Origin of the sequence: Flavobacterium sp. LC2016-13, from assembly GCF_009707955.1 — a bacterium.
Taxonomy (GTDB): Bacteria; Bacteroidota; Bacteroidia; order Flavobacteriales; family Flavobacteriaceae; genus Flavobacterium.
In genome coordinates this window covers 461373-519043 of sequence record NZ_WMDQ01000004.1, presented here as the reverse complement: position 1 = coordinate 519043, position 57671 = coordinate 461373, and the positions used below count along the sequence as shown (strand labels likewise).

At 32.5% G+C, this 57671-nt stretch carries 52 protein-coding genes (2 of these 52 cut by a window edge); 18 read left to right on the top strand and 34 right to left on the bottom strand.

Features of this window, described 5'->3' with window-relative positions; genetic code table 11:
- Positions 1-1209: the 3' portion of a DNA recombination protein RmuC gene (rmuC, locus tag GKZ86_RS11605; RefSeq protein ID WP_154783276.1), read on the top strand. The gene continues 471 nt to the left of window position 1, outside the view; the window shows 1209 of its 1680 coding nt (coding positions 472-1680); its start codon lies beyond the left edge, outside the window; it ends in the stop codon at positions 1207-1209.
- Positions 1210-1250: 41 nt separating this feature from the next.
- Entirely contained in the window at positions 1251-1415 is a 165-nt protein-coding gene (locus tag GKZ86_RS11600) for a hypothetical protein (protein WP_154783275.1), read from the top strand.
- 122 nt (positions 1416-1537) lie between these two features.
- On the opposite strand, the gene GKZ86_RS11595 is transcribed toward GKZ86_RS11600, so the two are convergent.
- Complete coding sequence (locus GKZ86_RS11595) at positions 1538-1771, bottom strand: hypothetical protein (protein WP_154783274.1); 234 nt, start codon at positions 1769-1771, stop codon at positions 1538-1540.
- 273 nt (positions 1772-2044) lie between these two features.
- On the opposite strand from GKZ86_RS11595, the gene GKZ86_RS11590 reads away from it, so the two are divergent.
- Positions 2045-2257 (top strand): hypothetical protein, encoded by a 213-nt coding sequence (locus tag GKZ86_RS11590; protein ID WP_154783273.1) that lies wholly within the window; start codon positions 2045-2047, stop codon positions 2255-2257.
- Positions 2258-2285: 28 nt separating this feature from the next.
- The gene (locus GKZ86_RS11585; RefSeq protein ID WP_154783272.1) at positions 2286-3683 is read left to right on the top strand and encodes a hypothetical protein; all 1398 of its coding nucleotides are present in this window, start codon (positions 2286-2288) and stop codon (positions 3681-3683) included.
- A 116-nt stretch (positions 3684-3799) separates the two neighbouring features.
- On the opposite strand, the gene GKZ86_RS11580 is transcribed toward GKZ86_RS11585, so the two are convergent.
- The gene (locus tag GKZ86_RS11580; RefSeq protein ID WP_154783271.1) at positions 3800-4348 is read right to left on the bottom strand and encodes a hypothetical protein; all 549 of its coding nucleotides are present in this window, start codon (positions 4346-4348) and stop codon (positions 3800-3802) included.
- Positions 4349-4492: 144 nt separating this feature from the next.
- On the opposite strand from GKZ86_RS11580, the gene GKZ86_RS11575 reads away from it, so the two are divergent.
- Positions 4493-7399 carry an FAD-binding and (Fe-S)-binding domain-containing protein gene (locus GKZ86_RS11575; RefSeq protein WP_154783270.1) on the top strand — a complete coding sequence of 969 codons (2907 nt, stop codon included), beginning with the start codon at positions 4493-4495 and terminating at the stop codon, positions 7397-7399.
- A gap of 353 nt (positions 7400-7752) precedes the next feature.
- Complete coding sequence (locus tag GKZ86_RS11570) at positions 7753-9684, top strand: amino acid permease (RefSeq protein WP_154783269.1); 1932 nt, start codon at positions 7753-7755, stop codon at positions 9682-9684.
- Between the two features lie 210 nt (positions 9685-9894).
- Here the strand turns inward: GKZ86_RS11570 and GKZ86_RS11565 are convergent, their stop codons facing one another.
- Entirely contained in the window at positions 9895-11145 is a 1251-nt protein-coding gene (locus GKZ86_RS11565; protein ID WP_154783268.1) for an aminotransferase class I/II-fold pyridoxal phosphate-dependent enzyme, read from the bottom strand.
- Positions 11146-11571: 426 nt separating this feature from the next.
- On the opposite strand from GKZ86_RS11565, the gene GKZ86_RS11560 reads away from it, so the two are divergent.
- From GKZ86_RS11560 to GKZ86_RS11550, 3 genes are all read left to right on the top strand, one after another.
- Positions 11572-12030, top strand: a complete 459-nt coding sequence (locus tag GKZ86_RS11560; protein ID WP_154783267.1) for an Lrp/AsnC family transcriptional regulator — start codon at positions 11572-11574, stop codon at positions 12028-12030.
- 362 nt (positions 12031-12392) lie between these two features.
- Positions 12393-13796, top strand: a complete 1404-nt coding sequence (gene lpdA, locus GKZ86_RS11555; RefSeq protein WP_154783266.1) for a dihydrolipoyl dehydrogenase — start codon at positions 12393-12395, stop codon at positions 13794-13796.
- 173 nt (positions 13797-13969) lie between these two features.
- On the top strand, positions 13970-14515 hold the full coding sequence (locus GKZ86_RS11550) for a lipocalin family protein (protein ID WP_154783265.1): 546 nt from the start codon (positions 13970-13972) through the stop codon (positions 14513-14515).
- A gap of 57 nt (positions 14516-14572) precedes the next feature.
- Here GKZ86_RS11550 and GKZ86_RS11545 read toward each other — a convergent pair whose 3' ends face one another.
- Both GKZ86_RS11545 and GKZ86_RS11540 read right to left on the bottom strand, forming a co-directional pair.
- Positions 14573-14947 (bottom strand): DoxX family membrane protein, encoded by a 375-nt coding sequence (locus tag GKZ86_RS11545; RefSeq protein WP_154783264.1) that lies wholly within the window; start codon positions 14945-14947, stop codon positions 14573-14575.
- Positions 14948-15152: 205 nt separating this feature from the next.
- Positions 15153-16052, bottom strand: a complete 900-nt coding sequence (locus GKZ86_RS11540) for a DUF4349 domain-containing protein (RefSeq protein ID WP_154783263.1) — start codon at positions 16050-16052, stop codon at positions 15153-15155.
- A 151-nt stretch (positions 16053-16203) separates the two neighbouring features.
- Between GKZ86_RS11540 and GKZ86_RS11535 the strand changes: the two genes are divergently transcribed.
- The 3 genes from GKZ86_RS11535 (at position 16204) to GKZ86_RS11525 (ending at position 21163) form a co-directional block, all read left to right on the top strand.
- A complete protein-coding gene (locus tag GKZ86_RS11535) occupies positions 16204-17490 on the top strand; it encodes an anthranilate synthase component I family protein (RefSeq protein ID WP_154783262.1) in 1287 nt (428 codons plus the stop codon).
- A gap of 263 nt (positions 17491-17753) precedes the next feature.
- Positions 17754-19064, top strand: a complete 1311-nt coding sequence (gene tilS / locus GKZ86_RS11530) for a tRNA lysidine(34) synthetase TilS (RefSeq protein ID WP_154783261.1) — start codon at positions 17754-17756, stop codon at positions 19062-19064.
- On the top strand, positions 19064-21163 hold the full coding sequence (locus GKZ86_RS11525) for a thioredoxin family protein (protein ID WP_154783260.1): 2100 nt from the start codon (positions 19064-19066) through the stop codon (positions 21161-21163). Before tilS ends, GKZ86_RS11525 begins: the two co-directional genes overlap by 1 nt.
- 195 nt (positions 21164-21358) lie before the next feature.
- Here the strand turns inward: GKZ86_RS11525 and GKZ86_RS11520 are convergent, their stop codons facing one another.
- Complete coding sequence (locus tag GKZ86_RS11520) at positions 21359-22684, bottom strand: ammonium transporter (protein ID WP_154783259.1); 1326 nt, start codon at positions 22682-22684, stop codon at positions 21359-21361.
- Positions 22685-22999: 315 nt separating this feature from the next.
- Here GKZ86_RS11520 and GKZ86_RS11515 point away from each other — a divergent pair, with 315 nt between their 5' ends.
- On the top strand, positions 23000-23974 hold the full coding sequence (locus GKZ86_RS11515; RefSeq protein ID WP_154783258.1) for a Gfo/Idh/MocA family protein: 975 nt from the start codon (positions 23000-23002) through the stop codon (positions 23972-23974).
- Between the two features lie 75 nt (positions 23975-24049).
- Entirely contained in the window at positions 24050-25585 is a 1536-nt protein-coding gene (locus tag GKZ86_RS11510; RefSeq protein ID WP_154783257.1) for a YifB family Mg chelatase-like AAA ATPase, read from the top strand.
- A gap of 151 nt (positions 25586-25736) precedes the next feature.
- On the opposite strand, the gene GKZ86_RS11505 is transcribed toward GKZ86_RS11510, so the two are convergent.
- The 11 genes from GKZ86_RS11505 to GKZ86_RS11455 form a co-directional block, all read right to left on the bottom strand.
- On the bottom strand, positions 25737-26105 hold the full coding sequence (locus GKZ86_RS11505; RefSeq protein ID WP_154783256.1) for a nuclear transport factor 2 family protein: 369 nt from the start codon (positions 26103-26105) through the stop codon (positions 25737-25739).
- Between the two features lie 55 nt (positions 26106-26160).
- Positions 26161-27753, bottom strand: a complete 1593-nt coding sequence (gene abc-f / locus GKZ86_RS11500) for a ribosomal protection-like ABC-F family protein (RefSeq protein ID WP_154783255.1) — start codon at positions 27751-27753, stop codon at positions 26161-26163.
- A gap of 152 nt (positions 27754-27905) precedes the next feature.
- Positions 27906-28586, bottom strand: a complete 681-nt coding sequence (locus GKZ86_RS11495) for a GNAT family N-acetyltransferase (protein WP_154783254.1) — start codon at positions 28584-28586, stop codon at positions 27906-27908.
- Between the two features lie 13 nt (positions 28587-28599).
- Positions 28600-29004 carry a DUF1801 domain-containing protein gene (locus GKZ86_RS11490; protein ID WP_154783253.1) on the bottom strand — a complete coding sequence of 135 codons (405 nt, stop codon included), beginning with the start codon at positions 29002-29004 and terminating at the stop codon, positions 28600-28602.
- A gap of 24 nt (positions 29005-29028) precedes the next feature.
- The gene (locus GKZ86_RS11485) at positions 29029-30216 is read right to left on the bottom strand and encodes a hypothetical protein (RefSeq protein ID WP_154783252.1); all 1188 of its coding nucleotides are present in this window, start codon (positions 30214-30216) and stop codon (positions 29029-29031) included.
- Positions 30217-30512: 296 nt separating this feature from the next.
- Positions 30513-30878 (bottom strand): hypothetical protein, encoded by a 366-nt coding sequence (locus tag GKZ86_RS11480; protein WP_154783251.1) that lies wholly within the window; start codon positions 30876-30878, stop codon positions 30513-30515.
- Positions 30879-30984: 106 nt separating this feature from the next.
- Positions 30985-31722 (bottom strand): hypothetical protein, encoded by a 738-nt coding sequence (locus GKZ86_RS11475; RefSeq protein ID WP_154783250.1) that lies wholly within the window; start codon positions 31720-31722, stop codon positions 30985-30987.
- 70 nt (positions 31723-31792) lie between these two features.
- Positions 31793-32281 carry a YegJ family protein gene (locus GKZ86_RS11470; protein ID WP_154783249.1) on the bottom strand — a complete coding sequence of 163 codons (489 nt, stop codon included), beginning with the start codon at positions 32279-32281 and terminating at the stop codon, positions 31793-31795.
- Between the two features lie 18 nt (positions 32282-32299).
- Entirely contained in the window at positions 32300-32764 is a 465-nt protein-coding gene (locus GKZ86_RS11465; RefSeq protein ID WP_154783248.1) for a DUF1572 family protein, read from the bottom strand.
- 85 nt (positions 32765-32849) lie between these two features.
- Positions 32850-33395: a hypothetical protein gene (locus GKZ86_RS11460; RefSeq protein ID WP_154783247.1), complete on the bottom strand. Its 546-nt coding sequence runs from the start codon at positions 33393-33395 to the stop codon at positions 32850-32852.
- A 36-nt stretch (positions 33396-33431) separates the two neighbouring features.
- The gene (locus tag GKZ86_RS11455; protein ID WP_154783246.1) at positions 33432-34379 is read right to left on the bottom strand and encodes a tetratricopeptide repeat protein; all 948 of its coding nucleotides are present in this window, start codon (positions 34377-34379) and stop codon (positions 33432-33434) included.
- A 105-nt stretch (positions 34380-34484) separates the two neighbouring features.
- Between GKZ86_RS11455 and GKZ86_RS11450 the strand changes: the two genes are divergently transcribed.
- Positions 34485-34658 carry a hypothetical protein gene (locus GKZ86_RS11450; RefSeq protein ID WP_154783245.1) on the top strand — a complete coding sequence of 58 codons (174 nt, stop codon included), beginning with the start codon at positions 34485-34487 and terminating at the stop codon, positions 34656-34658.
- Positions 34659-34826: 168 nt separating this feature from the next.
- Here GKZ86_RS11450 and GKZ86_RS11445 read toward each other — a convergent pair whose 3' ends face one another.
- The 5 genes from GKZ86_RS11445 to GKZ86_RS11425 form a co-directional block, all read right to left on the bottom strand.
- Positions 34827-35447, bottom strand: a complete 621-nt coding sequence (locus tag GKZ86_RS11445; RefSeq protein WP_154783244.1) for a hypothetical protein — start codon at positions 35445-35447, stop codon at positions 34827-34829.
- Positions 35448-35744: 297 nt separating this feature from the next.
- Positions 35745-36905 (bottom strand): DUF1624 domain-containing protein, encoded by a 1161-nt coding sequence (locus GKZ86_RS11440; RefSeq protein ID WP_154783243.1) that lies wholly within the window; start codon positions 36903-36905, stop codon positions 35745-35747.
- Positions 36906-37013: 108 nt separating this feature from the next.
- Positions 37014-37634 (bottom strand): hypothetical protein, encoded by a 621-nt coding sequence (locus GKZ86_RS11435; protein WP_154783242.1) that lies wholly within the window; start codon positions 37632-37634, stop codon positions 37014-37016.
- Between the two features lie 47 nt (positions 37635-37681).
- Positions 37682-38131, bottom strand: coding sequence for a hypothetical protein (locus GKZ86_RS11430; protein WP_154783241.1), 450 nt, complete (start codon positions 38129-38131; stop codon positions 37682-37684).
- 180 nt (positions 38132-38311) lie between these two features.
- Entirely contained in the window at positions 38312-38683 is a 372-nt protein-coding gene (locus GKZ86_RS11425) for a DUF5071 domain-containing protein (RefSeq protein WP_154783240.1), read from the bottom strand.
- A gap of 194 nt (positions 38684-38877) precedes the next feature.
- Between GKZ86_RS11425 and GKZ86_RS11420 the strand changes: the two genes are divergently transcribed.
- The gene (locus GKZ86_RS11420; protein WP_154783239.1) at positions 38878-39030 is read left to right on the top strand and encodes a hypothetical protein; all 153 of its coding nucleotides are present in this window, start codon (positions 38878-38880) and stop codon (positions 39028-39030) included.
- Positions 39031-39064: 34 nt separating this feature from the next.
- Here GKZ86_RS11420 and GKZ86_RS11415 read toward each other — a convergent pair whose 3' ends face one another.
- From GKZ86_RS11415 to gltB, 8 genes are all read right to left on the bottom strand, one after another.
- Complete coding sequence (locus GKZ86_RS11415; RefSeq protein ID WP_154783238.1) at positions 39065-39424, bottom strand: hypothetical protein; 360 nt, start codon at positions 39422-39424, stop codon at positions 39065-39067.
- Positions 39425-39465: 41 nt separating this feature from the next.
- On the bottom strand, positions 39466-39897 hold the full coding sequence (locus GKZ86_RS11410) for a hypothetical protein (protein ID WP_154783237.1): 432 nt from the start codon (positions 39895-39897) through the stop codon (positions 39466-39468).
- 498 nt (positions 39898-40395) lie between these two features.
- Positions 40396-40788 (bottom strand): helix-turn-helix domain-containing protein, encoded by a 393-nt coding sequence (locus GKZ86_RS11405; RefSeq protein ID WP_154783236.1) that lies wholly within the window; start codon positions 40786-40788, stop codon positions 40396-40398.
- 424 nt (positions 40789-41212) lie between these two features.
- Positions 41213-41968 carry a T9SS type A sorting domain-containing protein gene (locus GKZ86_RS11400; protein ID WP_154783235.1) on the bottom strand — a complete coding sequence of 252 codons (756 nt, stop codon included), beginning with the start codon at positions 41966-41968 and terminating at the stop codon, positions 41213-41215.
- A gap of 471 nt (positions 41969-42439) precedes the next feature.
- Positions 42440-43366, bottom strand: a complete 927-nt coding sequence (locus tag GKZ86_RS11395; protein WP_154783234.1) for a phosphatase PAP2 family protein — start codon at positions 43364-43366, stop codon at positions 42440-42442.
- A 324-nt stretch (positions 43367-43690) separates the two neighbouring features.
- Entirely contained in the window at positions 43691-44914 is a 1224-nt protein-coding gene (gene lysA, locus GKZ86_RS11390; RefSeq protein WP_154783233.1) for a diaminopimelate decarboxylase, read from the bottom strand.
- Between the two features lie 501 nt (positions 44915-45415).
- Positions 45416-46870, bottom strand: coding sequence for a glutamate synthase subunit beta (locus GKZ86_RS11385; RefSeq protein ID WP_154783232.1), 1455 nt, complete (start codon positions 46868-46870; stop codon positions 45416-45418).
- A 94-nt stretch (positions 46871-46964) separates the two neighbouring features.
- Positions 46965-51479 carry a glutamate synthase large subunit gene (gene gltB, locus GKZ86_RS11380; protein WP_154783231.1) on the bottom strand — a complete coding sequence of 1505 codons (4515 nt, stop codon included), beginning with the start codon at positions 51477-51479 and terminating at the stop codon, positions 46965-46967.
- Between the two features lie 416 nt (positions 51480-51895).
- Between gltB and sucC the strand changes: the two genes are divergently transcribed.
- A complete protein-coding gene (gene sucC, locus GKZ86_RS11375; RefSeq protein ID WP_154783230.1) occupies positions 51896-53089 on the top strand; it encodes an ADP-forming succinate--CoA ligase subunit beta in 1194 nt (397 codons plus the stop codon).
- 203 nt (positions 53090-53292) lie between these two features.
- Here sucC and GKZ86_RS11370 read toward each other — a convergent pair whose 3' ends face one another.
- From GKZ86_RS11370 to GKZ86_RS11360, 3 genes are read right to left on the bottom strand one after another with little or no spacing between them, the layout of a single operon-like run.
- The gene (locus GKZ86_RS11370; protein WP_154783229.1) at positions 53293-53751 is read right to left on the bottom strand and encodes a DUF1456 family protein; all 459 of its coding nucleotides are present in this window, start codon (positions 53749-53751) and stop codon (positions 53293-53295) included.
- Between the two features lie 42 nt (positions 53752-53793).
- Positions 53794-54804: a dipeptide epimerase gene (locus GKZ86_RS11365; protein WP_154783228.1), complete on the bottom strand. Its 1011-nt coding sequence runs from the start codon at positions 54802-54804 to the stop codon at positions 53794-53796.
- A 16-nt stretch (positions 54805-54820) separates the two neighbouring features.
- Positions 54821-55621, bottom strand: a complete 801-nt coding sequence (locus GKZ86_RS11360; RefSeq protein ID WP_154783227.1) for an alpha/beta hydrolase — start codon at positions 55619-55621, stop codon at positions 54821-54823.
- Between the two features lie 57 nt (positions 55622-55678).
- On the opposite strand from GKZ86_RS11360, the gene GKZ86_RS11355 reads away from it, so the two are divergent.
- Complete coding sequence (locus GKZ86_RS11355; RefSeq protein WP_154783226.1) at positions 55679-56080, top strand: excinuclease ABC subunit B; 402 nt, start codon at positions 55679-55681, stop codon at positions 56078-56080.
- On the opposite strand, the gene uvrB is transcribed toward GKZ86_RS11355, so the two are convergent.
- Positions 56077-57671, bottom strand: the 3' portion of a protein-coding gene (uvrB, locus tag GKZ86_RS11350) for an excinuclease ABC subunit UvrB (RefSeq protein WP_154783225.1). The gene runs 397 nt beyond the window's last position; 1595 of the gene's 1992 nt are visible here — the last part of the coding sequence; the start codon falls outside the window, past its right edge; it ends in the stop codon at positions 56077-56079. The two genes, GKZ86_RS11355 and uvrB, sit on opposite strands and share 4 nt — an antisense overlap.

Sequence of the window (57671 nt, the reverse complement as noted above, 5' to 3'; positions counted from 1 at the left end):
ACTTATAAGGAAGAATTAAAAAAAGTTACAAATAAATATAATTTACAAAATGAAGAATTTGCAATTTCTAAAGCAAATAATGAAGCTTTAAATAATAGACTTGAAACACAAAAGAAAGAAATAGAAGAATTAGGTAAAAAGTTTAATTTAGAATTTGAAAATATTGCCAATAAAATATTAGATACTAAATCTGAAAAATTTACAGAACTGAATAAAACTAATATAAAATCTTTATTAGAACCCTTAGGGCAAAATATTAATGAGTTTAAAAAACAGGTTAATGAAGTTTATAAAACGGAATCAAATGAAAGATTTTCGTTAGGTGAAAAAGTTAAAGAACTAGCTCTTCTTAATCAGGTAATTAGCGAAGAAGCGAAAAACTTAACTAAGGCTTTAAAGGGCGAAGCAAAGACTCAAGGTAAGTGGGGTGAAATGATCTTAGAAAGTATTTTGGAAAGATCAGGTTTAAGAAAGAATGAACAGTATTTTATGGAACATGAACTATTGGATGAAAATGGAAAAGCCATTTTGTCTGACTCAGAGGGCAAAAAAATGCGTCCAGATGCCGTAATAAAATATCCCGATAACAGAAATGTTATATTAGATTCAAAGGTATCTTTAAATGCTTTTACAAGATTAATCGCTTCAGTTGATGTAGATGAACAGAAAAGAGAATTATTAGCACACATTTCTGCAATAAAAAACCATATTATAGCATTAAGTTCAAAGGGATATGATGATTATGATAAAGCGTTGGATTTTGTTATGATGTTTATTCCAAGTGAACCGGCTTATATTGCGGCTTTACAAAATGATCCGGATTTATGGAATTTTGCATATGATAAAAGAATTTTATTAATTAGTCCAACTAATTTAATTACGTCATTAAAGTTAATCGTTGATCTTTGGAAAAGAGAATATCAAAATCAGAATGCAGTTGAAATAGCAGAAAGAGGAGCTAAACTATATGATAAGTTTGTAGGCTTTGTATCAAATTTGGAATCTGTTGGGAAAGCAATCGATAAAGCTCAAGAAAATTATAACGATGCATTTAAACAATTAAGTACAGGTAATGACAATTTGGTTATTCAAGCTACGAAACTTAAAAATTTAGGATTAAAAAATAAAAAGGATCTTCCTAAAGAAATAGTATCATTATCAACACTAGATATAATATCTGAACCAAGGATTGAAATTTTAGAAGAATGAAATATTTCAGGGAATAATATTAATAACTAATAAATATAACTATGAAAAATTTAATTTTGATTATCGCATTATTATTTGCATTTAGTTCAAATGCTCAAGCCAAAAAACAATATAGAAGCGCAAAAAGTGGACAATATGTAACGAAAGCTAAAGCAGAAAAAAGCCCTTCAACGACTTACAGTACATCTAGGAAATCAAGAAAGTAAACGTAGTTCTTAGAAATCTTTCGACTTAATTTCGTTTCAGGTTTTTAAAATAAAAAACATAAAAAGCCTCGATTTTTTTTAAGATCGAGGCTTTCTGTTTCTATCACATAATAACTTAAATTTCATTCCACATCCAAATAAGGATTTAAAATCTCCGCTAATTCATTCAGCCAATAAAAACTATTTTCTAGTTTGATTATTTCTAGTTGATTGGTTTCGTGTTCCCTGATAAGTCCTAAAGCGAGTATATAATTTACTTGTCTTATTGCTTTTGCCATTTGTTCTGGCGTTACTGTGTTGTTGAAAAAAGTCATAAGCCTGGTTTCAGCTTCTTTTGAAAGGGTATTGGTACTCATAATCTTGTGTTTAGGAAAAGAACCCGCACAGCTAAGGTGTCCTACGCCACAAAGTGCGTTGCAGTTGTTTCCAATACCGCCACCATACCGCACGGGCAAAAGCTTTTTTGATATCATTTTTCTTTGTGTTTAGGATTGTAAAGATATCAAAAAAATATTTTAAGTAAGAAAATTATTATATTTTAAGGCAAAAAAAATATTATTAGTTTCAAGAAAACAGTATCTGAATGGTAAATATAAAGCGTTATTTTTACAAAAGAGAATATTGAATAAATGAAATATATACGACACGAAAACATTTTTGTTCTAATTGGTGGAATTTTATTATTTGCATTATTAATTTGGTGGATAAGATCAGGAGATATTAGAGAATCTAAGAAGTTGGAGGAACAAAATTTAGAAATGGATTCAATTACTAAAATGCGTAGTTGGCGAGTTTATATTATTGCAGGATTTGGAATAATAGCTTTTGTTTTGAAGTTATAAAGAGATTAGTTAATATGATATTTTAAAAATGAATAAAATAATCCTTCTACTATTATTGATAATTTCCTTTTCAGCGAAATCTCAGGATCTGACTGAAAAAATAGTAATTTCTAGAATTACCTATGTTAATCAATATGACGGCACTGAAAAGGAATATAAAATAGAAAAGAAGGTTATTAAAAACCAAAAAACAATCCAGAATTTATTGGTAGAACTACAGAAAGTTGATGATACAACACAATTATTATCAAAATTTAAAATTGATACTAATTACATCAGGAATAATCCTGAAAAATTATTGAGTTTTTACAATAATGAATATAAAATTGCGTGGAATAAGGAGCAAAAAGAATACATTTTTAAAGTTTTAAAAAACATAGATTTATATAAAAAGGAAATTAATGAGTATTTGTCTAATGGCTGTTGTTATACCATGCACAATTCATATCGAAGTCAATTTGTAGTTGAGGTTTTTAAAAATTCGTGGTCTAAAAACACTTTTAAATCGAGAAAGTTTGTTTGGAGTTATGCAATACCTTTTGAAGATGATAATAAAGACTTGATTTATAATTTTGAAATTCAAAAAATATTAGACAAAGTTTTAGATATAGAATCTAAAATAAAACCTCCACTTGAGGGAAATAAATTGTTGAAATATTTAGTCAATAAAATAATCAGAAATAATAATCAGGCACTTTATGCACTATCAGCTTATACATATTTGAAAGAAATAAATGAATTAAAAACAGATTTTGATGTTTTATCTTTTGAAGAAGTTTTGGGTTTTGGAAGATATATTGGGTACAAGAAAAAAACTTTCAGGATAACATTGAAAAACGATAAAATGCTCCCGAATGTTTATCTTCAATTTTTAGCATTAAAGGAGGGAAATTCAATTTATTCCAGAGATTCAATAAAATCGGATTATCAGGAAATTGTAAAAAGAGTTCAGTCAATAAAATTCATTAGAGAAAGCTTAAAAAACGATCCAAATTTAAAACTTGATATTTATTATACTAATAACAATACAGTAAATGAATATAATATCGATGGTGTAAATAAAAATTCGACAGGATGGAAAAAACACGATGAGTATGTAAAAAGCTTAAATTGGTACGCAGTAAATAACATCACACCAACTTTTGATATTAATAAGGCCATAGAAACATCAAAAAGAAATGATTGTGGTTGTAATTACAGATTTGATCAAAAGTTTATAGAAAAAGCAATATTTTTTGAATTAACTAACTCAAATAAAGATAGTTCTGTGTGGTTTTTATTGCCTGATAACAGGGTTTTATTATATTTAATGCAAGGAAAAAAAGTTCTTGATTTTGATTATTCAGAATTTGGCAAATATGCCGGAGTTCAATTTCCGTGTGTTATGTTTAATGAGATTGGAGAAATAACGAATAGAAATTTGTAAAAAAATAAATCTTCTTTTGAAATCTGAAGCATAACAGGAAATAGCTCCTAATAAAAACTAAGTTTTTTAATTTCATTTTTAAAAGGGCTCGGGTACTTTTTATATGCTAACTCATTTTAAGTTTTCTTCAAAATATATTTTTTTGTTTTTGCATCATTAAAGCACGTATCAATGAATGGACTTTCCCAGATATAGGCATTATTTTTTAGCGTTAAAACTCCAAAATCTTTAGTTTTTTCTAAAGCCCAACTATCAGTATTATTATAGCTTTTCTTAAAAGTTAATTTTAAAGTATTGTTGTTTTCAATAGCAGAAAGATTATAAGAATGATACAATTGATATCCTTCGGCTGAATATAGTACAGAATCTTTATTAATTACTATAGATAGGTAATGTGCATCTCTCCAGTCTTCGCTATCTTCATTTAGTGCGAATGAATAAGTTCCGTACCATTTGTTTGAAATAGTTTTTTTTGTAATACTACGATTAAGATTAATGTTAGTCGTTTTTTCTTTTTCAGATTCTTTGCAGCTTATAAATAGTAAAAGAAAAATTAGAATAATATTCTTCAAAATCTTAGAAACGGGTTTAAAAGAAAGTTGATGTTTTTGCGAATAACCATTTGGGTAAGGATTTGCTAAAAAGTAAATTCTGTCCGGTTTCATAGATTTATGAGTTTATAACTCAAATATATATTTTTAAATTCCAAATCTCAAATTTCGAAAAAGAAAAGCTTAGAACCTTTGAACCTTTGCACCTCTGAACCTAAAAAAAAACTATTTTTGTAATTCATTTTCAGGTCATAAATAATGTCAATACTTAAGGATTTAGAACAATTATCAGATTCGTTAGAAGGAACACTTTTATACGATGATCTTCATAAAACGCTTTATTCGACTGACGCTTCGGTGTACAGGATTAAACCAAAAGCGGTTGCCGTGCCTAAAACGATAGCAGATATTAGTAAACTGATCAGGTTTGCGGCGCAGCATGATATTTCGATTACGCCAAGAACGGCCGGAACTTCTCTTGCCGGACAAACGGTTGGCGACGGAATTGTAGTTGATGTTTCGAAAAACTTTACCAAAATCCTGAATTTTGACCCGATAAAAAAAACGGTTACGGTGCAGCCAGGCGTAATTCGTGATGAACTGAATTTATTCCTGAAACCGCACAATGTATTTTTCGGACCTAATACTTCGACTTCAAACCGTTGTATGATTGGCGGAATGGTGGGAAATAATTCTTCGGGAACGACTTCGATTCGTTACGGTGTTACGCGCGATAAAATTGTAGAGATAAAAGGGATTTTGAGCGACGGTTCTGAAGTAGTTTTTAAAGAACTGACTTCGGCAGAATTTATCGAAAAAACCAAAGGTGATTCTTTAGAAAATAAAATATACAAAAGCCTTTACGACGAACTTTCGGTTAAGGCAACGCAGGAAGAAATTATAAAAGAGTTTCCGAAACCGGAAATTCACAGAAGAAATACAGGATATGCCGTTGATATTCTGTTGAAATCGGATTTGTTTGGCGGAACAGAACCAACAATTAACTTAGGGAAACTGCTTTGCGGAAGCGAAGGAACGTTGGTTTTTACAACCGAAATCACATTAAAAGTAGACGATTTGCCGCCAACTCATAATATTATGGTTGTGGCGCATTATCATAGTATTCAGGAATCGCTTGAATCTGTTGTAGTGGCAATGAAACATCATTTGTATACTTGCGAAATGATCGACGATACGATTTTAGATTGTACGAAAACGAATCGTGAGCACATTAAAAACAGATTCTTTTTGGTTGGAGAACCAAAAGCGATTATGATGTTTGAAGTAGCTTCGCATGATGCAGAAGATGCCGAAAATCAGGCGAATGCATTAGTTGCCGATTTAGAGAAAAACAACTTTGGTTACGCACTTGTAAAAATTTACGGTGCGGATATCGAGAAAGTAAATGAACTTAGAAAAGCCGGTCTCGGACTTTTAGGAAGTATTGTTGGCGACGATAAAGCAGCCGATTCTATTGAAGATACTGCGGTTGAATTGAGCGATTTACCGGCTTATATTGCTGAGTTTTCGGCCATGATGTTGCGTCACGGACAAGGCGCAATTTACTACGCGCATGCGGGTGCGGGCGAACTGCATTTGCGTCCGGTTTTGAATTTGAAGAAAACTTCTGACTTAAAATTATTCAGAACCATTGCGACCGATGTGGCGATTTTGGTGAAGAAATACAGAGGTTCGTTAAGCGGTGAACACGGCGACGGAATTGTGCGTGGAGAATTTATTCCGTTTATGATTGGCGAAACGAATTATGAATTGCTGAAAAGAATCAAATTAGCGTTTGACCCGAATTCGGTTTTGAATATCGGGAAGATTGTAAACGCTTTAAAAATGGACGAAAACCATCGTGTAATTTCAGGAAGGGTAGAACCGGATATTAAAACGTTTCAGGATTTCTCAGACAGTTTAGGAATTCTACGCGCTGCCGAAAAATGTAACGGATCTGGCGATTGCCGTAAATTACCATCGGCAGGAGGAGCGATGTGTCCGAGTTATCGTGCAACCAAAAACGAAAAAGAAACAACGCGTGCGAGAGCCAACGCATTGCGTGAATATTTGACATATTCTGAGAAAGAAAATAAGTTTGACCAGAAAGAATTATACGAAGTTTTTGAGTTGTGTGTAAGCTGTAAAGCCTGTGCAAGCGAATGTCCGAGTAATGTAGACGTTGCAACTCTTAAAGCAGAGTTTTTATACCAATACCAAAAAGCAAACGGATTTTCGACCCGAAATAAGATTTTTGCGCATAACGCGAAACTCAATAAAATGGGAAGTTTGTTTCCGTCGATTACCAATTTTATTTCGAACCAATCGCTTGTTAAAAAAAGCATGGGAATTGCGTCGGAAAGACAAGTTCCGCTTTTGGCGAAAAGGACTTTTAAAAAATGGTATCAAAATCATAAATCACAACAAAATAGTTTTCCGAATGGAAAAGTCTATTTGTTTAATGATGAATTCACGAATTATTATGACGTAAATATCGGAATTGACGCTTTTGAATTATTAAACAAATTAGGCTACGAAGTAGTTGTTGTAGATCACGAAGAAAGCGGAAGAACCTATTTGTCGAAAGGTTTTCTTGAAGAAGCGAAGAAAATAACGGATATTAATATTGGCATTTTTAAGGATTTAATTTCAAGCAACACGCCTTTAATTGGAATTGAACCTTCGGCAATTCTAACCTTTAGAGATGAATATTTGAGATTGGCTTCGGATAAAGAAAATGCTGAAAAAATATCTCAGAACACTTTTACGATTGAAGAATTCTTTAAAAAAGAAATCATCGACGGTAAAATAACACCAGATTCATTTTTGGAAGAAAAGAAAGAAATCAAAATTCACGGACATTGTCACCAGAAATCATTGAGTTCTGTTGAAGCAACTTTTGCCATGCTGAATTTACCAAAGAATAATACGGTTACAATTTATAATTCGGGTTGTTGTGGAATGGCAGGATCTTTTGGTTACGAAAAAGAACATTATCAGGTTAGTATGCAAATGGGAGAAGATACATTATTCCCAAAAGTACGTGCAACTGCAGAAAACGTAAAAATCGCCGCAGCAGGAACTAGTTGTCGCCATCAAATTTTTGACGGTACAAGCAGAGAAGCACAACATCCGGTAAGTATTTTGAAAAGCTGCTTAAAATGAGAATAGTACACGGATTATACGGATTCACTTCATGAAAACGCGGATGAAAACGGATTTTTTTTGTTTAAAACTTAGTAACAGATTATAAATTATTTGTTTCACGCAGATTTAAAAAAGATTTAAGCAGATGCGCGCAGATTTTTTATAATTAATCTCAAAAATAAATCTACTCAATCTGCCAAATCTGCATGAAACAAAAAAATCGTATAAATCCGTGTTCAAAAATACACCACCAAAAATCACCCATAAAACAAAATCGTTTTATATATTTGAAATCAGGATAATTTTTGCATTATTTGCAAAATAAAACCACAAAGACTTAAATATATTAATTTATAAAAGCAAAACCACATATGGCATTATCAGGTTTATTCCGAAAAAAAACGGTACAAGATATTCTTAAACAAGTTGCGAAAAACGAAGCAGATGGTCATAATGCATTAGGAAAGCATTTAACCACAAGAGATTTAACTGCATTTGGAATCGCGGCGATTGTTGGAGCAGGAATTTTTAGTACTATCGGAAAAGCCAGTGCTGACGGCGGACCAGCTGTTATTTTTTTGTTTTTATTTACTGCATTAGCCTGTAGTTTTGCCGCTTTTGCTTACGCAGAATTTGCTTCGATGGTTCCGGTTTCAGGAAGTGCTTATACATACTCGTATGTAGCTTTTGGAGAGATTATTGCCTGGATTATTGGCTGGGCTTTAATCATGGAATATGCCGTAGGAAATATAACGGTAGCCATATCGTGGAGTGATTATTTTACAGGACTGCTCCAGAGTGGCGGAATTCATCTCCCACAATGGATTCAGATGGATTATTTAACAGCTTCAAACGGATTTAAAGATGCCACAGCTTTAATGCAGGGCGGAAAATCATTCGAAAATTTAGGAGCTTCATTGCAAGCAGCATATACAGCCTGGACAACAGCGCCAACAATTGGTTCTTTCCATTTTGTGGCTGATTTACCGGCATTGTTTATTATTATTTTAATTACAGCTTTGGTTTACAGAGGAATGAAAGAATCTCGTAATGCGAGTAATGTCATGGTAGTTGTAAAACTTTGCATCGTACTTTTAGTAATTGCTGTTGGAGTATTTTATGTAGATACTGCCAATTGGGATCCGTTTGCGCCAAATGGTGTAAGTGGAGTTTTAAAAGGAGTTTCAGCCGTTTTCTTCGCTTATATTGGTTTTGATGCCATTTCTACAACGGCAGAAGAATGTAAAAATCCGCAACGTGATTTACCACGCGGAATGATGTGGGCAATTATCATTTGTACTATTTTATATATTGCCATTGCGTTGGTTTTAACCGGAATGGTGCGTTATAACGAATTGAATGTTGGAGATCCTCTGGCATTTGTTTTTGATAAATTAGACCTAAAATGGATGTCTGGAATTATTGCCGTAAGTGCGGTAATCGCTATGGCGAGCGTTTTATTGGTTTTTCAAATGGGACAACCGCGTATCTGGATGAGTATGAGCCGTGATGGTTTATTGCCAAAGAAATTTTCTACGGTACATCCAAAATTCAAAACACCATCTTTTGCTACAATTGTAACCGGTTTTGTGGTTGCGATTCCGGCATTGTTTTTAAATCTGACAATGGTAACTGATTTATGCAGTATCGGAACTTTATTTGCCTTTGTATTGGTTTGTGCGGGAGTTTTGGTTTTACAAAACAAACCAGAAATTCCTAGAGGAAAATTCAAAACGCCTTATGTAAATTCAAAATTTATAATGCCCGTTTTAATGATCGCCGGATTGTATTATGCTTTTGCTTTTAATAATAAAGCGACAATGGCTTTTATAAATAACGAAGCACAAACAAACGATGCAACGACAATTATTACATCTTTAGATAAAGAAGAATCTACGAAGGTTTTTAATTATTTAGAAAGCATCGAAGTAAATAATAAAACTGCCGAAACATCAGATTTAGAACATTTATTAGGTCAATATCAAGATGATGAAGCTAAATATGCTGAGGTTGTAAAAGGTTTACCTATTGATGATGCATCAAAATACGAATCAGGTTTCAGCTTATTCAAACATAAAATTCCAATGTGGATATTCTTATTCGTTTTGGTTGGATTAGCCGTTTGGGCTTTCAGAAAAAACTTGTCTTTAATTCCGCTTTTAGGACTTATTTGCTGCCTTTATATGATGGCTGAATTAAGCGTTTGGAACTGGATTTACTTTACAATCTGGCTATTAATCGGTTTGTTTATTTACTTTACTTATAGTAGAAAAAATAGCAAGCTAAACTTAGATAATTATTAATTGTGAATTATAAATTATAAATGGGAAAGCCGTTTTGAACAATTCAAAACGGCTTTTTTATTATCTCATTTTTGTCATCCTGAGGAACGAAGGATCACACACGTAACTCGACAAAGATTGGCGATTTTGTATACGGAGCTTCTAGTGTGATCCTTCCTCCGTCAGGATGACAAACAGAAACGCTTTTAGTTTGGAATATTAAAAAAAAACTTAGCGAATCTCTGCGAAAACGTCTTTGCGAATCCTTGTAGAATTTATATTCAAAATCCCAAGCTCAATCATGCATTGTTTCATCATTTCATAAGTACGTTGAATATCATTGTCTAATCCAATCGAAAAACGAATCAAACCATCAGTCAATCCCATTTCTTTTTGTTCTTCAAGCGGAATTTCACTAGAAGTTGAAGTTCCCGGCGCGCTAAACAACGTTTTATAAAAACCTAAACTTACGGCCAAATAACCTAAATTTCTGGCTTGCATTAATTCCATCAATTCATTTGCTTTTTCTAAAGTTCCAACGTCAATTGTCAACATTCCGCCAAAACCATATTCCGGATTAATCATTGTTTTATAAAGTTCATGACTCGGGTGACTTTTTAATCCCGGATAAACCGTTTTTAAACCATCAGCTTCAAATTGATCAGCCAGGAAATGAGCATTATGGCTATGTTGTTTAATTCTTATATGAAGCGTGCGCAGATTTTTCATCACACTTGCCGAACGCAAACTATCCATTGTTGGTCCCAAAAGCATACTTGCTCCGGAGTTTACATTTTTCAAAGAATTGATAAATTCCTTAGAAGCACAAGTCACGCCGCCAACCGTATCGCTGCTTCCGTTAATGTATTTCGTTAAACTATGAATTACGATATCAGCGCCTAATTTTGCAGGAGAAACAGACAAAGGCGAAAAAGTATTATCGACAACCAATTTCAAATTATGCTTTTTAGCAATTTTAGCCAAACCGGCAATATCAGCAACTTCCAATAACGGATTACTAACCGTTTCACAATACAAAACTTTTGTTTTTGGAGTAATTGCCGCTTCAACAACATCTAGTTTTGTAATGTCAACAAAGCTCGTTTCAATTCCGAATCGAGGCGTAAAATTCTTCAAAAAAGCATAAGTTCCGCCATAAATTGTTCGGCTCGAAACAATGTGATCACCAGCACCGCAAAGCTGCAATAGAGTAGGTGTAATTGCTCCCATTCCCGAAGCCGAAACATTTGCCGTTTCAGTTCCTTCCATCGCTGCCAAAGCCTGATCTAAATATAAATTACTTGGCGACGAATGACGCGAATACAAATAACAGCCTTCCATATTACCTTCAAAAGTATCGAACATCGTTTTCGCCGAAAGAAAAGTATAAGTCGAAGAATCAGAAATCGACGGATTCACACCGCCAAATTCACCAAAGTACTGCAAATCCTGAATTTTATCTGCTGGGTTAAAGTCTTTCATATAATTAGTTTTTGTTTGTTTTGTTTCAAGTTTCAGGTTTCAGGTTCCAACAACCTGAAACTTTAGACCTGAAACATTTTTTTTAAGAGCTATTTCCTGCTATCCGTTTCAAGTCCTCATAAAAAAGGCAAAGTTTCTAATGTTCTAAAAAGAGCTTCCGCTGGTCGCTTTTTTAGACCAAGAAACTTTTGCCTTTTTTACTCCGGGCTTTCCACTTCTATCAGGGCTAAGACTCTCGTTTTCAAAAGAAATTCTATTCAAAATAAGAGCTATTTAGAAAATTAATCAACCATAAAGTCTATAATTAGATTTTAAAACTATAAAAATGTATTATTTGTGAATTTTAATCTAAATTTGAAACATAAAGTATAATTCAATAGATTTTCTTTCATTTCAGCAACGAACCAAAAACAACAAACAGAAACCATGACTTTAGATGCCACTGACAAAAAACTCTTGGTTTTATTACAAACCGACAGTAAAAAAACAACCAAAGAATTATCCTTAAAACTCAATCTTTCGGTAACAGCAGTTTATGAAAGAATCAAAAAGTTAGAAAGAGAAGGAATCATAAAAAACTATGTAGCACTCGTTGATAAAACTAAAATCGAAAAAGGTTTTGTTGTTTTCTGTCATTTAAAACTTATTCAGCATACCAAAGAATTCCTAACCAAATTCGAAAGCGAAGTCATAAAACTCAACGAAGTTTTAGAATGCCATCACGTAAGCGGTGATTACGATTATATTTTAAAAGTTCTGGTAAAAGATATGGAAGCTTATAGAGAGTTTCTGGTAACAAAACTCACAAGTTTACAACATATTGGAAGTACGCAAAGTATGTTTATGATTAGTGAGGTAAAGAATTCTACTATTATTGGTTTTTAGAAGGTTCAGAGGTTCAGAGAAGGAAAGGTTCAAAGGTTTTAATTTTGCAAAGACGCGAAGTCGCAAAGTGTTTTTTGTCATCCTGAGGAACGAAGGATCACACGCGTAACTCGATAAAGATTGGCGATTCAGCTTACGGAATTCCTTGTGCGATCCTTCGTTCCTCAGGATGACAAGCTTTACGACTTTTCAAGCAAAATTTCAGTCTATTGAATAAAAAAAATGCAAACCTTTCCGTAAATCTTAGCGCATTTTGCCATAAAACTCCCACCCAAAATTTCACACAAAAAACATTGTAATTTAAACTTTAAACAAAACTTTATTCCTTAATTTTGTAACCGCTAAAATAAAAACAAAATACTATGAGTTCATTTGACGTAGTCATTATAGGTTCAGGTCCTGGAGGATATGTATCAGCAATTCGTTGCGCACAATTAGGTTTCAAAACAGCAATTGTAGAAAAGTATAGCTCTTTGGGCGGAACTTGCCTTAACGTAGGTTGTATTCCTTCAAAAGCATTATTATCTTCTTCTCATCATTATTCAGAAATTGCTCATTTTGCAGATCACGGAATCGAAGTTTCTGGAGATGTAAAAATCAATTTAGAGAAAATGATCGCACGCAAGCAAGCAGTTGTAGATCAAACCGTAGGTGGAATCAACTACTTAATGGATAAAAATAAAATCACTGTTTTTAACGGTTTAGGATCTTTCGTAGATGCAACCCACATTGCAGTTGCAAAAGCTGACGGAACATCAGAAACTATCGAAGCAAAATATTCTGTAATTGCTACAGGTTCAAAACCATCTTCTTTGCCTTTCATCAAAATTGATAAAGAAAGAATCATCACTTCTACAGAAGCTTTGGCTTTAAAAGAAGTTCCAAAACACTTAGTAATTATTGGTGGTGGAGTTATCGGAATCGAACTTGGACAAGTTTACCTACGTTTAGGAGCACAAGTTTCTGTGGTAGAATTCATGGACAGAATTATTCCTGGAATGGATAGTTCTTTGTCTAAAGAATTGACTAAAGTATTGAAAAAACAAGGAATGAAATTCTACGTTTCTCACAAAGTAAAATCAGTAGAAAGAAACGGCGATGCTGTTGTAGTTCAGGCTGAAAACGCAAAAGGAGAAACAATCACTCTTGAAGGAGATTATTCATTAGTTTCTGTTGGTCGTCGTCCTTATACAGACGGATTAAATGCTGACAAAGCAGGAGTAAAAATTTCAGACAGAGGACAAGTAGAAGTAAACGATCATTTACAAACTAACGTTCCAAATATCTATGCAATTGGTGATGTTGTCCGTGGAGCAATGTTAGCACACAAAGCAGAAGAAGAAGGAACTATGGTTGCTGAGATCTTAGCAGGTCAAAAACCACATATCGATTATAACTTAATTCCTGGTGTAGTTTACACTTGGCCGGAAGTTGCAGCAGTTGGACAAACTGAAGAGCAGGTAAAAGCTTCTGGAACTGAATATAAAGTAGGAAGTTTTCCTTTTAAAGCTTTAGGACGTGCAAGAGCAAGTGGAGATCTTGACGGATTCGTAAAAATCATTGCAGATGCTAAAACTGATGAAGTTTTAGGAGTTCACATGATTGGAGCCCGTACAGCAGATTTAATCGCAGAAGCTGTTACAGCAATGGAATTTAAAGCATCTGCTGAAGATATTTCAAGAATGAGCCACGCACACCCAACTTTTGCAGAAGCTGTAAAAGAAGCTGCATTAGCAGCTACAGATGATAGAGCATTGCACGTATAATCTACGTCAAGTATATATTCAAAGACCGTTAGAATTATCCCGAACCTTTGGGACTAACGGTTTTTTTTATTTTTAATTATTTTCTCCTCTTTAAAATATAAAAATCAAAAATAATTTTGTAAATTAGATGTACTATTACGATGCTATCTTTACTTATATAAAAAGTTAACATCATGAAAAATAGACATGTAGCTCCTGCTTTAATTGGAGCAGGAATTGCGATCGCACTTTACTCTTCTTGCGGTTCAACGATTCCCAAAAAAGCAAATGCAGTCAATAGTTTTGATAAAGCAAAGTATTTGGGAAAATGGTTTGAAATAGCAAGATTAGATTTTAAATACGAAAAAGGACTCAATAACGTCACGGCAAATTATACTGCAAATGATGACGGCACTATAAAAGTTGATAATAAGGGCTATAATGTCAAAAAAGACAAATGGGAAGAAAGCATCGGGAAAGCCAAGTTCGTCAAAAAGGACAATGTTGGTATGCTTAAGGTCTCATTTTTTGGTCCTTTTTATTCAGGATATAATGTAATTGCCGTTGATAAAGATTATAAGTATGCACTTGTAGTTGGTGAGAACTTAAAATATATGTGGATACTTTCGAGAGAAACTACAATTCCTGAAAGTATCAAAGCAGAATACCTAATAAAAGCTCAGGAAATAGGTTATAATATATCAGACCTTGTTTGGGTAGAGCACAATAAAACAAATTAAACAAAAACCCGACAGATTTTTATATCTGTCGGGTTCTTTTATTTTATAATGATACTTTTATGGTCTGAAAAGACTTCTATAATTATCCCAATATCTGTAAATCAAAAATAAATTAGCAGCGAATAACAATGCCGCTATTGGCAAACCTTCCGGAGCCATAAAATAATTAATAAACAAAATATTGATTGTAATTGGTAAGATCAAAATATTGGCCAATGTTACAAATCTACCCGTTATAAATGCAATTCCGCAAAGCAATTCTACTGTTTTTGCTAATGGCAATAAATAAGTTGATGCAACTAAGCCCATATTAAAAGCTTTAAAATTTCCTGTTACTTCTGGTTCCGGAGCTAGTTTAAAAAAGAAACTAATGGAAGCAAAAAGTAATAATAGGCCAATCAAAACGCGGACAATAATGGTAGCAATTTTCATAATACTAGGATTTTAATAGGTTAAAAAATATAAATTATTTGCTTATAAACATTACAATTTGAATTCTCTACCAAAATGAAATCCGTTTTTTAAGGCCATTTAATTAAGAATTCGATAATCAACGTTATCCTATTATGGGATTAATTTAATACTATATCAAATATAATGAATTTTTTCTTATTAAATTGCTACTATATTAACAGTTTTACTGTTTTTTGACATATTTTTTATAAAGAATATATCCAGTTATACCAATCACTATAAATGGCCATAAATTCAATAAAAAAACAAAGATTGCTTCCAGAATATACCAGCCGCTTTTTAAAGCATCAATAATCTGAATGCCTAAATTAGGTTTATATGCGGCACTATCTTTTTCTCCTTCAGTCATTTCCTGTCTGATCGTTTCATTTTGGTAAAGCTGCAAAGTAATGGTGCTAAAATTAACCTGATCCTGTAATGATAAATTATCGATTGTTCGATTATCATTGGCTTCTTTTTGGTTGGCCAAAGTATTTTCTGCTTCTACAATATCATTTATTTTTTTACCTTTTGTATCAATCGCTTTTTCAATTCTTTTTTCATTCACAACACCTCTTTTTTGAGAAAGCTGATTCGATAATAATTTCAAAGAAACATCATCAGCTTTGATAATTCTAAAATCCAGAAAATCAATTTGTTTGGCAATAGTTTTAATTACAGTATCAAGTTGGGTATTGGGTACGCGAATCGTAATATTATTTTCTACCGAAAATTTAGTAGTTTCTAAAGTACTGTCCTGACTAATTTTGGTTTTTATCTGATCGTGAATATTACTTTGTAAATTAGTATAAGTAACATAACCTCCAAATTTTTGAACAGCGTTTTCAATTGCATAAGTAGATTTGACGACGTTTTTAACCTTGAATTTTATATCAGCAGTTCGGATAAATTTTTGCTTGCTATCTTTTTTCTCGACCGCTGCCGATGAAGATACAGCAGTACTGTCTGTTGTAGTTGCATAATCTGCAGTTGCTTCGCCCGAAGCATTATCAGCTTTTTTGCAAGAAAATAGTAATGCGATGATTAATAACGTAGTAAAACCTACTTTTGCGATTGTTTTCATAAAGTTTTTAGAAATTTGATTAATAAATGATAAATAATTTTTAGTATTTATGTTAATTCGATATACTAAAAAGTGTGCCAATAATTTTTTGGGATTATTTTATTGAAGGATTTTTTTTGTCGTAATTTTGAATTCTAAAATTTATACTTTTTTGAGAGTTTCCATTCATAAACATATTTCAAATCCAGAGCAGTTTAAACAACAACTTCTAATTTGGGCACAGCAATTTCGTGAAGTCGTTTTTTTGGATAGCAATTCATATCCGCAAGAATATTCAAGCTTCAATTTTACTTTGGCCGTTGATGCTTTTACGTCTTTAAAAACCGATTTTCATAATGCTTTTGAGGATTTAAAACAATATCAGCAAACTACTAAAGACTGGCTTTTTGGTTATTTGACATACGATTTAAAAAATGATGTTGAACCACTTAAATCTTCTAATTTTGATGGATTAGAGTTTCCGGATTTGTTTTTCTTTCAGCCTAAAAAAATATTCATTCTGAAAGAAAATCAGCTTGAAATTCAATATTTATTGCTTTGTGATGATGAGGTTGAAGAAGATTTTGATGAAATAACCAAAAGTCATTTTGAGCCGTTTGTCACACTGAGCGAAGTCGAAGTGCAACAACGTATTTCAAAAGAATTGTATGTAGAAAAAGTAACAAAAATGCTTGAACATATTCATAAAGGCGATATGTATGAAGCTAATTTTTGTATGGAATTTTTTGCCGAAAATGCAATAATTAATCCATTGGAAAAATTTCAAAAACTGAATGAAATTTCACAAGCACCGTTCTCGGTTTTCTTTAAAAATCATAAACAATATCTGCTTTCAGCTTCACCGGAACGTTATTTGAAAAAAGTGGGAGAGACCTTAATTTCTCAACCAATAAAAGGAACTTCAAAACGATTTTCAGACCCAAATGAAGACGAAAAATCAAAGCAATTTTTGGAATCAGATTCAAAAGAAAGAGCCGAAAATATCATGATTACAGATTTGGTTCGAAATGATTTGTCGCATACAGCACAAAAAGGTTCGGTAGAAGTAGTAGAGCTTTGCAAGATTTATTCTTTTTTGCAGGTACATCAAATGATTTCGACGATAACATCAAAATTAGATTCGCAATATTCGCCAATAGATGTTTTAAAAACAACTTTCCCAATGGGAAGCATGACCGGAGCGCCAAAGATTTCAGTTATGAAAATTATTGAAAATCTGGAAGAAACCAAAAGAGGTTTATATAGCGGTGCAGTTGGATATTTTACGCCCGAAGGTGATTTTGATTTTAATGTAGTGATAAGAAGCATTTTGTATAATCAGGAAAATCAATATGTTTCATTTTCTGTTGGAAGTGCCATTACAGCACAATCTGTTCCTGAAAAAGAATATGAAGAATGTTTGCTAAAAGCTAAAGCAATGCGTGAAGTTTTGCAGTAAAAATATGAGCCACAGATTACAATATTAAAAGGATTTTGTTTCACGCAGATTCTGCAGATTTAAATAGATTTTTATTAAAATTAATTTGCGGGAATCTGCTTAAATCTTTTTAAATCTGCGTGAAATTCTTATAAAAAATCTGTGCAAATTATTTTAATCTGTGGAAAAAAAAATCTGCTCAATCTGCAGAATCTGCGAAAAAAAAAATTAACGCTTAACATTTCATTTAAAAATAGATAAAATATAATCTTTACATTTATCAAATGCTTTCAAAATTTCAAAATCATATCGCTTCAAGATTTCCTTTTCTGGAAGAGCAAAAACTTTTTTTGGCTGTAAGTGGCGGATTAGACAGTATGGTTTTGTTGCATTTACTGCATCAGTTGCAATACGAAATTGCGGTTTTGCATTGCAATTTTCAATTACGTGGATTAGAAAGTTTTGGCGATCAGGATTTTATTCAAAATTACTGCGAACAAAATAATATTCCTGTTTTTACTACTCAATTTGATACCGAAGCTTTTGCTAAAGATTATAAACTTTCGACTCAGGTTGCGGCTCGCGAACTTCGCTATAGCTGGTTTTATGAGCTTTTAGAAACTAAAAACTTCGATTATATTTTAACGGCGCATCATGCCGATGATAATCTGGAAACATTCATTATCAATTTAACTCGCGGAACGGGTTTAGATGGATTAACCGGAATTCCGGAACAAAATGATAAAATCATTCGTCCACTTTTGCCTTTTTCAAGAGAAGAAATCCTAAAATATGCGACGGAAAATAATATAGAATGGAGAGAAGACAGCAGTAATGCATCGAATAAATATTTGCGAAATAAAATCCGTCATGATTTGGTTCCGATTTTAAAAGAAATCAATCCAAATTTTTTGAATGCTTTTCAAAATACACAATCTTATTTGCAGGAATCGCAGGAAATGGTTGAAGATGCATCGATTATGATTTATCAGCAAGTGGCGAAAGAAGAGGGGAATGACATTCATTTCGATTTAAATCAACTTCAAAAATTACCCAATTATAAATCGTATTTGTACCAATGGCTCAACGAATTTGGCTTTGTGGCCTGGAACGATATTTATGATTTAGTTGATGGACAATCCGGAAAGCAAGTGTTTTCGACTGAATTTAGATTATTAAAAAACAGAAATACGTTGATTTTAAGTCCAATTTCTGAAATATCAGAAAAGGAAGAATTTGAAATTAATGAAAATGATAAAGAAGTTAATTTTCCCTTAAATTTGAAGCTTTGTCAAGTAGACGACATTACAATAGATTCAAATAAAGCTATCTTTGTTGACGCTGAAAAAATCCGGTTTCCTTTAGTTTTACGTAAATGGAATGAAGGGGATGTTTTTAATCCTTTTGGAATGAATGGTAAGTCAAAAAAAGTAAGCAAACTTTTTAAAGATGAAAAATTATCTTTGATTGAAAAAGAAAAAACATGGATTTTGTGTTCTGATAACCAGATTGTTTGGGTTGTAGGAATCAGGCAAGACGAACGTTTTAAAATCGAAAATACTACAAATAGAATACTTAAAATAGAATTACAATAATGAACTTTACTCAATCCCGTCAAACGATAACATCAAAAAGTGTTTGGAATAAAACCATTGTTTTTTTGTTATTTTTCATATTTGCTTTTGCAAAAGGTAACGCACAAATTTTAGAGCCTGCAAAATGGACTGCTAAAATTGAAAAGAAATCCGGTAATCATGCTGTTTTAATTTTTGATGCAACAATCGAAAAAGATTGGCACATGTATTCACAATTTACTCCGGATGGCGGCCCGCTTCCGTTAGAAATTGTGTTTAAAAACCAAAAAGGAAACTACGAATTGGTTGGCAAAGCCAAAGAAGGAAAAACAAGAACAGCTTTTAATGATATTTTTGGGGTAAATGAAACCTTTTTTGAAGGAAAAGCGCATATTGAGCAGGAAATCACCATTATAAACCCAAATTTAAAAACGGTTGATGTTGATTTTGATTTTCAGGTTTGTAAAGAAGTTTGTATTAATTCGAGCAAAAAATTCTCGATTTCGATTCCATCAACATTTAAGATGGATGCTGTTCCAACGATTACAGAAGCAAAATTAGATGAAACAAAAGTTCCGGCTTTGGCTGTTGATACTTTAACAGCTAAAGTTGATAAGGCTCAAAAAGAATCTTCAAAAACTGAAGTTGTTGCAGTAAGTGCTAAACAAGAAATTCCTGCGCCTGCACCTTCAAGAAGTTTATGGTCAATATTTTTTGTAGCATTCATTTCAGGGTTTGCAGCATTGTTAACGCCTTGCGTTTTCCCAATGATTCCAATGACAGTAAGTTTCTTTACGAAACAAAGTAAAAGCAGGGCAAAAGGAATCAGAAATGCTATTTTCTACGGATTTTCTATTATCGCTATCTATGTGATTTTAGGTTTAATTGTTACCAAAATATTTGGTGCCGATGCATTAAATGCTTTATCTACAGATGTTTGGTTTAATTTAATTTTCTTTGTGATATTGATCATTTTTGCTACTTCATTTTTAGGAGCATTTGAAATTTTGTTACCAAATTCATGGGGAAATAAAGTAGATCAGCAAGCTGACAGAGGCGGAATAGTGGGAATATTGTTTATGGCTTTGGCTTTGGCAATTGTATCATTTTCTTGTACGGGACCAATTGTTGGAACTTTATTAGTTGAAGCAGCTTCAAATGGAGGAATTGCTCCAGTTGTCGGAATGTTGGGTTTTTCATTAGCATTGGCTTTACCGTTTATGTTGTTTGCGATGTTCCCGGGTTGGTTAAATTCATTACCAAAATCTGGAGGATGGCTGAACACCGTAAAAGTTGTTTTAGGGTTTTTAGAACTGGCTTTGGCATTCAAATTTTTATCTAATGCAGATTTGGTTTTACAGTTGCATTTTCTTGAAAGAGAAGTTTTCATCGCAATCTGGATCGCTATTTTTGCAGCTTTAACATTGTATTTATTTGGTAAAATTACTTTACCACACGATAGTCCGTTGCACCATATTTCTGTAGGCAGATTGTATTTAGGATTGCTTACGCTTGTGTTTACTGTTTATTTGATTCCAGGACTTTGGGGAGCGCCATTAAAATTGATTAGCGCTTTTCCTCCACCTCCAACATACAGCGAAAGTCCATTTGGAGTTGGTGGTTCAGGTAATTCAATTGGAAGTGCAGAATCTATAAAAGGATTGCCGGAAGGAGCAGAATTAGGCCCGCACGGAATTATGGTTTTTCATGATTATGAAGATGGTTTAGCGTTTGCAAAATCGATCAATAAACCAATCATGCTTGATTTTACAGGTTATGCTTGTGTAAATTGCAGAAAAATGGAAAATAATGTTTGGTCAGATCCAACGGTTTTACCAATCTTAAAAAATGATGTTGTTTTAATTTCTCTTTATGTAGATGATAAACGCGAATTGCCGAAAGAAGAACAATTTGTAACAGCTTCAGGAGATAAAATCATTACAGTTGGCGATAAATGGACTGATTTTATGATCTCAAAATATAAAACAAATACGCAGCCTTTATATGTTTTAACTGATTTGGAAGGAAAGAATTTACACACTTCAAAACCAACGATTAGTTATGTTAGCACAGAAGAATATCTGAATTGGCTGAAAGAAGGAATTGCAAATTTTAAGTAGTTTTTTTAAAGAGGAAAGATTATAGAAGCAAGATTATAGAATATAGATTATAGAATATAGAATATAGAGAATAGAATATAGAGATTGGCGTAATCTAAAATCTAAAATTTTCAATCTAAAATAAATAAAAAGCACTCTAAGTTAAACTAGAGTGCTTTTTTTGTTTGTGTTAGTTATCTGTATGTATTTTAATTTTTATAGGTATTCTCCGTGTTGAGAGATGTCTAATCCTAATTCTTCTTTTTCTTCAGTAACTCTTAGAGGAGTAATTTTATTTACAATAAAGAATAAAGCGTAAGAAGCAACAAAAGCAAAGATTGAAACAATTACTAATGCTTTTAATTGTGTTAAGAATAAAGTTGCATCACCAAAAATTAATCCTTGGTGTTCACCAACAACTGAATTTACAGTATTAGAAGCAAAAACTCCAGTTAATAACATTCCTACCATTCCACCAACACCGTGACAAGCAAAAACGTCAAGAGCATCGTCGATTTTCCCTTTAGGGAATTTGCTTACTACAAGGTTACTAATTACAGCAGCTATAATACCAATTGCTAAAGCGTGAGGAATGCTTACGAAACCTGCAGCAGGTGTAATTGCAACCAAACCTACAACAGCTCCAATACAAGCACCCATAGCAGATAATTTGTGACCTAATATTTTGTCAAGGAAAACCCAAGCCATTGCAGCAGAAGCAGCAGCGATTGTAGTAGTTCCTAAAGCCTGAGCAGCAAGACTTCCGGCTCCGGCAGCAGAACCTGCATTAAACCCAAACCATCCAAACCATAATAAACCTGTACCTAATAATACATAAGTAATTCTTGCAGGGTTTACTTTTTGTACTTTACGTTTTCCTAAGAAAATTGCTCCGGCCAATGCAGCCCAACCAGCACTCATGTGTACAACAGTACCACCGGCAAAGTCAAGAACTCCCCATCCGAAGAACAATCCGTCAGGATGCCAAGTCATGTGACATAATGGTGCATAGATGAATATGATAAATAAAACCATGAATAATAAGTAAGCCCAGAAGCGTACGCGTTCAGCAAAAGCTCCCGTAATTAATGCCGGAGTGATAATTGCAAATTTCGCCTGAAATAAAGCAAAAAGTATCATCGGGATTGTTGGTGCTAATTCCCAAGCAGTGTTTGCACTTACTCCTTGAAAAAATATATTTGACGTAGGATCTCCGATGAAACCATGAATTGATGGTCCAAAACATAATCCAAATCCAATTACTACCCATAGAACTGTAACAATTACCATTGCCATAAAACTTTGAAGCATTGTACTAATTACATTCTTTTTACCTACCATACCACCATAGAAAAATCCTAATCCTGGAGTCATCAATAATACAAGAGCGGTTGCAACAACCATCCAGGCAGTGTCACCCGTATCAAGTTTTAATTCGACTACGTGAGCACCTAATGTTTTTGATTCAGTAATAAATGAGATAGAAAAAATTGATAGTAATAAAATCGTGATGAGTATCACGCTTAAAATAATTTTTCGCATAGTTATTTAGTTTTAAATTTTTGATAAAAATATAAAATCATTCAACACCCCTAAAAAAAATAGAGTCTAATGTTTAATTTTTGTTAATATTTCATTTTAACCCCCTATGTTTTGCGTGTATTTGTTAAAATGAACTTAAAATTTACAATTTGGCAACATTTTTTTGTCACTATTATGAATTTTAGGCATTCTGTACATTTTTTTATTGATATTTTTCTGTTTAAAATGAATATTTAATATCTAAAATTGTTTAATCTTTTCTAAATGATGATGTATATTTGATGTTTTAACACTTTTTGTATTTAATATTTAAGAATGGAATTGAGAAAAATAAAATGGGGAATTATTGGTTTAGGAAACATTGCTAATCAATTTGCTACCGATTTATTATTGGTCGAAGATGCTGAATTAGTTGCCGTAGCATCTCGAAATTATGATAATGCAAACGACTTTGCTTCAAGGCATAATTGCCCGAAAGCGTATGATTCTTACGAAGCTCTTTTTGCTGATGCCGAAGTTGATATTGTATACATTGCAACTCCACATAATTCTCACGCCGAATTATCTATAAAAACATTGCAAAACGGGAAACATGTTTTATGCGAAAAACCAATTGCACTTTCTTATGACGATGCCATTCGTATGATTGAAGCTTCAGGAAAACATAATAAGTTTTTTATGGAAGCTTTTTGGACACGTTTTATTCCGTCAGTTCAGGATGTTTTGTCTAAAGTTGAAAATGGAGAAATCGGCAAAGTAAATTACATAAAAGCAGATTTTGCTTTTATTGGAAATGAAACGGAAGGAAGCAGATTATTTGATAAAAAGAGTGGAGGCGGAGCTTTGTTTGATATTGGCGTATATCCATTATTTCTCTCTTATATAATGCTCGGAATTCCAAAAGAAATTATAGCAAAATCTATTTTTCATAAAAACGATATTGATTTACAAACTTCAATGCTTTTACAATATGATGATGCACAGGCAGTTTTGCATGCCTCAATAGTTTCAGAATCTGATATGAAAGCTGTTATTGGCGGAACAAAAGGAAGAATTGAACTTAATTCTCCGTGGTTTATGGCGGACGGATATTCTATTATTAAAGATGAAAAAGAAAACACTTTTAGTTTACCAAATCTCGGAAAAGGTTATGCACATGAAGCAATAGAATGTCATAAATGCATCAGAAATAACCAAATTGAAAGTGAACTTTGGTCGCATCAGAATAGTTTGGATTTGAGTAAAATTGTAGAGGAAATTAGAAATCAAATTGGCTTAGATTTTAAGTAAATATATTTTGTATTAAAAAAGCTACAAATAATTATTTTTTCATTAGATTTAAAAACATTTAATGAAAGAATATTTATGTTAGTAAAAGTTTACGGAAGCGCAGTTTTTGGAGTTGAGGCTACTACAATTACTGTAGAAGTTCACATGGATAAAGGTATTGGTTATCATTTAGTTGGATTGCCGGACAATGCCATAAAGGAAAGTAGTTTTCGTATTGCAGCTGCACTTAAAAATAATGGATTAAGCCTTCCCGGTAAAAAAATAACCATAAATATGGCGCCCGCCGACTTACGAAAAGAAGGTTCTGCCTACGATTTACCTTTAGCAATTGGTATTTTGGTTGGGTCAGATCAGATAAAAGCACCAGAAGTTGAACAGTTTGTTATTATGGGAGAGCTTTCACTAGACGGAAGTTTACAATCTATAAACGGAGCTTTGCCAATTGCGATAAAAGCGAAAGAAGAAGGTTTTAAAGGCTTTTTTCTTCCAAAGCAAAATGTAAAAGAAGCGGCAATTGTTGCAGGTTTAGATGTCTACGGAGTTGAAAATCTTCAAGAAGTAATTGATTTTTTTGCCGGAAGAGGAACACTACAACCTACGGTTATTGATACTCGAACCGAATTTTATAAAACACTCGATTTTCCTGAATTTGATTTTTCTGATGTTCGCGGACAGGAAAGTATTAAGCGTTGCATGGAAATTGCAGCTTCAGGCGGACATAATATTATTTTGATTGGTCCGCCCGGAGCAGGAAAAACAATGTTAGCCAAAAGATTACCAAGTATTTTACCGCCAATGACATTGCGTGAAGCATTAGAAACCACTAAAATTCATAGTGTTGCCGGAAAATTAAAAGAAGTAGGTTTGATGAACCAGCGACCATTTCGAAGTCCGCATCACACTATTTCGAATGTAGCTTTGGTAGGAGGAGGAAGTTATCCACAGCCGGGCGAAATATCAATGGCACATAATGGTGTTTTATTTTTAGACGAATTACCCGAATTTAAACGCGATGTTTTAGAAGTTATGAGACAACCGCTCGAAGATCGTGAAGTAACGATTTCGAGAGCTAAATTTACGGTGACTTATCCGTCTTCGTTTATGTTGGTGGCAAGTATGAACCCAAGTCCAAGTGGATTTTTTAACGATCCGAGTATGCCAAATACTTCTTCGCCACATGAAATGCAACGTTATATGAGTAAAATTTCAGGACCATTATTAGACCGAATTGATATTCATATTGAAGTTACACCGGTTCCTTTCGAGAAATTATCAGACGACAGAAAAGCCGAAAGCAGTGTAGAAATCCGAAAACGCGTCACGGCCGCCCGTGAACTTCAGTCAATACGTTTTGAAGAATTGCCTAATATTCATTACAATGCCCAAATGAATACCAAACAAATAAGAGAATTTTGCGCACTCGACGAACAATCCAAACAATTATTAAAAACAGCTATGGAACGCTTAAATCTTTCTGCAAGAGCGTATGACAGGATTTTAAAAGTTGCCAGAACAATCGCCGATCTTGATGCTGCGCCACAAATTATTCCATCGCATATTGCAGAGGCAATTCAGTATCGAAGTTTAGATCGTGATGGTTGGTTGGGGTAGTTAATTTTATATTTTAGATTTTTTCTGCAGTTTGTCAGGCTGAGCGAAGTCGAAGTCCTGTAGACTAAATCACTTTGCGGGGGCTTCGACTTCGCTCAGCCTGACAGCAGAGATCACTTTTTATCGGATGATAAAATCTTGCGGTTAAATATCATTCAAATTTTAAATGAGCATTTTTTGACATTAAATATGAAGTCAGTTTTTTGATTTTGCCAGATTCCATTTCAAAAACATCGCAAAAAACGGCGTCAAGAATATTACCATTTTTCATTACGCCTTGAACGGCACCTTCGGCAATTACAATATTATTTTCTTCAATCAATTTTATAATTTGAATTGTCGGACTTCCAACAAAATTCTCATTTTCAATTTCCTTATCAAACGCTTCTTTGCCTACATGCTGATAAATCCCGGGCATTTCCCAAACAATATCATCGGTAAGACAATTAAGAATTCTTTGATGATCAGTTACTCTAAAAGCATCCATATATTCTCTAACAGTTTGTTTATTAACGGTCATAATAAAAAATTTAAAGTTTATGAGTTACACAAATTTAAAAAATTAATACTGTTTTTTAATTACTTAATTGGATTGTGTTTTGAATATCAATTTGTTCCAGAAAAGATTCGTCGTGCGAAACCACAATCAAAGTACCTTCATATTCATTAATGGCTGCGGTTAAAATTTCAATATTTTGAATGTCTAAATTATTGGTTGGTTCATCTAAAATAATGATATCCGGAGCCTGATTGTTTATTGTTAAACAGCAAAGCATTAGTCTCATTTTTTCTCCACCGCTCATAGTACTGCAAAGCTTATCAAGATCGTGTTGCGAAAATAAAAACCTGTTAAGTCTCATTCTTATATCATGTTCCTGCAAAGCTGAAACATTAAATGTTTGAGCTTGTTCATAAACCGTAAGTTGATTGTTGATTAAAGAATAATCCTGATCAATATAAACGGTTTTCGATTCGGCTTTGTAAATTGTTCCTTGTTCAGGAATTAACTTTCCTGTAATTATTTTGATTAAAGTAGTTTTACCTGAACCGTTTGATCCTTTTAAAGTAATACGTTCGCCACTTAAAATTTGAAAATCCAGATTCTCTTTCCAAAGCAATTGATCGTTATAACCAAAGTTAAGATCTTTTGCAGTAAATAATATTTTGCCTTTGTGTAATGCAGCATTATCAAAACCAAATTTCATTTTATCAATCTCAGGCAAACCCGAACGCAAACTTTGAAGTTCTTGCGAAATTCTGCCAATTTTTTCAGCGTGAACATTTTTTGCTTTAGATGTACTATTTTCGGCATTGTTGCGCAACGTATTCATCATGATTCTGGAAACGCCGGCTTTCTTTTGCTTTTTCTCTCCGCGAGAATCTAATTTGTTTTGTCGCTCTAATGTTTCGCGTTCTTTTTCTTTAGCCTTTCGCAAAGCTTTTTCTTTACTCTGAATATCATGGTGCAAAGCATTATTTTCTATTTGTTTTTGGGCTGCATAAAAATCATAATTTCCACCATAAACAGTAATTCCGTGTTTACTTAGCTCATAAACTGTAGTTAAAAGATTCAGTAATTTTCTATCATGACTTACAATAAGTAAAGTGCTGGAAGTATTTTGTATAAATTCATACAATAATGTTCTTGCGGTCAAATCGAGATGATTACTCGGTTCATCAAGTAAAATAAGTTGCGGTTGATGAATAGAAATTCCGGCAAGAAAAATTTTAGTTTTCTGCCCGCCGCTTAAAGTTTCTAATTTTTGACTCAGATCTAAATTGTCTAATTGCCAATATTCTAACGCTTCATTGCAACGATCTTCAATAGTCCAGTCATCGTTTAATGTATTTAGGTTTTCTTCTGTTACATTTCCGTCAAGTATTTCTTTAAGCGCATTGAGTTTCTTATCAATTTGCAAAGCTTCTGCAATTGTAAGATGATTAAATTGCCCAAAAATCTGAGGAACATAATAAGGTTTTTCATCAGCTTTAAGCAAACCTCCTGATGCTTGTAATTCGCCCGCAATAATTTTTAAAAGTGTAGATTTTCCAACACCATTGTTGCCAATTAAGGCTATTTTTTCCTGATTGTTAGCAGTAAAAGTAATTTTGTCGAACAGCAAATTCCTGTTCACATGTAGATATGAAATGTTTTGTAAAATAAGCATGATTTCTTTCTTTTAAGAATAAACAAATCAGCAAACTGCTTTTGCAGCTTACCTATAATTGTCTGAAAGAAATTTTTATTCACATAGAATTGTGTAGTTATTTTGTTGAAGCAAAGATATAAAAAATATTATTCTGATGTTTTACCTCTTATTTACTTCGTAATATTCCAAAAACTTATTTTACGTCTTGTTACAAAACCTAGTTTTTCGTAAAGTTTAATGGCGCCAATATTAGTTTCAACAACATGTAGAAACGGAATTTTATTCTGATCAAAAATTTTATTTACAACATGCGTAATCAATTGTTTTGCATAACCTTTTCCGGTATGATCAGGATGTGTAATAATGGCGCTAACTTCTGTAAAAGCATCCATTTGCATTCGTTCTCCCGTAATGGCAACTAATTGATTGTCTTTGAAAATTCCAAAATAATCTCCAAGTAAAGAAGTTTTGTTTTTGAAATAACCGGGCTGTACTAAATTAACCAAATTTAATAAAGCTTCGTTATGATTTTCGGTTAGTTTAACGATTTCAAGATCAATCGGAAGTTGAATTTTTTCCTCAATAATCATTTGAAGACAAACCAACTCTTTTGCAATTTTCAAAGAATTTGGAATTTCAGGTTTTTCTCCAACAACAAAGAAATTCTCTGTTAATAACGAATATTGTTCTGTGGCATTTTGAGTACTATCAACTTCAATAAAACCTCCAAACGGACAATAATCCGGATTGTAGAATTTCGTATCGCCATAATCTATAGCATATTCTTTATGGTATTCTGATAATGAATTCCAAACAGGATTATCGAGTTTATTTTCTTCCGGATTTTTCATTGATGAAATGTTTTTACTTCTCAACTTTTCCAAGCCATTCTACAATAATCGCCTGTAAAGCTTTTTGTTTGATTTTAGCCTCTTCAAGATTGGCAATTTTTATAATTTTTCTTCCGTCAGGATAATTAACAGCTTTCAAAATATCAATATCAGTAATTGTGGAACCTGTTGGAAAAACTAATAAAATTGAACCTCGATGAATATTAATGACCAGAATATCCCTTTTATATTCTTTCGGGTTAAATGCTTTCATTTCTCCGGTAAAATAAAAACTCGGCGAATTCCATTTTACCTGTTCACCAATTTCTTTATCAGTATCCAAAATCAATTGGCGTAGAAATGCAACAGTCGACTTATTTTCAGCATCAAGTTTTTCAACAAGTGCTGTTACCAATTCAGTATCCGATTGCTTTTCCATATCTTGTCTTTATAAGATTACTGTTTATCCCCTAAATTTATTCCGAACAATAATATCTTTAAGCCTTGCTTTCAAATCTTCTCCCGTATCAAAAACCATTTGTTCATTATTCGGAAATGGAACAGGACGTTTATTGAAATAATTAAAATAACTTTCCTCACAAGCATCTCTATCGCCTTTGTATGTTGAGTAAACATTCTCGAAAATATATTCGCTGCTTACGGGAAACGTTTGCATTAACTGATTGGTTTTTAAATCAACAAAATCAACTTTTGCCGTTACCAGACAAGATTTAAATTGTCTAAACTCATATACATTAGCACGAAGCATTCTATAATTATCTACTTTTATTTCCTTGCCCAAACTATCTCTTACAGGTCTTCCTCTGCTGTCCAAGAGTGTTTTTACACCATCTTTAACCTGTCTTTCTTTTATAAATTCCTTTTCTTTAATTTGTTCCGGCGAAATACTGATTTGTACAAAGTTGATAATCAAACTATAATCATACTTAATATTTTTTTGTCTCAAATTATGATAAACCGTCCATTTATCATTTAATCCGTAGGTTTTAAAATCTAATAAATCATCCTGAAGTTGTTTCGGAATAACCAGGTTCGTTTCATTTGTAGCATAAACATCCACAAAATCAGTTCCTTTAAACTGCGCATCATCCATCAGTTTTTTGACATTTTTATAACCCGGATTTATACTTTCCAGATACGATAAATCATCAAAAGCCTGTCTAAAATCCAGTTTATTATTCGATTTTAAAAGTATCGAAGCCTTTTCATACAAATATTTTGTCAATGCATTTCGACTGCTAATAATCTGATCCGAATAATTATCAAACGGAAAATTTGCATTTTTTCCCAGTTTTAATAATGGCAAAGGCAATAACGGTCTTATTTTTTCCTGGCGATTGTTCAATTGCAAATAAGTATTATAAATACGCTCGGCATTCGCAGGATTTGCCTCTTTTGCCATCATTTCAAGATCGCGTAAATCCCTGTCTTTGGCTTTTGCAAAAGCTTCTTCAAGCAAATACACATAATCTTGTTTTCCTTTCGAATCTTTTTTAGTTCGCAATGCTTCAACCGCACGATTTATAGCGCCGTCGTAATTACCATCGCTTAAAAGTGATTGCGTAGTTTTTACACCACACGAAGAAATTGCTAAAAATAAAATTGAAAAGAGTAAAGTAATTTTTTTCATTCTAAGACCAATTGATTTTGAAGATGTAAATATATCGGTTTTAGACGAATTCAGAGAAAGTTGTGATTTTAAATTTCAGGAGCAATAATTTTCGTTTCCATAATAACCTTTTGTCCCGCTTTCACCTATATCTTTTCCTTGCTAAAGAAGCAAGAAAAAGGATACCGGTTCTATCGGGGCTAGAGTAGAAGTTTAGTTTTTATTAGAAAATTAGTTAAAAATTAACCTTGGAAATCATTATAGAAGTAGTTTATTCGATTGCCATCCCTGAAAATAACAAAAAAGAGTAATTTTAATTACTCTGCAATTTTTTTATACTCAAATGTTCCTACTTCGGGTGAAGTAATAACACGTTTTTCACTGTCAAAATAATCGATTTTAAATTTAATTGGCAATAAAATAGAAACAATAGTAAGTTCAGAATTGTCATCAGATAATTTCCATTTTGCCTTGTGCGATTCAGTTCCTATAAGACTATCAAAATCGCCATTTTCTTTAAAAACCTGAAAAACCTGATCTGTTTTAAAATAATCAGAAATACTTTTTTCCTTTCCTTTTTTTGTCCATTTCACCAATTGCCATTTTCCCAGAAGTTCTTTAGAAGTTTGTGCGTTTACAGATAAACCAATTAAAAATGCGAATACTAAAATTAATTTTTTCATTTTTTGGAGATTAAAATTCAAAAATAAATATAGTGATTTTTCTGACTTTAATTAAAAAAAATCCATTGTTAAGTATCTCTTATACAATGGATTTATAATTGAATGATTATCGTTTTAGATATTCGATATTTATTAAATTAAATTTTTTAGCCTCCGGATTAAATTCATAATTCAAAGTATTTCCTTTAAAACAGCTTTTAGATTCTTCAAGTGAGAAATTTGTAATATGTAATTTTTTTGTTCCAATAAATTCATATTCAAAACCAATGTAATTATCTTTAAAAAATTCCATACATTTTTCGTCATTTTCATCAATCATTAATGTCGTCAAAAAATGATCGAATATATCTTTGAAGGGTATGTATGTTAATTCTCCATTGAGGTATTCAAATGCCATAAACTCATTTCCATCGCCAACTTTATCATCTGTAATTACAATATAATTATTTGGTTTTATTTTATAAATTGATAAAATCCAACTTCCGTCAACAACTCCAATTTGAAGCGTATTTGGTTGTATAAGAGAAATTGTAGAATAACGATCACGAGGCGGCATTGCATAGTTGTTTTTTTGTATTTTTTTGACATATTCAACCCTTTCCAATTTTTCCCATTCCCAGCTTTCCATAGTGCTATCCGGTAAAATAGTAAGAATGTCTAATAAGTTTTTATGTTCAAGATAATTAATCTTTAAAGTGTCCTGTTTTTCAAAATCATCGTTTTCTGTTTCAGTTTTTAAGGTGTCTTGTGCTTTTTTATTTAACATTTTAGATGCTGATTTTTCTTCGTTCTTTTTACAAGAAAATAAAATCAGGACTAAAAGAGATAAAATAAGATGTTTCATTTTTGCAGATTAATCAGTTGTTATAAGGAAAGTATTTTCAAAATTTTTAAATGTCTTTTGGCGATAAAATTTAATCGATTTGCATGCCGCTTTCTTCATCAAATTGTTTTCGCTCTTCCTCATTCATTCTGTTTCGCAATACTTTTATAGTAAAACCTCCAAATAATTTTCCGTTTTTAAGATACATCCAGTCACTTATTTTAGAATTGTCAATATCTATTTTATCGCCCATTTTGTATTCTGTAATGTATTCCGGTTCATTGGTCAAAATTCCGGAGTATTTACCATCGTTATACTCAATTTCGCCTATCCACATGTGCTCAACATCAGTTGCGTTTTGAAATTGAACTTTTAAAGCCGGATCTTCAATTTCAGGATTTGACAAAGCAGCATTAAACTCATCCAGTGTTTCAGTGGCTTTTTCAATCGCCGCGTTCATTTCCTGATCGCCGCTTGCTACATCATAAATTGTCGGTTGATCTTCTCTTTCAATCTTGTTTGAATCCTTACAGCTTATCAAAAAAAGCATGCATAAAAGGGCGAGTAATTTTATCTTCATTTTGATATAATTTTGTTTTTAATCTGTTAGCAATTTTTTAATTAATACAATTTGACCTAAATGATAATAACTATGTTCAATCATAGCTTCAATGTTTCTATTATAAGTTCCGTATTTTTCATCTACAAAAGCCTGATTCAGTTTTTCATCGGGCATTTGTTCAATCAAGAAAGCAAATTCTTCGCTGTCATTCCAGAATTTCGTTAGAAAATCTTTCCATTTTTCCTGCGAATTAATCAGCGGAAAATCAAAACTAAATTTGTCTTTAATATCCAGGTTTCCACCTTTAAAAACAATATTTAGTCCATTTATATAATAATGAATATGCTGCGCCAAAACCGAAATTGTGTTTAAGTTTTTTATTGGAGTAACAGCAATTTTCCAATCTAAATTATCTAGCTGATCTTTGTAATTAGTGTTGGCAACCCAGGTTCCGTTTAAAATAATTTCTTTAAAACGAATCGCTATTTCTGTAGTTTTCATAAGTAATAAAGTATTGATTTTTAATGAGGTTCCTAGATTCTAAATTTAATCTTTCCGTCTAAAAATATGTAAAGTAGATTAGCTTCTATTCGTGTTTTTTTTTCCAGTTAAAAAGAGAATCCTCTTTAAAAATAGCATTAGAAAAATCTTCTTGTTTTAAATAAAGAGAACCCAATTGGCCAATATTTAAACGAGTTGCATGCAGGGAGTCTTTCTTAATTTGTTCTGATAATAATTGGAACGGAATAAATTGTTTGTTTTCATTGTTTGAATATGGATATGCAAAATTTAATTTTTTTCCATTTTCATAAGTAATCTGAACTTTGTGCCAAAATCCACAATACCAAATTCTTTTAGATGTTTTAAAAACAAAATCAGTATTCGTTTTATTTTTACAGATAACCACAATTGAATCCATTAATCTTTTATTTATTCTGGTTTGATAATTATCTACAAAGTCGGATGTTTGAGATTTGAATAGCGTTTGGGTAAAACCATTTTTGGTTGTGTTGGAATAAATTATAAAATTTCGGGCATTAGTAAAATAAGTAAGTATTTCAATTTCTTTAATTTCATTTGAGTTTTGACAACCCGTTAAAAGAATACATAATAGAATTAAGAAATGTTTCATGTTTTTTGTAATTGACATTTAACCAGATAAATATAATTATTTTTTGCAATTCTGAGATTGGATTAAATCCAAATCTGTACCATATTTTTCCTTGTAACCCAGTTTAAAAGCCATTTCAATATCAGTGCACGCTTTTTCAGCCTCTTTTAAATTTAAATAAATTAAGGCTCTGTTTCTATAGGCATAAGAGTTTTCAGGAAAAAGTTTTAGTGATTTATTGACATCTGCCATAGCTTGTTTTGTGAATCCTAATTTTAGGTTAGAATAACTTCGATTGTTGTAGGGAAGAGGAGCATCAGGTTCATCTTTAATTATTTTGCTAAAGATTTTTTTTGCTTCTACATAATTTTCTTTTTGCAGATATAAAAATCCAATATTATTCCAGACATTATTAAAATTAGGATTTATTTTAACTATTTTTTCGTAATAGAACAGGGCTTTTTCGAAATCATTTTTTTTAAAATTTAGCGTTCCTAAAATGAGAAGTGCAGAAATGTTTTTATTATCTAATTCGTATGCTCTTTCGAAGTTATGATAACTGCTTATTTGTAAATCTCTTTTCATATCGATTATCCCTAAGATATGATAGACAGAACTTTTGATGGAATCGCTTGAAGTTTGCGGAATATATTTGGAAAAGGAATTAGATGCATTTACTAAATCTTCTAATTTTAATTCAAGGATACCCTTAAATAATAACAACTCATTTTTGTTAAAATCTTTTTCATCAATTGAATTTAATAAATCTAACACTTCCCTGTTTTTCTCTTCTTCAATTAAAGGCGCTATTTTTTTTAAAATTTCAAAAGTTTCTCGTGAGACGTTGGTACTATCAAGAGCTGAAGTAATATCATAGTCTATCGAGGGGTTTATTTCTAATGGACTTGTACTTTTTACAATTGTCTCTTTTTTTGTTATTTTTTGAGCATTTAAAAAATGACAGTTAAAAAGAAGCAGTATTAGAATAGAAATAAGTTTTTTCATTTATTTGGTTTTGTTGGGGGAAGTTTTCTGTCGCAAGAACCTGATGAATTTTTCAGCTACTATTAATTTACAGCCTTATACATATCGAGAATATTGTTTACCATCATGGCTAAGAATAGAATCAAAAAAACTGAATTTACGATAAACCCAATTGTCTTTTTTGTAGATTTTGGTTCCTTAAATCCTTTTAAGGCATCTATAAAACCAACGATAGATAAAAAAACGATTACAAGTACCGTAAATCCCAAAATTAAAGAAAGTATGTTGCTGGAAAAATGAGTTAATATTGTTACCACGGATATTAGTAAGGTTGTAAAAAACAATATTAGGCTAATTATAGCATATCGAAATGATTGATGTGAATTCAAATTTGATTTACTGATATTTTGCATGTGTTGAAAATGGAAGGTTCATTTTTAAAAATTAAAACTATTTTTTACCGGATTTTCAGGATTTCTTAAATATTTCGCCACCAGCTTTTATATAATCAATTGTTTTAGATAGGCTTTCTAGTTTCTCATCATCATCAATCTCTGTAATTTCATCAACTAGTTCGTCTCGTTCCATATTTTGTTCGATAGCTCCGTTTTCATCTTCAATAGAATTAAATGAAAAAACATCTGTCACAGTAATTACTTTTTCTGCAATAATGCAATGCCCATAATCTAATATTGTTTTTGTTGTTATATTTCCGCCAACATTTAAAACATAATCACAAAGGGAATCTCCTAATATTACATTTTCGACATTTAAATCTCCTGTAAAATACATGCTCGATAACGTAATTAAATTTTTGCAATTGGCATTTCCTAAAACAATAAGCAATGAAGAATCGACTTTATCGCAATCTTCAATTACGTTAGCAACATTAAGATTACCGTTTATAATAACAATATCATTTCCAACGATTAGATTCTCTAAATTAGTTTCACCTGAATACAAAATAATTTTACCCGCTACTTCATAAAAAGCATTTAATTCATCAACAATTTCTTCTATAAGTACAGATTTGTTTTCATTTATTAATTGAATAGCATCGTCTAAATTGATTTCTTTAAAATTTTCCATTTATAAGTTTAATTTTTAAGTGATTTCTTGAAAGATAAAGTTTTGAGATGAGTCTTTAGCTTTTAATTTTTGTTAAAAATATTCAAAAAATACGTATTAAATTAATGCATTTGTTAATTTTAAAGAATAGATTGTTAAGTTTTTAATAGTCAGGTTTTTAAATTTCAGGAGCACAAATTTTCGGTTTCATAATTACCATTTGTCCCGCTGTACACTAAATATTTTGTGGCAAACCCTGCCACAAAATGATACCGTTTCCATCGGGGCTAGACTAGAAATTTACTTTTTCATAAGAAATTAAATATACCGCAACCACCAATGTTTATTTTTTGCTTTATAAGCTTCATACCAAATGCAGAGTTTATAAAGTGAAGCGACAACAGCAATCCAGATTAAATAAATTGTCCAAAGAGGTAAACCGCTTTCCAGGCCTTTTGGTCTGCCAAAAGTTCCCGTTGCAAATTCTAATTGCGACCAATTAAAACCTTGTAAAAACAGCATGGCGAGTGTTAGAATATGAATCACATAAAAATGAAGAATAAAGTAAAACAAAGGCACTTTTCCGTAAACCATAGTCACTTTTTTAATTCCGTTATTAAATTGCTCCGCAAAGGCAAGTAATAAAAGCATAATGCCTAATGTTGGTAAACAATACAAAAGCGAAGGCGGATATTTAGTAACATTCATAAAAGATAAAAATGTAAAAGCAGTATCTTTTTGAACCGTCCAAAGAGCCGGATCGCCGTAAATATTTATAAACCGAAGAATTACAAATAAAGCTAAGGAACCAAAACCAAGTTTTATAAAAAGTTTTTTTCGTTGTTCGTAAGCCATTTCAAAATAGCGTGCAAAACCAAATCCGGTTAGCATAATGCCTAACCACGGAATAGGAGGATAGCCCATAATAAATGCGCGACCGCCAAACGGAATTACTGCAGGACTAAAAAATGGCGCTAAAACGGCTTTTAAAATCGAGCCTTCCGAAAACGGAATAAGTGGCAAAAGGTTATGGCAAAAAATAATAATCAAACCAATGATTCCTAATTGTTTCGCTGGAATTTTCAACAATAATCCTAAAAGAATAAATCCGAAACCTATTGCGGCTATCACCTGAAATAAAAGCGTGTGAAAACCAATATCAAAAAATAACCCAAAATTGACAACCGTAAATTCGAGTAATAATAACCACAAGCCTCTTTTGATTAAATGCTGTCTCGTTTTTGTAAAATTGTTTTTGCTTTTTAATGAAAGATAAACCGAAGTTCCTGCCAGAAAAACAAAAGTAGGCGCACACAAATGAGTAATCCAACGCGTAAAAAACAAGAAAGGAGTTGTCGTCGATAAATCGGTTGGACTTTGTGTAATGGAATCTATATGCATTAAATCGCGAACGTGGTCTAAAGCCATAATAATCATGACAATTCCGCGAACTATATCAATTGAATGTTGTCGTTTCATTATTTAGATTTTTTAAATACTTCAAAGTAAACTTAATGATTTATTTTATAAGTATTTACGATAGAGAATTTATAATCATATTTTTAAAACCAACTCCACAGAACAGGTTTAAGCAGCATTTTTATTATTCAATTTTCTTAAAAAATGAACGACTAAAAAGAAAATGAATGCTAAGATTGCCCATTTTGAAGAATTTCCCGATTCATTCATCAGTTCATTATATTCTTTGCCATAAGGTCCTGAATGTTTTATGGTTCCGAGAATGAACAGCATTTTTTGAAAATTTGATTTGTCATTTTTAGGATTATCAAAAAGTTGAATATTTATCCAGCCTTTTTCTCCCAAACTCTTTGCTTCAAATATCGTTTTTCCGAACACATTATATCTGGCAAGTGAATAATTTTTATTTGCATCAATTATTAACGTATCACATTTGTAGTCTTTGGCAGTAATTTCATTTAGCATCTTTAGCACGCTTTGAGATCTTTCTGCACCTGCTCCGGGGTTTTCAAAATATTGGTATTCAATTAGTGGTGATTCTTCAACAATACTGGAGTCAATAAAAATTTTTCCATTTTCATAAAATGCATCATATTTTAATTCTCTGTTTTCTTTTTTTATCTGAGTAAACTCACTTGGAACCTGAAAAGTTAAATCTCGTAAATCGACTTTGGTTTGTGAATAGAAACTAACAGTTGTTATTAAAATTATCAGAAAAGGGTTTTTCATAAGAAATGGAGATAATGTTTTGAAGTCCTAAATTTTAACTTTGTTAATTATTGCAAAAGCGCATCTATTTTGGCTTCTGATTTTTCTTTGAGGGCGCTGTCAGGATGAAAACTCCAGATGATCAGGAATTTTCCTTTTGCAAGATATTCTTCCGGATGTGCGTCTGTTGGTTCTTTGTCTTTTCCCCACAACAAACCTTGCAGAAAACTATCGCCTTTAAATCTGTTTTCAAATTCAAAATACATGATACTTCCAGCATCAGTTTTGCTGTTGAAACTTTGTATTTGCTTGCTTTTTACGGTTCCAACAAAGTTGCTGTAAGTGGCAATATCATTGTAAAAATTGCAGGCCTGACTAGAAACGCAGTTATGACCGTCGGTTAAGAAATAGGTTTTGGGAATTTCTTTCTTTGTCAATTTTAAATCAGCAATTGTCTGGCTGAATACATTAGTAGTAAGTAACAGGAATAATACCGACAGGGGAATCGTAATTTTCATGGTTTTTGGTTTTAGTTTTTGGTTATGAAGGCACGAATTTTCAATAACTATTTTAACTATAATTGAATTTGTGCCAAGCTAAAATAATATTTTTATTTGAGTTAACTGGATTTCATTTGAAACGTAAAATCGAAATTAATTTTTCACAATGCTGTTTTCAATAGAATACTTTTTTTAAAATTATTTACTAATTATTTCGATGGCAATTTTAAAGACATTATTATCTATTTCATTTTGATTAGGATTTTTTGCGATCCTGTCGATTTCATGCAGAACTAATTTGTTCTTAAGAATTTTTCCAAAATTGAGTAGAATCCAATATTTCCACATTTCATCTTGCCCAATTAAAATTTTTAATATTTCAGGTGAAAATTTTTCCACGTGTGGAGCTAAAAGTTCCGCAATTGGTTTACTAATTGGCCAATTTCCATCTTGTAACCATTCTAATAAATCTGGAATTATGGGTTTTATTTCATCAAATGAATAAGTTTTCAGTTTTTCAACTGTTTCAAAATCAAATTTGTCTTTAGGAATTAAGATTTTAACATTCATATTATTAAGATCTGTTATCCAAATATTCTAAAATATATATCATTATTGAAAAAACAAAAAATACAAATACAATATTACAAATTCGATATAGTATTTTATTTTTTGCTGTTTCTCTTTTCCATTCTGTAGTAAAAAAATTGTTTTGTCTTCGGTGCATTTTTTTATTGAAATATTCAATCGTAAAACAAAGTATAGTGAAAAATGAAAAGAAAAAAGGAAAATTAATTTTTAAAGAAGGAAATAAAATTTTCTTTAAAATAGCACAAATTCCTAACACAAAAAATGCTTCAATACAAGAAAATGCGAATGTTGGTCTATTCCCTTTACTTGAACCAGTATTAAGATAAAAGAATCTCTGGTATATCTTTTTAATATCCTTACTCACTTTCTAATTTTTACCTGATAAACAATTTCCCAAAATATAATTGAAAAAATTGCATTGGCGAATATTGCTGTTTTGACCTGATAAGGATCATATTTTAAAAACAGATGCAAATTTGTAAACTTCAAGGCTAAGAATAAGCTTAAGGATGCAATAACGACAGAAGAAATTATATTTAATAATACGGTCCATTTTAGGGCAAAAAAAGCATAAATCATATTTAAAATAGCAAAACCACAGCCTAAAGTTATGTAGGGATCAGTTTTTAATATTTCGTTTAGCGAGAGTAAAAATGAAGTTGAAGAAAGATATAGAAAGAATAATATTGAGTATAGCAGGATTCGGATTTGTGGTTTCATAGATATTTTTGTTATTTGTTTTTTATTGAGTTCAGAGACAATTAATCTATTTTTAGAGTTACTAATCTCTTTCCGTTGTTTTTGTTTTTATCATCTAATCCATATAAATAAATTACAAACGACGGTTGATTAGTAGTATGACGAAAATCCATAAGTTCTTTTAGATTAATCTTAATTAGTTTGTTTTTTCCTTTAGATTCTATTCTTGAAACTTCTAATTTTCCTTCGCCAATTACGACAAAAGAATACTTGCAGTCTTGACATGGCATATCATCAAAATATTGAATTGCCAAATAATCTCCGGTTTTATATTCTTTACTTTTGATTACAATTGAATTGTCTACAATTTCGTTTAAATTTTTGATCAACGAATTATTGTAATAAACTTTCCAGGTTGAAATTGTATCTAAAGGACTGCTTTTTGAATAAAAAGGAAGTAATAAAAGGAATAATATCAGGATTGTTTTTTTCATGTTTTTCTAATTTTTATCTGATAAATAATTTCCCAAAACATAATTGGGAAAACAGCATTAGCAATTATAGTTGTGCCTATATCATAGGCGTCGTAACGAGAGAATATATGTAAATCGCTAAATTTTAATGCCAAAAATAAACTCAAAAAAGGGATAATTACGGCGCTTAAGATATTTAAAAACGGTTTTAGTTTTAAGACTAGAAAAGTATAAAAGATATTTATAATAATAAATCCGCACGGAACTGTAATAAAGAGCTCATAAATTTGCAGTTGAGTATCAATATAAATAAAAAGGAATGTTGAAGAAAAGTACAATACTGCAAGTAATGGATAGATAAAGATTCGTAATCGTGGTTTCATTATTTGAGGGTTAATAACGATACTAAAGTAATCTTTTTTTGTGTTATAATTTTAGAGTTTTCATTTTTGATAAAACAAAAAAAGCACAAAATAATAAGATATTTGTGCTTTTTTAATATTTTCTATTTTCAAGGAATTATTTCCCTTTATATAATTTTTCTAAGTACTCAACTTTTTCTTTTTCAGCCTGAACCAAACGTTCGTAAAGTTCAACAACTTTATCAAGAGGATTGAAATTGCAAATATTATTGTGACCAAAATTGCTGTTTGTAACAGATTCATTAAAAGTATTAAAATAATTAAATACATTTTCTTCTGAAAAACTTTTGATAGCTTCTACCGTAACGCCAAGTGCTTCTGCAATATTTACAAGTTTTGTTTCATCAACGGTTTCACTTCCTTCAATACCAGAAATAGCTTGCTGATTTGAACCAATTGCCTGTGCAAGTGCTTCTTGTTTCATTCCACGAAGTTCCCTGATTCGGCTAATATTTCTGCCAATATGTTTTGGTTTTTCTGCTGTGCTCATACTTCAAAGGTATTTAAAATTTTTTGAAAAATTTGTGGTTGATGAAAAAGATGGGTTTTTCTTGGGGTGCTATTTTTTTTATTTGAATGAAACAAAAATACGTTTTTTCTGATAAGAATTAATCTTTGTTTAGCAAGAATTTATCCTCATCGCTAGCGCTAGCGTTAGCTGGGGGATTCTATTGTTATTTTGGATTTCTACAGTTTTTCTTAATGTTTTTATTATGAGATCAGTGGGATTCACAGAGTAATTAAGTTTCATTAAAATACTTCGAAGAGCGAAGTTCATCTTCTCATTTTACACAAAAAACAGATTTGTTTTAGTTTTTCTCTTATTTTTATAAATCACTTTTTTGAAACAGTTATTATGTGCATAAAAAAAGTCTCGAAAAATCGAGACTTCAAATTAAGAATAAAAAATTAAATTATTTTTTTATAACTTTAAATGTTCGAACAGAATTATCAATAGAAATTTTAGCAATATAAACGCCAGATAGTAATTGTGACATATCGACTTGTTCACTATTGGAGTTTACATTCTTATTAATTATTTCCTGCCCAAGTAAATTGACTATTTTTATATTCGTAATTATATCTTTATAATTTAAATTTAAAATATTAGATACAGGGTTTGGATAAACATCCAAATCTGATAAATCGAAAGTTGGTGTACTTAAGTTTTTATTTGGTGTCCATGAAAATTTAGTGCCACTTACAGGCTTAATAACTTGTTGATTGGTATAGCAATAACTATCATTGTCTGTTGAGGGTACTGTTTTGTTCCAATCATTAACAAGAAAAGTTTTTCGCACGTTAAAATCACTACTTTCAGTACCACCCAATCCAACTTGAGCAAACGAACTGCTTTGAGTAAATTGCATGAAACCATACACTACATCAACTACATTTGATGTTTCATTTAATATAATTTGAAAATCAAAATTACAACCAGTAGTATAACCATAATATTTATAATTAGTCCATTGCACAATTAAGGCACGATTAGGAGCAGTTCCAATTGTAGCAATTCTTAAATTTGAAGATAAAGATGAATTTGTTTGATTAACTACACCACTTAAGTCAGCGTGAAATCCGGCAATTCTATTTCTTAAATATGTAGGAGTTGAAACATACGTTGAAGATAAAACAGAGTACAAATGTGTCGCTGAAGTTGTCTTCATATCTACAGAAGGTGTTAGGGAACTTTGGCCCAACGAAATCCATCCATTAACATTAACTCCCACTCTGTCAAAAACAACTCCATTAAAAGTAAAATCAAATCCTATAGGAAACCCTACTCCCGTCTCTGTAGAACCACCAGAAAGATTTGCTGGATTTAAAAAATTTTGATCTTCATTTCTGATGACCCCTAAAATTGTTCCTGTCGTAATTTGGTTATATGTACTAGTACTTTGAGAAAACGTATAAGCACTAACCTGTGCATTAATTTAAAAAAAAGAAAAGGCTAATAAAAAATAAAGTATAGTTTTTTTCATGTATAAAATGTTTGGTTTGATTTTCTATAAAAGTATATTATTTAATATATATATTAAATAATTAAGATTATTTTTTTTACAAATTAGGTTTGTCTTAGTTTATAAGAGTTGTGTTCACGAAAAGGTAACCGCTGATAAATTTTTATAATAATGAATTCAAAAAGTTCCAATAAAATGAAGTCCAATCATAGAATTTGAAATTTGCGGAATTAATTGTTTGTGCATTTTAAATTTTTTAGGATTGTCGTTAAAAGCACTAGATTCATTTTTTGCGATTTGCTTACGACTGCTAATTACTATCGATCGCCCGATTATGGTACCGACTAATCCGCCTACTAATAAGTCTGAAACCCAATGGTCATGACTTTTTATATTTGAAAGAAATACCACAGTTACAAATGTATAAGGTATCCAATAGTTGTTGTATTCCATTTGAAATACTTTGGCAACAGCAAAATAAGAGGTAGAATGAAAAGAAGGGAATGAAGTGCCGCTCCCTCCATGCGTAAGGTGGATATGATGGAAGTTTCCAAAATCCCACGGATTTTTTGTCCAGGGCTCTACAACAGGATTATCATCGTTTATTTTTCTTTGAGGCCTGTTTCTTGAAGATATAGTTTTTAGAACTATTTGAGTTATGACATAAGAATACGCTAAAGATTTAACGGCATTAACAGCGACAACTTGTCCTTTTTTGTTATTAATAATTAGAGAACCCGCATATAGTCCAATAATTGGGTAAACAATATAAGAGTCGGTGCCGATTACATGAGGAATTGTGCTTTTGATTTTTGGTAAACTATAATCAATATTAGGTTCTATGTGATCGTGCAAAAAACCTGTAGTTTGTTTGTCAACGGCAATTAGACCAATTATTCCTGCGGTATAAATAGCTGTTCTTTTCCAATCACTTGAAATAGTGTGTCCCATTGCTGAAAAATCACCGGGAACACTAAGAAAACTGTCTGCAAGTACAGAACCTGCTACTTTAAATCGATTGTCTTTTTTTATTTTTAGACTATCATTCTGAGAAAAACAGGAAATAGAAAGTATGCTAAAAAAAATTACGGTGTAAAATTTCATAGTAAAACAATTTGAAATTAAAACGTATTTAGTAAGCTTAAAATTACAAAAAAAATCGAGTTTTTGTGATTTTTAATTATTTTTTGAAGTATTTTTAAGATTATTAGTTGTTTATAATGAGTTGGTTATGTTTTTAAATGTTGTTATTCGGCATTTTGTGTCATTTCGACGGAGGAGAAATGACAAAATTGGACTGAGACTTCGACTTCGCTCAGCCTGACAAACGTTTACCAATCTAAAATCTGAACTCTAAAATCTAAAATAAAAAAAATCCCGCCTCAATTAAGAAACGGGACTTCGAGTGATATTCTCTTTTTTTTTATTTTAAACTGTTGCAGCAACTTCTTGTGGCAACGGAATTTGATTTTTAAGTAAATCTTCGAATGTTTCGTGTGCACGAATCAAGATTCCTTTTCCGTTCATCCAAAGAACTTCGGCTGGTTTGTATCTTGAATTGTAGTTTGAAGACATTGAAAAACAGTATGCTCCGGCGTTTCTGAAAGCAAGAATATCACCTTCTGTAATTTCCGAAATTTTGCGGTTGTTGGCAAAAGTATCAGTTTCGCAAATGTATCCTACAACTGAGTAAAAACGCTCTTTTCCTTTTGGGTTTGAGATGTTTTCGATATAATGTTGTGAACCGTAAAACATTGGGCGAATTAAGTGGTTGAAACCACTATCAACTCCGGCAAAAACGGTTGATGTTGTTTGTTTTACTACGTTTACTTTTGCTAAGAAGAAACCTGCTTCACTCACCAAAAATTTCCCTGGTTCGAAAATCAAGGTTAAATCTCTTCCATATTCTGCACAGAAAGAATTGAATCTTTTTGATAATTTTTTACCTAATTCTTCGATATCAGTTTCGATATCGTCTTTTTTGTAAGGAACTTTGAATCCGCTTCCGAAATCTAAAAATTCTAAATCTTTGAAGTGTTTTGCAGTATCAAACAAGATTTCAGCAGCATACAAGAATACTTCGATATCTAAAATATCAGATCCTGTGTGCATGTGAATTCCAACAATACTCATTTTTGTATTTTCTACAATTCGCAATATATGCGGAATTTGATGTACCGAAATTCCGAATTTACTATCGATATGTCCTACAGAAATATTAGCATTTCCACCCGCCATTACGTGTGGATTGATACGAATACATACCGGAATTTGTGGATATTTTGTTCCGAATTGCTCCAGAATAGATAAGTTGTCAATATTGATTTGTACACCCATTGCGGCAACTTCTTCGATTTCTTCAAGAGAAACGCCGTTTGGTGTAAAGAAAATTTTGTCAGGATCATAGCCAGCATGAAGTCCTAATAAAACTTCTTGAATTGATACAGTGTCTAAACCAGATCCCATGTTCTTTAATAACTGAAGAATCGCAACGTTAGACAATGCCTTCATGGCGTAATTAACTCTTAAGTTTTCTACCTTAGAGAAAGCTTTTGTTAATCTATTGTACTGAGATTGGATTTTTTCGGCATCATAAACATATAATGGACTTCCAAATTGGTCTGCTAACTGCAGTAAATCTTTTGCTTGCATTTTTAAACTATTTTGAGCAAAGTTATTACACTTTTGACTAACAGCAAATTTTTTGTAGAAAAATAACAAATTGTAACAAATTGTTTGTTTTTAAACAAAAAGTGCTTTATTTCGAATTTTTGTAACCTCTTAAAAGATGCTAAGGTTCTTAGATGCTAAGATACAAAGTTTTTTTGCCACAGATTTAATTGATTAGATGGATTTTTTCTATTTTAAAAGAAACCAAATGATTGTATTTAGCCCCGATTGAGGCGGTATCCTCGTAGTGAAACGGAGAGATATAGCCGAAAGCGGGAACTATGTTTATTAAAACACCAATTGTGATGCTTCAAAACATTTTTTTTGCCACGAATTTTTAATTTTCTCAAAATGCTCAAAACATAGCCCGTGGTTTCAACCACGGGCTATGTTGAAATAGAGATCGTTTGATTATTGACATAAAAAACAAAACCCCTGAATATAAATTCAAGGGTTTGTTAGTAGTTATGTTGTTTATCGGAATTACAAACTCGGTAAGTCTCCGTTTCCTTTGGTTGGCAAGTTTGTAGAGCCCATTAAGAACAAATCTACTTCTCTTGCTGCTTCGCGACCTTCTGAAATAGCCCAAACAATCAACGATTGTCCTCTTCGCATATCACCAGCAGTGAAAATGTGAGGAACATTTGTTTGATAATTTTTAGCTTTATAGTTGTTTCTCATATCGATTTCAAGACCTAATTGCTCGCTTAATGTTTTTTCAGGACCTGTAAATCCTAAAGCCAATAAAGCTAAGTCGCAAGGCCAGATTTTTTCTGAACCTTCTTTTTCGATTAATTCTGGACGTTGACCTGGAGTCATTTTCCATGCTACTTCAACAGTTTTTAATCCGGTTAATTCACCTTTATCATTAGAAATGAATTCTTTAGTATTGATTAACCAGTTTCTGTCGCAGCCTTCTTCGTGAGAAGATGAGGTTTTTAACTGCAACGGCCAGAAAGGCCAAGGAGTTGACTCGCTTCTTCCAACCGGAGGTTTTGGTAAAATCTCAAAGTTAGTTACCGATTTTGCTCCGTGTCTGTTTGAAGTTCCAATACAGTCTGAACCTGTATCTCCACCACCAATAACGATTACATCTTTTCCGGTTGCTTTAATTTGGTCTGGAATTGACTCTCCAAATACAACTTTAGTTTGTTGTGTTAAGAAATCCATTGCCTGAACAACGCCTTTACTTTCGATTCCTTTAGTTGGCAAACTTCTTCTTTCTGTTGCTCCTCCGCATAAAACGATAGAATCGAAAGTGTTTAATTCTGCTACACTAAAGTTAACACCAACATTTACATTGGTTTTAAAAGTGATTCCTTCTGCTTCAAGAATAGCTACACGTCTGTCGATGATTCCTTTTTCTAGTTTGAAATTCGGAATTCCGTAGCGTAATAAACCTCCAATAGCGTTATCTCTTTCAAAAACAGTAACTGTGTGTCCAGCTCTGTTTAATTGTTGTGCTGCTGCTAATCCTGCAGGACCTGAACCAATTACGGCAACTGTTTTTCCTGTTCTGGTTAATGGAGTTTGTGGTTTTATCCAGCCTTCTGCAAAACCAATTTCAACAATGTTTTTCTCGATGTTTTCGATTGAAACAGGATCTTTGATGATTCCTAATACACATGCTTTTTCGCATGGAGCAGGGCATAAGCGACCTGTAAATTCCGGAAAGTTATTAGTAGATTGTAAAATCTCTAATGCACTTTGCCATTCTTCCTGATGTACCATGTCGTTGAAGTCAGGAATTAAATTTCCTAACGGACAACCACTGTGGCAAAAAGGAATACCACAATCCATACATCTTGAGCCTTGTTCTTTTACTTTATCTTTTGCTAACGGAATAGTAAATTCGTTGTAGTTTGAAACACGTTCTGCTACTGCTAAATTACTTTCGTCGGCTCTGTTATATTCTTTAAATCCGCCTATTTTACCCATGACATTTAAATAAATTTAGTTGTGAGTTGTAAAATGTGAGAGGTGAGTTAAAAAACTTAGCACCTCTGCACCTTTGTACCTCAGAACCTTTTAATTAAGCTATTAATTCTTCTATTTTTTTCTCTTCTGCAATTCGTTGTAATGCTTTTTTGTAATCAGTTGGCATTACTTTTACGAAATGTTTCTGCTCATTTTCCCAGTCTGCTAAAATTCTTTTTGCTAATGGACTGCTGGTGTACAATGAATGATTTCTAATCAAGCGTCTTAGTTTGATGACATCATCTTCTTCGATTGGGTCAAATGCAACCATTTCCATGTTACATACTGTCGAATCGAATTTTTGTTTCGGATCATAAACATAAGCTACACCACCGCTCATACCAGCTGCGAAGTTTCTACCTGTTTTTCCTAAAACAACCACTGTACCACCGGTCATGTATTCGCATCCGTGATCTCCAATTCCTTCAACAACGGCTGTTGCTCCAGAATTTCTTACACAAAAACGTTCTCCGGCTATTCCATTAATATAAGCCTCTCCGGTGATAGCTCCGTAAAGGGCAACGTTTCCGATAATGATATTGTCTTCAGGTTTGAAGGTTGCAGTAGGAGGGACTTTAACAATTAGTTTTCCTCCGGACAGCCCTTTTCCTAAATAATCATTACAGTTTCCGTGAATTTTAAATGACAATCCGTTTGTTGCAAAAGCACCAAAACTTTGTCCGGCAGAACCTTCAAAATCAACTAAAATAGTGTCATCAGGTAATCCTTGTGCGCCATATATTTTTGAGATTTCATTACTCAAAATAGCACCTACAGAACGGTCTGTATTTTTAATTTTAAACGTAACTCTTGTTTTTTCTTTTCTATAAATAGATGGAATTGCTTCTTTGATGATCGCAAAATCCAATACATTTTCAAGTTGGTGATCTTGCTCTGTTGTATTGTGATTTGGAACCGTTTTAGCTTTTTCCGGTTTGTATAGAATTGATGATAAATCTAAACCATTTGCTTTGTAATGTTTGATCGCTTTGTTCACATTTAATTTTTGTGACTGACCAACCATTTCTTTTAAGGTTCTAAAACCTAATTGTGCCATGATTTCTCTTAATTCTTCAGCGATAAAATACATGAAGTTGATTACGTGCTCCGGAGTTCCTTTGAAATTTTTTCTCAATTCAGGATCCTGAGTTGCAATACCAACCGGGCAAGTATTTAAGTGACAAGCTCTCATCATGATACAACCTGAAGCTACAAGTGGGGCAGTAGCAAAACCAAATTCTTCAGCTCCTAATAATGCAGCAATCGCAACATCACGACCAGTTTTCAATTGTCCGTCACATTCAAGAACTACACGGCTTCTTAAATCATTTAAGATTAAAGTTTGTTGGGCTTCTGCCAATCCAAGTTCCCACGGAATACCTGTGTGTTGCAATGAAGTTAATGGTGCAGCACCAGTTCCTCCATCGTAACCAGAAATAAGGATAACGTCAGCTTTTGCTTTGGCAACACCGGCAGCAATGGTTCCAACTCCAACTTCAGAAACTAATTTTACGTTTACACGCGCTTCACGGTTTGCATTTTTCAAATCGTAAATCAACTGAGATAAATCCTCGATAGAATAAATATCGTGGTGAGGAGGAGGCGAAATCAAACCTACATAAGGTGTAGAGTTTCTGGTTTCAGCAATCCAAGGCACCACTTTTTCTCCAGGTAATTGTCCACCTTCACCAGGTTTTGCACCTTGAGCCATTTTAATCTGGATTTCTTTAGCGTTTGTCAAATAGTTGATCGAAACACCAAAACGTCCCGAAGCAACTTGTTTGATTGCACTGTTTCTGGAATCTCCGTTAATTTCTTTCTGGAAACGTTTTGGATCTTCTCCACCTTCTCCAGAATTACTTTTTCCGCCAATTCTGTTCATTGCTATCGCTAAATTCTCATGCGCTTCTCTACTGATAGATCCGTAAGACATCGCACCTGTTTTGAATTTTTTTACAATTTCTGTCCAAGGTTCTACTTCATCAATAGAAATTGGATCTAAATTATTAAATTCAAACATTCCTCTAATAGTCATTAAGTTAGAGCTTTGCTCATTCACCATATTAGAGTATTCTTTATAACTCTCAGGACTGTTCAAACGAACGGCCTGTTGTAATTTAGAAATTGTTGTTGGATTAAACATGTGTTTTTCTCCGCCACGTCTCCATCTGTAAATACCTCCAATTTCTAAAGGAAGCAAGTTTGCTACTTTTGAATTTGGAAATGCTTTTTGAAAACGTTTTTTCACTTCTTTTTCTACTTCCATCAAACCAATTCCTTCGATTCTTGAAGGTGTGTATGGGAAATATTTAGAAGTAAATGTTTTATTCAAACCTAAAATCTCGAAAATTTGAGCAGCTCTGTACGAATGTAACGTAGAGATACCAATTTTGTTCATGATTTTAACGATTCCTTTTGCAATTGCTTTGTTGTAATTTACAATTGCATAATCAGCTTTTACACCTTTAATAAATCCTTGGTTTACCTGATCGTGAATAATTTCGTTTACCATGTATGGATTGATGGCGCTTGCTCCGTATCCGAACAATAAAGCAAAATGATGTGGCTCACGAGGTTCTGCAGATTCGATTATGATTCCGAATTTAGAACGAACCTGTAAAATATTCAAAGAGTGGTGAATATAAGAACAAGCCAATAGCATTGGTATTGGAGCTAATTGCTCGCTTACACCTCTGTCAGATAAAATGATCACATTACATCCTTCAGAAACTGCTTTAAAAGTAGCCTGAACACATTTTTCAAGCGCGCGCTCTAAACCGTTAACTCCTTTTTCTATTTTATATAAGGTAGAAATTGTAGCCGATTTAAAATCTGCGTGATCAATATTTCTTATTTTATCTAAATCCTCGTTTGAAATAACCGGATTTTGAATTTTTAGTTTTTTACATTGTTTAGATTCAATTTCAAAAATATTGAAATCTCCACCAACTGCTAAACTGATATCAGTAATGATTTCCTCACGAATACCATCCAAAGGCGGATTGGTTACCTGAGCAAATAATTGTTTGAAATAGTTGTACAATAATTGTGGTTGGTCTGATAAAACCGCCAAAGGCGTATCGTTACCCATAGAACTAATTGCTTCAGCTCCCTGACCCCCCATTGGGTTGATGATTGTTTTTAAATCTTCAATTGTATATCCAAATAATCGTTGTCTGGTCTGGAAATCTAATTTCTCAACCGGAGTAGGATTGTTGGTATAAGGAACTTTAGCTAAAGGCAATAAATTTGCATCTAACCATTCTTTATAAGGACGTTTTGTTACTATTGCTTTTTTAACTTCGTCATCTTCAATAATACGGCCTTCGTTCATATCTACCAGGAACATTTTTCCCGGCTCTAAACGACCGTGCTGAATAACATCTTCAGGATCGATATCAAGTACACCAATTTCTGATGACATAATTACGAAACCACTATGTGTTAATGTATAACGAGAAGGACGCAATCCGTTTCTGTCTAACAAAGCTCCAATTACGTTACCATCTGTAAACGGAATAGAAGCCGGACCATCCCAAGGTTCCATAATACAAGCGTTAAACTCGTAAAATGCTTTCTTTTCCGGAGACATGGTTTGGTGTTTCTCCCAAGCTTCAGGAACTACCATCATCATTGCTTCCGGTAATGAACGACCTGTCATTAACAAAAGTTCAACTACCATATCCATAGAAGCAGAATCTGATTTTCCTTCTAATATAATAGGGAATAATTTTTTAATATCATCGCCAAAAACTTTGCTTTGCATAAGCTCTTCACGAGCACGCATACGGCTTACGTTTCCACGAAGTGTATTAATTTCACCATTATGACACATGTATCTAAATGGCTGTGCTAATTCCCATGAAGGGAAAGTATTTGTTGAGAAACGTTGGTGCACTAACGCCAAACGAGTCACTAAATCAGGATCTTTTAAGTCAACATAATAACGGCTGATGTCTTCCGGCATCAATAGACCTTTATATATTATGGTAGTTGTCGATAAACTAGAGAAATAAAACATGTGACTTTCAGAGGTTTTTGACCCTCTTACGGCATGTTCAGCAATTTTTCTAGCTGCAAAAAGTTTTGCATTAAATTCTTGTTCAGTTAAATTCTGACCGTTTTTGCTAACAAAAACCTGTTTAACTGTTGGTTCTTTTTCTGCGGCAATCTGCCCTAAATTCTCCACTTCAACAGGTACGTCTCTCCATCCTAAGATCTTTAAATTCTGATCTTTAATAGTTGATTCGAAAGCGTTCATGCAAAAAGAAACCTGATTTTTACTTTTTGGTAAAAAAAGCATTCCTACTGCATACTCACGCGTTTCAGGGATTTCAAAATCACATACTTTTTTAAAAAATGCATGTGGGATGTCAAATAAAATTCCAGCTCCATCTCCAGTTCTTCCGTCAGAACTAACTGCACCACGATGTTCCAATTTTATTAAGATGTCCAATGCTTTGTGAATGATGTCATTAGATTTAATACCATTCAAATTACAAATAAATCCTGCACCACAATTGTCGTGTTCAAATTCAGGCAAATAAAGCCCTTGTTCTTTAACTTTCATTCTTGATATTTTTTCTTCAAAAATACGGATTTCGTTAAATATAATGTAGTGAAAATGTAATTTGACTTACATTTTTGTTGTAATATTAGAAAAAGAGTTCTTAAATGATAATAATTTCTTAGAAAGCATTGCTAAATGATAAAATCACAATATGTTTTAAATAATATTAGGAAAAATCCTTTCGGAGCTATTGATATCATTGGACTTTTTGTTAAATTTCAAACGAAATAGTGTTTTTTAGTTAACAATTTGTATGCAATAGTTTAACCTTTTGTTTTCTTTCAAAAAGAATAACGCTCTAATATAAATGAAGTAGGTTTTTTTAATTGAAAAACATTTTACTATTAAGTTGAATTTTGCTATTTTTGTCGCACTTTTATTCTGAACTAAATTCAGAACCAGACAAATTCTATATTATGAACATACACGAATATCAAGGAAAAGAAATTTTAGCAAGTTACGGAGTACGCATTCAACGCGGAATTGTGGCTAACAATGCGGTTGAAGCTGTAGCTGCTGCAAAACAATTAACTGCCGAAACTGGTACAGGATGGCACGTAATAAAAGCACAAATTCACGCAGGTGGACGTGGAAAAGGTGGTGGAGTTAAGCTAGCTAAAAATTTACAACAAGTTGAAGAAATTGCAGGACAAATTATCGGAATGCAATTGATTACACCTCAGACTTCTGCTGAAGGTAAAAAAGTAAACAAAATTTTAGTAGCTGAAGATGTTTACTATCCTGGTGAAAGTGAAACTTCTGAATTTTATGTTTCTGTTTTATTGAATAGAGCTACAGGTCGTAACATGATCATGTATTCTACTGAAGGTGGAATGGACATTGAAGAAGTTGCTGAACACACACCACACTTAATTTTTACTGAAGAAGTTGATCCTTCTGTTGGATTACAAGGTTTTCAAGCAAGAAGAATTGCTTTTAACTTAGGTCTTTCAGGAAATGCTTTCAAAGAAATGGTGAAATTCATCGATGCACTTTACAATGCTTACATTGGTTCTGATGCTTCTATGTTTGAAATCAACCCGGTTTTGAAAACTTCAGATAACAAAATTATGGCTGTTGATGCTAAAGTAAATATCGATGATAATGCTTTATACAGACAAGCTAAATATGCTGAAATGAGAGATATCCGTGAGGAGAATCCAATCGAAGTTGAAGCTAAAGAAGTAGGATTGAACTATGTAGATCTTGACGGTACTGTAGGATGTATGGTAAACGGAGCTGGTCTTGCAATGGCAACTATGGATTTAATTAAATATGCTGGTTTTGAGCCTGCTAACTTCTTAGACGTTGGTGGAACTGCTGATGCTAAACGTGTTGAAACTGCTTTCCGTATTATCTTAAAAGATCCTAACGTAAAAGCAATTTTGATTAACATTTTTGGTGGAATCGTTCGTTGTGACCGTGTTGCTCAAGGTGTTGTTGACGCTTACAAAAACATGGGTGATGCTATCAATGTGCCAATCATTGTTCGTTTGCAAGGAACAAATGCTGAAATTGCAAAAGAATTAATTGACAATTCAGGTATGCCAATTTTATCAGCTACTCAATTCCAAGAAGCTGCTGATCAAGTTAAAGCTGCATTATCTTAATCAATTAAGAAATCAATTATATAGAAAATCCCTCCAATTGGAGGGATTTTTTTTGTTTAACCACAATGGACGCAACGAATTTATAAAAAATAGATAGCCACGAATTCACGAATTATTTTTTGATAATCTTTGAAAATAATTCGTGAATTCGTGGCTAAAAAAAACTTGTTGTATTCCCTAATAACTAGAAGGATTGCAGTTAATTATTTTTTATTCTTTCCGTTTTTGTAAACCACTTTTTCTACAACCTGAATTTTAGGAGTAGCAGGTTTTTTCTTGAAAGGTTTTTTAGCCGCCGGACCAGATTTAGAAGGAGCTTTATCGCCTCTTGCTCTTTCAGCATCTTTAGGAGCAGCTTTAAATTCAGGTCTTTCTTTTGAAGTTTCTTTCTTTGGAATTTCTGCTTTATGTTTCGCTAAAACATCATTCGGGTTTTTAGGATTCTCTTTTGTTCCTCTTAAATGAATAACCAATCCGTTTAAGAAGTTTCTTAAAACCTGATCACCACATTCCATATAATTCTCATGATCTTCAGCTCTAAAAAAAGCGCCAAGTTCTGATTTTGAAATTCTAAAATCTACTAATTCTAAAATTTCAACTATTTGGTCATCACGGAGCATCAAAGCCACACGAAGTTTTTTTAGGATATCGTTATTCGTCATCGTTTAATTTTTTACAAAGGTACATTATTTTAAAAGGAAATGTTAGAACAAAATCACACCAGTTCCAGTTCTGTCAGGATAAAAAGTTTTTCCATTTTTGATTATAACACCACTTGCAATATCTTCTGCCAATAATAAAGCGCCATCCATATCAACATAATCCAATTCAGGAAGTAAATGCGCAATTGCAGAAATACCAACCGTAGATTCTGTCATACATCCCACCATTGTTTTTAATCCTAATTTTTTTGCTTCTGCAATCATTCTTCTTCCAGGCGTAATTCCTCCGCATTTCATTAATTTGATGTTTACACCATGAAAATGATTATGACATTTAGCAACATCAGCTTCAGTAATACAACTTTCATCGGCAACAATAGGTAAAACCGAGTTTTTGAATACTTCTTTTTGTCCTTCCCAATCATTTGCCTTCAAAGGCTGTTCTATAAATTCAACGCCTAAATCTTTTAAAATAAAAGCATTAGATATTGTCTCATCAACTGTCCAGGCACAATTGGCATCAACCCTAAAAATAGCATCACTGTGTTTTCGCAATTCGGTTACAATAGCAATATCGTCAGGCGTTCCAAGTTTTATTTTATAAATAGGCCACGGAAGTTCTTTCATTTTAGCAATCATATTTTCAATGCTTCCAATGCCAATCGTATAGTTGGTTAAAGGATTGTTTGAAATATCATAATTCCATAATTCGTATAACTTCTTACCTTTTTTTCGGGCATACAAATCATTATATGCATTATCTAAAGCACACAAAGCAAAAGGATTATTGGATAAAAGCGGACTAATTTTGTTCCAAAATTCATCTGGAGTTTCATTAGCCGTTTCTTCAATTATTTCCCGAATATGCTCAATATCGTTTTGCAGAATTTCAATAGTAATATTATAATACGGATTAGAAGTTGCTTCTCCAAAACCCGAAAAACCATCTTCTTGTAATTCAACAATAAGCGAAGGCTGAAAATCGATTGATTTTCTTGAAATCCTAAAAGTATGTTTTAGTTTAAGGTCGTAGGCTCTTATTATTAATTTCATAGAACATTTTTTTTTCTTAATAACCTAACCATAATAAAGCTTTTACAAAACCATCCCGCCATAATTTCTCATTATGTTCTCCGCCTTTTACAATCGTAGTTTTGTTGAGGTGTAAACAATAACAACGTTTTGTATCTAAGAGTTTTTCCATTTTAGTAACCTCTTTTACCATATCATCGCTTTCTTTATCTCCATATAAAAAATAGATTTTAGTTTTTATTTTAGGAGTTTTTTCGGTTAAAGTATAAATCTCGTCTGAAAACCAAAAAGAGGGCGAGAAAACACCGGCTTTTCCAAAAACCTCAGGATATTTTAGAATGGCATAATAAGAAACTAAGCCACCAAGTGAGCTTCCCATAATAATGGTATTTTTAGCTTTTGTTTTCGTTCTGTAATTTTTATCAATATAAGGTTTTAATGTTTTTACGATGAAATCTACATAATTATCAGCATTTCCTCCACCGTATTTTTCATTTTTATACGGTGTTAATTCATCGATTCGTTTGTCATTTCCATGTTCAATTCCAACAACAATTACTTGCGCTTTTAGGCTGTCCAGTTTTTCATCAACATTCCATTCACCAACATACGAAGTTTTGGCATCAAATAAATTTTGAGCATCATGCATGTAAATAACGCTGTATTTTTTGGCTGAAGCCGAATAGTTTTCAGGAAGGTAAACCCAGATTTTTTTGCTTATTTTTAGTTGAGGTGCTTCAATAGTAAAAGTGGATACATTTTTTGAAGCCGTACTTTCTTGTGCATTTCCGTTAGAGATTATCCATAGAAATATAAATAATAGAAATCCTCTAAACATAAGTTCTTTTGCGTTTTAGATTTAAAAACAATATTTTAGCTAAAAATAATAAATTTGATGAATACCGAAGAAGAAAAGAGAAGTTTACTTTTAGAAATGATTGCTTTTTCTACAGTTGACGGGCAATTGCATAAACGTGAGCTGGAATTTTTGTGGCTTGTTGCTCAGGAATTAAACATTGATCAGAAACTTTTTCATGATTTATTTCATCAGGAAATTACTCCACAAGTCATAAAATCAGAATTTCAACGTATTCAGCAATTTTACAGATTAGCTTTGATTATGCATTGCGATGGTATTTTGCATGAAAAAGAAGCCACTGCCATACAACAAATTGCGATTGAAATGGGTTTAAATCCCGGCGCAACAAAACGCATTTTAGATTTAATGAAAAAAGCACCAAATGCCATCATTGATCCTAAATTGCTATTGAAGGTTTTTCAGGAACAACACAATTAAGGTAATTGTTCCTGTAATTTTTTAATATCGTCACGCAATTTAGCAGCATGTAAAAAGTCCAATTCTTTTGCTGCTTTCTCCATTGATTTTCGTTTCTCACGAATTAGTTTTTCTAAATCTGCTTTCGACATATAAGCCGTTTCCGGTTCTGCAGCGACAGATAGAGTATGTCCTAATTCATATTCAACCAAAGGATTTTTGGTAAAAGCACTTTCGATTTTTTTGTTTAGTGCTTGTGGTGTAAGTCCGTTTTCAGTATTAAAATTGATTTGTTTAGTTCGGCGATAATTGGTTTCGTCAATAGTTCTTTGCATACTTGCCGTAATTTTATCGGCATACAAAATGGCTTTTCCATTTAAGTTTCTTGCCGCACGACCAATAGTTTGCGTTAAAGATCTGTGGTTTCTTAAAAAACCTTCCTTATCGGCATCAAGAATTGCAACAAGCGAAACTTCCGGTAAATCTAAACCTTCACGAAGTAAATTTACACCAATTAAAACATCAAAAATACCTTTTCGTAAATCCTGCATGATTTCGATACGTTCTAAAGTATCAACTTCAGAATGGATATAGCGACAACGAACACCAACTTTAGCTAAATATTTGGCCAATTCTTCGGCCATTCTTTTAGTCAGAGTTGTTACTAAAACTCTTTCGTCTAACTCACAACGAACCTGAATTTCTTCAATTAAATCATCAATCTGGTTTAAACTTGGACGAACTTCAATCGTAGGATCTAATAATCCCGTTGGACGAATAATTTGCTCTACATAAATACCATCAGATTTTTGCAATTCATAATCTGCCGGAGTTGCAGAAACATAAACGACCTGATTTTGCAAGGCTTCAAATTCTTCAAACTTCAAAGGTCGGTTATCCATTGCGGCAGGTAAACGGAAACCATATTCAACCAGATTTTCTTTACGGCTGCGATCGCCTCCGTACATGGCATGAACTTGCGAAACCGTAACGTGACTTTCATCAATAACCATCAAATAATCATCTGGAAAATAATCTAATAAACAGAAAGGTCTTGTCCCGGCTTGTCTTCCGTCAAGATAACGGGAATAATTTTCGATTCCGGAGCAGTAACCCAATTCACGAATCATTTCTAAATCGAAATTGGTTCTTTCTTCCAAACGTTTAGCTTCTAAATGTTTTCCTATTTCTTTAAAATAATCAACTTGTTTTACCAAATCCTGTTGAATTTCCCAAATCGCGCCTTGTAATACTTCCGGAGAAGTCACAAACATATTGGCAGGATAAATAGTCAGTCTTTTAAATTTTTCAATAACCTGGGAAGTCTTGACATCAAAAGATTCAATTTCTTCGATTTCATCTCCAAAAAAGTGAATTCTGTAAGCGTCATCAGCATAACTCGGATAAACTTCGACAGTGTCACCTTTTATTCTGAAAGTTCCGGGATTAAAATCGGCTTCAGTTCTCGCATATAAACTCTGAACTAAACTATGCAATAATTTTGTTCTCGAAATAACCTGATCTCTAAATACTTCAATTACGTTTTTCTTAAATTCAACGGGATTTCCAATACCATACAAACAAGAAACCGAAGCAACAACCAAAATATCAC

Coding starts and splice junctions, on each gene's coding strand:
- GKZ86_RS11600 (WP_154783275.1), top strand. CDS start 1,251: ATGAAAAATTTAATTTTGATTATCGCATTATTATTTGCATTTAGTTCA.
- GKZ86_RS11595 (WP_154783274.1), bottom strand. CDS start 1,771: ATGAGTACCAATACCCTTTCAAAAGAAGCTGAAACCAGGCTTATGACT.
- GKZ86_RS11590 (WP_154783273.1), top strand. CDS start 2,045: ATGAAATATATACGACACGAAAACATTTTTGTTCTAATTGGTGGAATT.
- GKZ86_RS11585 (WP_154783272.1), top strand. CDS start 2,286: ATGAATAAAATAATCCTTCTACTATTATTGATAATTTCCTTTTCAGCG.
- GKZ86_RS11580 (WP_154783271.1), bottom strand. CDS start 4,348: ATGAAACCGGACAGAATTTACTTTTTAGCAAATCCTTACCCAAATGGT.
- GKZ86_RS11575 (WP_154783270.1), top strand. CDS start 4,493: ATGTCAATACTTAAGGATTTAGAACAATTATCAGATTCGTTAGAAGGA.
- GKZ86_RS11570 (WP_154783269.1), top strand. CDS start 7,753: ATGGCATTATCAGGTTTATTCCGAAAAAAAACGGTACAAGATATTCTT.
- GKZ86_RS11565 (WP_154783268.1), bottom strand. CDS start 11,145: ATGAAAGACTTTAACCCAGCAGATAAAATTCAGGATTTGCAGTACTTT.
- GKZ86_RS11560 (WP_154783267.1), top strand. CDS start 11,572: ATGACTTTAGATGCCACTGACAAAAAACTCTTGGTTTTATTACAAACC.
- lpdA (WP_154783266.1), top strand. CDS start 12,393: ATGAGTTCATTTGACGTAGTCATTATAGGTTCAGGTCCTGGAGGATAT.
- GKZ86_RS11550 (WP_154783265.1), top strand. CDS start 13,970: ATGAAAAATAGACATGTAGCTCCTGCTTTAATTGGAGCAGGAATTGCG.
- GKZ86_RS11545 (WP_154783264.1), bottom strand. CDS start 14,947: ATGAAAATTGCTACCATTATTGTCCGCGTTTTGATTGGCCTATTATTA.
- GKZ86_RS11540 (WP_154783263.1), bottom strand. CDS start 16,052: ATGAAAACAATCGCAAAAGTAGGTTTTACTACGTTATTAATCATCGCA.
- tilS (WP_154783261.1), top strand. CDS start 17,754: ATGCTTTCAAAATTTCAAAATCATATCGCTTCAAGATTTCCTTTTCTG.
- GKZ86_RS11525 (WP_154783260.1), top strand. CDS start 19,064: ATGAACTTTACTCAATCCCGTCAAACGATAACATCAAAAAGTGTTTGG.
- GKZ86_RS11520 (WP_154783259.1), bottom strand. CDS start 22,684: ATGCGAAAAATTATTTTAAGCGTGATACTCATCACGATTTTATTACTA.
- GKZ86_RS11515 (WP_154783258.1), top strand. CDS start 23,000: ATGGAATTGAGAAAAATAAAATGGGGAATTATTGGTTTAGGAAACATT.
- GKZ86_RS11510 (WP_154783257.1), top strand. CDS start 24,050: ATGTTAGTAAAAGTTTACGGAAGCGCAGTTTTTGGAGTTGAGGCTACT.
- GKZ86_RS11505 (WP_154783256.1), bottom strand. CDS start 26,105: ATGACCGTTAATAAACAAACTGTTAGAGAATATATGGATGCTTTTAGA.
- abc-f (WP_154783255.1), bottom strand. CDS start 27,753: ATGCTTATTTTACAAAACATTTCATATCTACATGTGAACAGGAATTTG.
- GKZ86_RS11495 (WP_154783254.1), bottom strand. CDS start 28,586: ATGAAAAATCCGGAAGAAAATAAACTCGATAATCCTGTTTGGAATTCA.
- GKZ86_RS11490 (WP_154783253.1), bottom strand. CDS start 29,004: ATGGAAAAGCAATCGGATACTGAATTGGTAACAGCACTTGTTGAAAAA.
- GKZ86_RS11485 (WP_154783252.1), bottom strand. CDS start 30,216: ATGAAAAAAATTACTTTACTCTTTTCAATTTTATTTTTAGCAATTTCT.
- GKZ86_RS11480 (WP_154783251.1), bottom strand. CDS start 30,878: ATGAAAAAATTAATTTTAGTATTCGCATTTTTAATTGGTTTATCTGTA.
- GKZ86_RS11475 (WP_154783250.1), bottom strand. CDS start 31,722: ATGAAACATCTTATTTTATCTCTTTTAGTCCTGATTTTATTTTCTTGT.
- GKZ86_RS11470 (WP_154783249.1), bottom strand. CDS start 32,281: ATGAAGATAAAATTACTCGCCCTTTTATGCATGCTTTTTTTGATAAGC.
- GKZ86_RS11465 (WP_154783248.1), bottom strand. CDS start 32,764: ATGAAAACTACAGAAATAGCGATTCGTTTTAAAGAAATTATTTTAAAC.
- GKZ86_RS11460 (WP_154783247.1), bottom strand. CDS start 33,395: ATGAAACATTTCTTAATTCTATTATGTATTCTTTTAACGGGTTGTCAA.
- GKZ86_RS11455 (WP_154783246.1), bottom strand. CDS start 34,379: ATGAAAAAACTTATTTCTATTCTAATACTGCTTCTTTTTAACTGTCAT.
- GKZ86_RS11450 (WP_154783245.1), top strand. CDS start 34,485: ATGGCTAAGAATAGAATCAAAAAAACTGAATTTACGATAAACCCAATT.
- GKZ86_RS11445 (WP_154783244.1), bottom strand. CDS start 35,447: ATGGAAAATTTTAAAGAAATCAATTTAGACGATGCTATTCAATTAATA.
- GKZ86_RS11440 (WP_154783243.1), bottom strand. CDS start 36,905: ATGAAACGACAACATTCAATTGATATAGTTCGCGGAATTGTCATGATT.
- GKZ86_RS11435 (WP_154783242.1), bottom strand. CDS start 37,634: ATGAAAAACCCTTTTCTGATAATTTTAATAACAACTGTTAGTTTCTAT.
- GKZ86_RS11430 (WP_154783241.1), bottom strand. CDS start 38,131: ATGAAAATTACGATTCCCCTGTCGGTATTATTCCTGTTACTTACTACT.
- GKZ86_RS11425 (WP_154783240.1), bottom strand. CDS start 38,683: ATGAATGTTAAAATCTTAATTCCTAAAGACAAATTTGATTTTGAAACA.
- GKZ86_RS11415 (WP_154783238.1), bottom strand. CDS start 39,424: ATGAAACCACAAATCCGAATCCTGCTATACTCAATATTATTCTTTCTA.
- GKZ86_RS11410 (WP_154783237.1), bottom strand. CDS start 39,897: ATGAAAAAAACAATCCTGATATTATTCCTTTTATTACTTCCTTTTTAT.
- GKZ86_RS11405 (WP_154783236.1), bottom strand. CDS start 40,788: ATGAGCACAGCAGAAAAACCAAAACATATTGGCAGAAATATTAGCCGA.
- GKZ86_RS11400 (WP_154783235.1), bottom strand. CDS start 41,968: ATGAAGACAACTTCAGCGACACATTTGTACTCTGTTTTATCTTCAACG.
- GKZ86_RS11395 (WP_154783234.1), bottom strand. CDS start 43,366: ATGAAATTTTACACCGTAATTTTTTTTAGCATACTTTCTATTTCCTGT.
- lysA (WP_154783233.1), bottom strand. CDS start 44,914: ATGCAAGCAAAAGATTTACTGCAGTTAGCAGACCAATTTGGAAGTCCA.
- GKZ86_RS11385 (WP_154783232.1), bottom strand. CDS start 46,870: ATGGGTAAAATAGGCGGATTTAAAGAATATAACAGAGCCGACGAAAGT.
- gltB (WP_154783231.1), bottom strand. CDS start 51,479: ATGAAAGTTAAAGAACAAGGGCTTTATTTGCCTGAATTTGAACACGAC.
- sucC (WP_154783230.1), top strand. CDS start 51,896: ATGAACATACACGAATATCAAGGAAAAGAAATTTTAGCAAGTTACGGA.
- GKZ86_RS11370 (WP_154783229.1), bottom strand. CDS start 53,751: ATGACGAATAACGATATCCTAAAAAAACTTCGTGTGGCTTTGATGCTC.
- GKZ86_RS11365 (WP_154783228.1), bottom strand. CDS start 54,804: ATGAAATTAATAATAAGAGCCTACGACCTTAAACTAAAACATACTTTT.
- GKZ86_RS11360 (WP_154783227.1), bottom strand. CDS start 55,621: ATGTTTAGAGGATTTCTATTATTTATATTTCTATGGATAATCTCTAAC.
- GKZ86_RS11355 (WP_154783226.1), top strand. CDS start 55,679: ATGAATACCGAAGAAGAAAAGAGAAGTTTACTTTTAGAAATGATTGCT.